The 57671-nt window shown below is 41.9% G+C and carries 40 protein-coding genes and 1 other annotated feature (2 of these 41 running past the window's edge); of the genes, 16 read left to right on the top strand and 24 right to left on the bottom strand.

The window, feature by feature from the left end:
• Both OCU78_RS02545 and srmB read left to right on the top strand, forming a co-directional pair.
• Positions 1-302, top strand: the end of a protein-coding gene (locus OCU78_RS02545) for a tRNA1(Val) (adenine(37)-N6)-methyltransferase (RefSeq protein ID WP_137374535.1). It extends 427 nt beyond the left edge of the window; the window shows 302 of its 729 coding nt (coding positions 428-729); the start codon falls outside the window, past its left edge; it ends in the stop codon at positions 300-302.
• A 108-nt stretch (positions 303-410) separates the two neighbouring features.
• Positions 411-1658 (top strand): ATP-dependent RNA helicase SrmB, encoded by a 1248-nt coding sequence (gene srmB / locus OCU78_RS02540; RefSeq protein ID WP_137374534.1) that lies wholly within the window; start codon positions 411-413, stop codon positions 1656-1658.
• Positions 1659-1792: 134 nt separating this feature from the next.
• On the opposite strand, the gene yaaA is transcribed toward srmB, so the two are convergent.
• Both yaaA and OCU78_RS02530 read right to left on the bottom strand, forming a co-directional pair.
• On the bottom strand, positions 1793-2569 hold the full coding sequence (yaaA, locus tag OCU78_RS02535; RefSeq protein ID WP_137374533.1) for a peroxide stress protein YaaA: 777 nt from the start codon (positions 2567-2569) through the stop codon (positions 1793-1795).
• Between the two features lie 186 nt (positions 2570-2755).
• Positions 2756-4183: an alanine/glycine:cation symporter family protein gene (locus OCU78_RS02530; protein WP_137374532.1), complete on the bottom strand. Its 1428-nt coding sequence runs from the start codon at positions 4181-4183 to the stop codon at positions 2756-2758.
• Positions 4184-4891: 708 nt separating this feature from the next.
• On the opposite strand from OCU78_RS02530, the gene OCU78_RS02525 reads away from it, so the two are divergent.
• Positions 4892-5080, top strand: a complete 189-nt coding sequence (locus OCU78_RS02525; protein WP_137374531.1) for a DUF3545 family protein — start codon at positions 4892-4894, stop codon at positions 5078-5080.
• Positions 5081-5266: 186 nt separating this feature from the next.
• On the opposite strand, the gene OCU78_RS02520 is transcribed toward OCU78_RS02525, so the two are convergent.
• The 3 genes from OCU78_RS02520 to nfo all read right to left on the bottom strand — a co-directional run bounded on the left by OCU78_RS02520 (position 5267) and on the right by nfo (position 7921).
• Positions 5267-5818, bottom strand: a complete 552-nt coding sequence (locus OCU78_RS02520; protein ID WP_137374530.1) for a hemerythrin domain-containing protein — start codon at positions 5816-5818, stop codon at positions 5267-5269.
• Positions 5819-5907: 89 nt separating this feature from the next.
• Entirely contained in the window at positions 5908-6585 is a 678-nt protein-coding gene (ung, locus tag OCU78_RS02515) for a uracil-DNA glycosylase (RefSeq protein WP_137374529.1), read from the bottom strand.
• A 442-nt stretch (positions 6586-7027) separates the two neighbouring features.
• Positions 7028-7921, bottom strand: coding sequence for a deoxyribonuclease IV (nfo, locus tag OCU78_RS02510; RefSeq protein WP_137374528.1), 894 nt, complete (start codon positions 7919-7921; stop codon positions 7028-7030).
• 328 nt (positions 7922-8249) lie between these two features.
• Between nfo and grcA the strand changes: the two genes are divergently transcribed.
• On the top strand, positions 8250-8627 hold the full coding sequence (grcA, locus tag OCU78_RS02505) for an autonomous glycyl radical cofactor GrcA (RefSeq protein WP_137374527.1): 378 nt from the start codon (positions 8250-8252) through the stop codon (positions 8625-8627).
• Positions 8628-8780: 153 nt separating this feature from the next.
• Here the strand turns inward: grcA and thrC are convergent, their stop codons facing one another.
• From thrC to thrA, 3 genes are read right to left on the bottom strand one after another with little or no spacing between them, the layout of a single operon-like run.
• Positions 8781-10064 carry a threonine synthase gene (gene thrC, locus OCU78_RS02500; RefSeq protein WP_137374526.1) on the bottom strand — a complete coding sequence of 428 codons (1284 nt, stop codon included), beginning with the start codon at positions 10062-10064 and terminating at the stop codon, positions 8781-8783.
• Complete coding sequence (gene thrB / locus OCU78_RS02495) at positions 10061-11017, bottom strand: homoserine kinase (RefSeq protein WP_137374593.1); 957 nt, start codon at positions 11015-11017, stop codon at positions 10061-10063. Before thrB ends, thrC begins: the two co-directional genes overlap by 4 nt.
• A gap of 17 nt (positions 11018-11034) precedes the next feature.
• On the bottom strand, positions 11035-13494 hold the full coding sequence (thrA, locus tag OCU78_RS02490) for a bifunctional aspartate kinase/homoserine dehydrogenase I (RefSeq protein WP_137374525.1): 2460 nt from the start codon (positions 13492-13494) through the stop codon (positions 11035-11037).
• A gap of 30 nt (positions 13495-13524) precedes the next feature.
• Positions 13525-13643 (bottom strand) — a sequence feature (Thr leader region).
• 311 nt (positions 13644-13954) lie between these two features.
• On the opposite strand from thrA, the gene OCU78_RS02485 reads away from it, so the two are divergent.
• Positions 13955-14416, top strand: coding sequence for a ribonuclease regulator (locus tag OCU78_RS02485; RefSeq protein WP_137374524.1), 462 nt, complete (start codon positions 13955-13957; stop codon positions 14414-14416).
• 14 nt (positions 14417-14430) lie between these two features.
• On the opposite strand, the gene OCU78_RS02480 is transcribed toward OCU78_RS02485, so the two are convergent.
• Positions 14431-14913 carry a putative 4-hydroxy-4-methyl-2-oxoglutarate aldolase gene (locus tag OCU78_RS02480; protein ID WP_137374523.1) on the bottom strand — a complete coding sequence of 161 codons (483 nt, stop codon included), beginning with the start codon at positions 14911-14913 and terminating at the stop codon, positions 14431-14433.
• Positions 14914-15490: 577 nt separating this feature from the next.
• On the opposite strand from OCU78_RS02480, the gene arcA reads away from it, so the two are divergent.
• Positions 15491-16207: a two-component system response regulator ArcA gene (gene arcA, locus OCU78_RS02475; protein WP_137374522.1), complete on the top strand. Its 717-nt coding sequence runs from the start codon at positions 15491-15493 to the stop codon at positions 16205-16207.
• A gap of 100 nt (positions 16208-16307) precedes the next feature.
• Here arcA and OCU78_RS02470 read toward each other — a convergent pair whose 3' ends face one another.
• The 4 genes from OCU78_RS02470 to OCU78_RS02455 all read right to left on the bottom strand — a co-directional run bounded on the left by OCU78_RS02470 (position 16308) and on the right by OCU78_RS02455 (position 22098).
• Positions 16308-16748 (bottom strand): hypothetical protein, encoded by a 441-nt coding sequence (locus OCU78_RS02470; RefSeq protein WP_137374521.1) that lies wholly within the window; start codon positions 16746-16748, stop codon positions 16308-16310.
• Between the two features lie 4 nt (positions 16749-16752).
• Positions 16753-19200, bottom strand: a complete 2448-nt coding sequence (gene arcB / locus OCU78_RS02465) for an aerobic respiration two-component sensor histidine kinase ArcB (protein WP_137374520.1) — start codon at positions 19198-19200, stop codon at positions 16753-16755.
• Positions 19201-19340: 140 nt separating this feature from the next.
• Positions 19341-21092 carry a diguanylate cyclase gene (locus tag OCU78_RS02460; RefSeq protein WP_137374519.1) on the bottom strand — a complete coding sequence of 584 codons (1752 nt, stop codon included), beginning with the start codon at positions 21090-21092 and terminating at the stop codon, positions 19341-19343.
• A gap of 43 nt (positions 21093-21135) precedes the next feature.
• Entirely contained in the window at positions 21136-22098 is a 963-nt protein-coding gene (locus OCU78_RS02455) for a TIGR01212 family radical SAM protein (protein ID WP_137374518.1), read from the bottom strand.
• A 534-nt stretch (positions 22099-22632) separates the two neighbouring features.
• Here OCU78_RS02455 and gltB point away from each other — a divergent pair.
• The 10 genes from gltB (at position 22633) to OCU78_RS02405 (ending at position 41359) form a co-directional block, all read left to right on the top strand.
• On the top strand, positions 22633-27180 hold the full coding sequence (gene gltB / locus OCU78_RS02450) for a glutamate synthase large subunit (RefSeq protein WP_137374517.1): 4548 nt from the start codon (positions 22633-22635) through the stop codon (positions 27178-27180).
• Positions 27180-28649 (top strand): glutamate synthase subunit beta, encoded by a 1470-nt coding sequence (locus OCU78_RS02445; RefSeq protein ID WP_137374516.1) that lies wholly within the window; start codon positions 27180-27182, stop codon positions 28647-28649. Before gltB ends, OCU78_RS02445 begins: the two co-directional genes overlap by 1 nt.
• A gap of 538 nt (positions 28650-29187) precedes the next feature.
• The gene (locus OCU78_RS02440; protein ID WP_137374515.1) at positions 29188-34635 is read left to right on the top strand and encodes a glutamate synthase-related protein; all 5448 of its coding nucleotides are present in this window, start codon (positions 29188-29190) and stop codon (positions 34633-34635) included.
• 30 nt (positions 34636-34665) lie between these two features.
• Complete coding sequence (locus OCU78_RS02435) at positions 34666-36426, top strand: diflavin oxidoreductase (protein ID WP_137374514.1); 1761 nt, start codon at positions 34666-34668, stop codon at positions 36424-36426.
• A gap of 107 nt (positions 36427-36533) precedes the next feature.
• Positions 36534-36962 carry a DUF1499 domain-containing protein gene (locus tag OCU78_RS02430; protein WP_137374513.1) on the top strand — a complete coding sequence of 143 codons (429 nt, stop codon included), beginning with the start codon at positions 36534-36536 and terminating at the stop codon, positions 36960-36962.
• A gap of 132 nt (positions 36963-37094) precedes the next feature.
• On the top strand, positions 37095-37805 hold the full coding sequence (gene mtnN / locus OCU78_RS02425) for a 5'-methylthioadenosine/S-adenosylhomocysteine nucleosidase (protein WP_137374512.1): 711 nt from the start codon (positions 37095-37097) through the stop codon (positions 37803-37805).
• Positions 37806-37816: 11 nt separating this feature from the next.
• A complete protein-coding gene (locus OCU78_RS02420) occupies positions 37817-38770 on the top strand; it encodes a cobalamin biosynthesis family protein (RefSeq protein WP_137374511.1) in 954 nt (317 codons plus the stop codon).
• Positions 38771-38795: 25 nt separating this feature from the next.
• Positions 38796-39617 carry a vitamin B12 ABC transporter substrate-binding protein BtuF gene (gene btuF, locus OCU78_RS02415; RefSeq protein ID WP_240701767.1) on the top strand — a complete coding sequence of 274 codons (822 nt, stop codon included), beginning with the start codon at positions 38796-38798 and terminating at the stop codon, positions 39615-39617.
• Between the two features lie 71 nt (positions 39618-39688).
• Positions 39689-40306 (top strand): TRIC cation channel family protein, encoded by a 618-nt coding sequence (locus tag OCU78_RS02410; RefSeq protein ID WP_137374510.1) that lies wholly within the window; start codon positions 39689-39691, stop codon positions 40304-40306.
• A gap of 207 nt (positions 40307-40513) precedes the next feature.
• On the top strand, positions 40514-41359 hold the full coding sequence (locus tag OCU78_RS02405; RefSeq protein WP_137374509.1) for a LysR family transcriptional regulator: 846 nt from the start codon (positions 40514-40516) through the stop codon (positions 41357-41359).
• Here the strand turns inward: OCU78_RS02405 and OCU78_RS02400 are convergent.
• From OCU78_RS02400 to murC, 11 genes are all read right to left on the bottom strand, one after another.
• A complete protein-coding gene (locus OCU78_RS02400; protein ID WP_137374508.1) occupies positions 41310-42089 on the bottom strand; it encodes a TSUP family transporter in 780 nt (259 codons plus the stop codon). The two genes, OCU78_RS02405 and OCU78_RS02400, sit on opposite strands and share 50 nt — an antisense overlap.
• 195 nt (positions 42090-42284) lie before the next feature.
• Positions 42285-45515: a carbamoyl-phosphate synthase large subunit gene (gene carB, locus OCU78_RS02395; protein WP_137374507.1), complete on the bottom strand. Its 3231-nt coding sequence runs from the start codon at positions 45513-45515 to the stop codon at positions 42285-42287.
• A 16-nt stretch (positions 45516-45531) separates the two neighbouring features.
• A complete protein-coding gene (gene carA / locus OCU78_RS02390) occupies positions 45532-46671 on the bottom strand; it encodes a glutamine-hydrolyzing carbamoyl-phosphate synthase small subunit (protein WP_137374506.1) in 1140 nt (379 codons plus the stop codon).
• A gap of 502 nt (positions 46672-47173) precedes the next feature.
• Positions 47174-47998 (bottom strand): 4-hydroxy-tetrahydrodipicolinate reductase, encoded by an 825-nt coding sequence (gene dapB / locus OCU78_RS02385; RefSeq protein ID WP_180033735.1) that lies wholly within the window; start codon positions 47996-47998, stop codon positions 47174-47176.
• 87 nt (positions 47999-48085) lie between these two features.
• Complete coding sequence (gene mutT, locus OCU78_RS02380) at positions 48086-48484, bottom strand: 8-oxo-dGTP diphosphatase MutT (protein WP_137374504.1); 399 nt, start codon at positions 48482-48484, stop codon at positions 48086-48088.
• Between the two features lie 95 nt (positions 48485-48579).
• Positions 48580-51315, bottom strand: coding sequence for a preprotein translocase subunit SecA (gene secA / locus OCU78_RS02375; RefSeq protein WP_137374503.1), 2736 nt, complete (start codon positions 51313-51315; stop codon positions 48580-48582).
• Positions 51316-51726: 411 nt separating this feature from the next.
• On the bottom strand, positions 51727-52644 hold the full coding sequence (lpxC, locus tag OCU78_RS02370) for a UDP-3-O-acyl-N-acetylglucosamine deacetylase (RefSeq protein ID WP_137374502.1): 918 nt from the start codon (positions 52642-52644) through the stop codon (positions 51727-51729).
• Positions 52645-52741: 97 nt separating this feature from the next.
• A complete protein-coding gene (ftsZ, locus tag OCU78_RS02365; protein ID WP_137374501.1) occupies positions 52742-53971 on the bottom strand; it encodes a cell division protein FtsZ in 1230 nt (409 codons plus the stop codon).
• A 31-nt stretch (positions 53972-54002) separates the two neighbouring features.
• On the bottom strand, positions 54003-55268 hold the full coding sequence (gene ftsA / locus OCU78_RS02360; RefSeq protein WP_137374500.1) for a cell division protein FtsA: 1266 nt from the start codon (positions 55266-55268) through the stop codon (positions 54003-54005).
• On the bottom strand, positions 55261-56040 hold the full coding sequence (locus tag OCU78_RS02355) for a cell division protein FtsQ/DivIB (RefSeq protein WP_137374499.1): 780 nt from the start codon (positions 56038-56040) through the stop codon (positions 55261-55263). Before OCU78_RS02355 ends, ftsA begins: the two co-directional genes overlap by 8 nt.
• Positions 56041-56230: 190 nt before the next feature.
• On the bottom strand, positions 56231-57671 hold the 3' portion of the coding sequence (gene murC / locus OCU78_RS02350) for a UDP-N-acetylmuramate--L-alanine ligase (RefSeq protein WP_137374498.1). Its footprint extends 20 nt past the window's final position; only the last 1441 of its 1461 coding nucleotides appear in the window; its start codon lies off the right edge, out of view; its stop codon occupies positions 56231-56233.

Genomic DNA, 57671 nt, shown 5'->3' with positions numbered 1-57671 from the left:
ATAACGCCCTTATCGAGCATTGTTTTAATATCACGACAGAAGGCGCTAGCGCTTATTTCATTCTTCCCACTCCAGAAGGCGAAGTTTTCATTAATCTCGCAAACGCATCTGGATGGTCTGTTTCACGCAGGCTTGAAGTCAAAACAACAGAAAAAAAATCCCCTTCTCGCCTTCTTTTTGAATTAGTAAAAGATCCTAATAAATTAGTAATTACGGAGCGTGAACAACTCACAATTCATAGTAATGGCGGTTATAGCGATCCCTTTATTAAGCTGACTAAAGATTTTTATCTCAAGATGTAGCAAATACCATGTGATCCTAATCACTAATGCTTCTATAATGTCCGACTACTCTTTTTTATCTTCTGCCTAATGAGTGGCAGAAACCCTATTGCTTGTGGAGAAACAACAGTGATCAGAACCTTTGCAGAACTCGATCTAAACCAAGAGCTGCTAAAAGCAATCGACGAAATGGGCTATGAGCGCCCAACACAGATACAAGCTGAAGCGATCCCACAAGCGTTAGATGGAAAAGACGTTTTAGCTTCTGCACCAACAGGCACAGGTAAAACAGCCTCTTTCGTACTTCCAGCTCTACAGTACTTGCAAGACTTCCCTCGTAAGAAGGCTGGTCCAGCTCGTATGCTGATCCTTACGCCAACACGCGAACTAGCAATGCAAATTACTGAGCAAGCGCGTGAATTAGCAAAATATACCAGCTTGAATATCTTCACTATTACTGGTGGTGTGATGTACCAAGAGCACGCCGACATACTGAGCACGACTCAAGACATCGTTGTTGCAACACCTGGTCGTTTAATGGAATACATTGAAGGTGAGCGTTTCGATTGCCGCGCAATTGAATGGCTAATCCTAGATGAAGCCGACCGTATGCTAGACATGGGCTTTGGTCCTGTCGTTGATCGCTTATCTGCGGAATGTCGCTGGCGTAAGCAAACCTTACTTTTCTCAGCAACTCTGGAAGGTAAAGGTATTGAAGGTTTCACTGAAGACCTTCTAAATAACCCAGCAGAGATAAGTGCTCAACCTTCATTACGTGAGCGTAAGAAGATTACGCAGTGGTACCACCGTGCTGATACACCAGAACACAAACTGAACCTGCTTAAACATATTATTACTGAGCAAGCTGAACGTTCAATCGTGTTCCTAAAAACACGAGATCGCTTAGGTGATCTTCGAGCTCAACTTGAAAGCGCGAAAATCCCATGTGCATGGATCCAAGGTGAAATGCCTCAAGATCGCCGTAACAACGCAATAGCGCGTTTTCGTGATGGTTCTGTAAATGTACTATTGGCAACGGATGTAGCGGCTCGTGGTATCGACCTTCCTGACGTAAGCCACGTAATCAACTACGACATGCCACGCACTGCAGACGTTTACCTTCACCGTATTGGTCGTACCGCTCGCGCAGGTAAAAAAGGTAATGCTGTTTCAATTGTTGAGGCTCATGACCAACTGATGATCGAACGTGTGGCTCGCTACACTAAAGATGTCATCAAAGAACGCTTCATTGATGGCATGCGTCCAACACACAAAAAGCCAGCGGTAACGAAAAAGAAAAAGCCAAAGAAAGAAGATAAAAAAGCAGTAGCGAAACAAAAAATCGCGAAGAAAAAGAAAGCCGCTAAGAAAAAGTAATCATCTTACTTTAATAGCTGGCTAGCTTTACATACCGACTAGCTTGAAAGACTGACTAAAAAGCCCCTTGTCGTTTATTACTACAAGGGGCTTTTTTATAACTGAAGCTTTAGGAATCTAACGAGTTTAATCGGTTATTTTTGCTCTTCGCGCTTAAACACTAATTCTTTAGCATTCGACTCTTCTTCAACAAAGTAATAACCCGCAGTATCAAACTTTGTTAATGCTTCAATCGAATCAATTTTATTCTCAATGATGTAACGAGCCATCATGCCTCGCGCTTTTTTAGCGTAGAAGCTGATCACCTTATATTGACCATTTTTGCAGTCTTTAAATACTGGCGTGATAATTTGCCCATCTAACGCCTTTGGCTTCACCGCTTTAAAGTATTCATTAGAAGCAAGGTTAACTAGCACATTATCACCTTGTGCGTTCAGTGCTTCATTAAGCTTATCTGTGATCAGGTTACCCCAGAATTGGTATAAGTTCGTACCACGCTCATTCGCTAAGCGAGTACCCATTTCTAAACGGTAAGGTTGCATCAGATCTAACGGTTTTAGTAAACCATACAACCCTGAAAGCATGCGTAGGTGGCTTTGTGCGTAGTCAAAATCTGCGTCAGTTAGCGTTTCTGCATCTAGCCCTGTGTAGACATCCCCTTTAAAAGCCAGAATCGCTTGGCGTGCATTTTCTTGAGTGAAAGTTTCACTCCACTGCTCAAAGCGAGCAACATTCAAACCAGCAATTTTATCGCTCACTTTCATCAAAGCTGATACATCAGCCGGCGTCAACTTGCGGCACACTTCGATTAGCTCTGCTGAATGCTCAACAAACTCAGGCTGGCTAAAGCGCTCTGTCGCCAATGATGACTCGTAATCTAATGTTTTTGCAGGGGAAACGACAACTAACATAACTTTGACCTTACTAATAAAGATAACTGTATGGCAGCTAGAGTATAGAAAAAATCACATTTTGTCTTTATGGCTATTTCTATTACTTCAATAGGTTTACAGCAATCGGGTTTTGTAGAAAACAAAAAAAGACCAAAGCATAAAGCCTTGGTCTTATTCATTTAGGAAACGTTAAGTAAAATAAACTTACTTCTTAGTGTTATCCCAAATACCATCTTCTAGTTGAGATTTAAGCTCAGGGAAGTCATTCGAATCGAATGTTGGTACTTTACCTTCGTCTAGTTGACGGTTGTAATCTTTCGCAAGCTTAATCACGATGCCAGAAAGCAGGATAATCGCTACCAAGTTGACAATTGCCATCAAGCCCATGGATACATCTGCAAGAGCCCATACCGTCGGCAATGTCGCAAGAGAACCGAACATAACCATACCTAGTACCACAATACGGAAAAGTACTAGGCCTTTCTTATTGTTGTGCTCTAAGAAGATAAGGTTCGTTTCAGCGTACGAGTAGTTTGCAATGATTGAAGTGAAAGCGAAGAAGAAAATCGCTACCGCTACAAAGATGCCGCCCCACTCGCCAACTTGTGCTGTTAATGCACGTTGAGTTAGCTCGATACCTGTAACCTCACCGTGTGGCACATACTCACCAGACATCAGGATAATTGCTACAGTTGCAGAACAGATAACGATGGTATCCATGAACACGCCTAGCATTTGCACATAACCTTGTGATGCTGGGTGCGGCGGATAAGGAGTTGCCGATGCCGCAGCATTTGGCGCAGAACCCATACCAGCTTCGTTCGAGAACAAACCACGTTTAATACCGTTAATCATCGCTTGAGCAATTGCGTAACCTAAGCCACCAGCAGCAGCTTCTTGTAAGCCAAATGCACTCTTGAAGATAAGAGCCAGAACTTCAGGCACTTTCTCAATGTTCATTAACATTACGTAGATAGCGATAGCTAGATAAGCAAGAGCCATAATTGGAACGATGATTTCAGCAGTACGTGCAATCTTACGGATACCACCGAAGATAACGAATGCAGAAATCACAACAATACCAACACCAACATAGCTACGCTCAAGGTCAAATGCTGTATTCATTGCACTTGCAATTGCGTTTGCTTGTACTGCATTGAATACAAGACCGAATGCGATGATAAGGAAGATAGAGAATAGAACCCCCATCCAACGCATGCCTAAGCCTTTTTCCATGTAGTAAGCTGGACCACCACGGTAGTTGCCGTCGTTATCACGCGTTTTGTATAGCTGTGCCAGCGTACTTTCCGCAAATGATGTAGCCATACCCAGCATGGCAATTAGCCACATCCAGAAGATAGCACCAGGGCCACCAGCAGTAAGAGCAACAGCAACACCAGCCATATTACCTGTACCTACACGAGCAGCTAGGCTAGTACAAAGAGCTTGGAAAGAAGAGATACCAGCACTGTCTGCTTTACGGCTGTTCTTCAAAACAGAGAACATGTGGCCGAAATGGCGGAATTGAATGAAACCTAGTCGTACAGTGAAGTAAATACCAACACCAACAAGTAAGTAAACTAAAATAGATCCCCACAGGAGATCATTCATTAAATTAATTAAATCTGTCACGTGAACCTCGTAATTGAGTTTAAGCACTGATCTTGCATCCTAGCCCTCCTCTAAATTGCCTATGCCAGTGTCAATGTTGTGTCGGCATTAGTTTTTATATTATTGCTGCAATTTAGACTGTAAATGTCGCTTCATGCATCCATTTTACGTATCAGTGTATTTTTTGACGGGCGGATAATGCAGCGAGATGAAGCAAAAATCAATATGCACTAAAATGCATTTTAATGCGACATTTCACTATAAAACCACACTTCATTAACACAAAAATCAACAACCCACCCCAATAGAAGTTACATTATCCAGACATCACATCAACAACTCCCAATGCCCCCTCAATAGCAGAATAGCGCTCCTTAAATGTACCGCAGAGCTAGGCTATATAAGGTATGGCTTACTTTTTCTTATTTTGATAGGCACATTGATCCACCATTAACTGATCAATAATATGCACTTAGGAGCATTGTGATTAAAATGCTATTCCCTTCGCACAATGAATTAACATTCTAAGCCAACGAATTTAATCGTTTACTTAAGTGCGTTTGCTTATTTTTTAACCGCACTTAGTTCGACAATATGTGAGCACACATGTAAAACACACACAAAACCTTCATATACATGAAACAAATGCGAAACAAATCAAAGTTAAGGTGAAGCTAAATGTGATACTTAATAGTTCGAAAAGACTCAACCACGGATGGAATATAGCTTATGGATAACTTTCAATTTGATGATATCGCAGAACTAGAAATGCCTAGACATACTCAAAAGAGCCGTGCAAAACCACTTAAACGTAAGTGGCGTGAGATAGAGGAAATCAATGACCGTAAACGCTTGCAAAAAGAACTCATGGATATGAATCTAGGCTTAGATTTTGGGATTGAAGATATAAAGCTATAAGAATGAATATATATTTAAGGATACATAATGCCTTAAGAAACATTAGCTGAAGCTTTAGTTCGCTCAATTATTTTTAGTTCAAAAACTGAATTAAGAAAAAGGCACTTATTTAGTGCCTTTTTTGTTTCTATTCTGCTTCTTGAGTGCCGGTATTAATACAGCGTATAACTCAACTCGCTAGCGTTTTTAAACGCACTCTTCAGCATTCTGGCGAACTCTTGCCGCTAACTGTCTATATTGGTCTGCAATAGTATTGCCAAAAACAGGATCATCTTCAGGTTGAGCCCATTGCGACTCGACCATTTGCCAATCTTTCATAGTGAAGGTATCGACGATCATCGGCAGTATATGCCTTTCTTCTAGCTCTAAATGTGCCTTTTGTGCACTCACAAACCCTTCGAGCTGACTAATAAAGACCTGCTGAGGAACCACTGCATCTTGTAGGATCATCTCAACGACTAATAAAAACTCAGCCGTAATGTCAGACAAGCGTTTATGTTCCGACTCTAAGTTTTCAATATTTTGTGTTTCACCATAATACTTTAAGTAATGGTGGTAAATAATGTCTTCTTTAGGGTGATGTACTTTTTCTGAATGGTTCATTAAATAGCTAACAATTTCAAAAACTAAACTGTAGTTTATTGTTTCACCCGCTTTCAACTGTGCTGTTTTGTTCCTCAAAATCACCAACAATTGCACCATGTAGCTATGCTCGCGTCTTATCCTTTCAATCATCATAGTATTGCACTCCATTACACCTACTATAAGTAAGTGTATATGAAGAGTAATGAATACGCTTTGACGCTGGTCGAAAAACAACCAAAGGTTTACTCTTCTGGCAGAGACCAATCAATAATAGGCTGATCACCTCCACTTAAGATTTGATTAACTTTAGAAAAGTGCTGACATCCAAAGAAGCCACGACGAGCCGATAAAGGAGAAGGGTGAGGAGCAGTTAGTACATGGTGCTTTTCTACATTAATAGCTTGCCCCTTCTTTTGAGCATGGGCTCCCCAAAGTAAAAATATGATAGGTTCTTCTCTTTCATTAAGGCGTTCAACAATGGCATCAGTAAAGATCTCCCATCCACATTTAGCATGAGAGTGGGCTTTCCCCTGCTCGACAGTCAGTACCGTATTGAGCATGAGAACCCCTTGAGAAGCCCAAGTATTTAAATACCCATGGGAAGGAACGACAAAACCATCAATATCTTGCTGTAGCTCTTTATACATATTACGTAGTGAAGGAGGAATCTTAACACCTGGTAATACAGAAAAAGCCAGCCCATGGGCCTGATCTGGGCCGTGATAAGGATCTTGCCCAATAATGACGACTTTCACATCTTTAAAAGGCGTCATTTCAAACGCACTAAATACATGCTCTTCAAGTGGAAAAATCACCTTACCTGTATTTCGTTCATTTTCGACAAACGCGATCACTTCTTTAAAGTAATCTTTACTGCGCTCATCATCGATGATCGTTTCCCATGTATTCAACGAATTCATTTATTGCCTCTATCAACACGACTACCTGGATTATTTAGCTTTCGACACTAAATTTCTTAACTTCACACATTAAGAAGCTTTCAGAACTTTGCTTGCTTCTAAAATTTAATTGGTTCTAAAATTTGAGTGCTTCTTAAAATAGCGAAGGGGGCTAGTTATACCCCATTCCACTATTTATAAGAAATTGTGCTTAGAACAAATTATGTTGAGGACAAAGTGATTTCAAGAGTCAGAGGGGTTTTCTAACCACTTTTTTGCTGCGTTCGATGATGACCATGATTGTGGTTATGGCGATTTGGAGCCGGGAGACGGCTAGCAGGTTGAATTTGAAGTTCTGGGGTATGTGATAAAGAATACATAAGGCACCCTCCTCTATTGATTAGTGTTCTACATATTCACTAAACACTATGAAAGAAAGGTGCCAACTTTTAGGCGTTTTTACCTACTCGCCCATATTATCTTTGTAATCTTTATGGAATTTTCTTAATTGCTGAATTTCAGAAACCCATAAAGATGGATCAATTGTTTCTAAAATCAATGGGATACCATCAAACCTTGGATCGCTTGCAATATATTCAAAACAATCCCAACCGATTTCACCTTTACCCAACGAATGATGTCTATCAACCCGACTAGCAAATTCAGCTTTTGAATCATTGATGTGCATTGCTCTGAGGTAGTGCATACCAACGATACGATCAAACTCTGAAAAAGTATGTTCGCATGCCTCTTTAGTACGTAGGTCATATCCAGCGGTAAAGGTGTGACAGGTATCTAGGCACACCGCAACTCTTGATTTATCTTCTACCTGCTCAATAATTTCAGCCAAATGTTCAAACCTCCACCCAAGGTTACTGCCTTGACCAGAAGTATTCTCGATAACAGCAATCACATCAGGCACAGCTTGATGGGCAAGGTTTATCGACTCTGCGATTTTAGCTAAACACTCATTTTCAGAAATTTTCTTTAAATGACTCCCAGGATGAAAATTGAGAAGCTTCAAACCAAGTTGATTACAGCGTTCCATTTCGTCAATAAAGGCTGCACGAGACTTTTCTAACTTTTCTTCTTCTGGTGCTCCTAGGTTTATCAGGTAAGAATCGTGAGGAAGAATTTGATCGGCGCCAAACCCCAACATTTTGCAATTGGCTTTAAATGCGCTAATGGTCTTCTCTTCTAGAGGTTTTGCTGCCCATTGCCTTTGGTTTTTAGTAAACAGAGCGAAGGCATTAGCCCCAATTTCACGAGCTCTCATTGGCGCTTGGTCAACGCCACCGGCAGCAGAGACATGAGCCCCTATAAATTTTTGTTCATCAGATGATAATTTGCTTGTCATTAAATCACTTCACACTTTCAGAATACATGGTAAATGCTTGCTGTAATCTATGTCAGTTCAATAAAAATACAAATAATGTAGTAAATTTACAACAAACTGACTCGTTAAATATTCTTTATAATTTTAAATATTTTGTAATCATATTGTTTTCAAAGGTTTTATTGATTTATCTCAATAAAATTACCTTTTAAAAAATAAGGTTTTTGGTTGTTTTTTGACTTAAATCAATATCTAGATAACCCAATTTAGGTATATATTACCCAGCTCAATAAAAAACGAAAGTTAACACCATAATCAAACCACAATCTTAGTGGACTAGGAGATAGATATGATCCAAGGTATTCAAATTACTAAAGCAGCAAACGACGACCTACTTAACTCAATCTGGCTACTAGACAGCGAGAAGAACGAAGCTCGCTGTGTTGTTGCTTCTGCTGGTTACGAAGCAGATCAAGTTATTGCCGCTGCTGACTTAGGTGAATACGAAAGCCGTGAAGTTGCAATCGAGAGCGCACCACGTATCGAAGGTGGTCAACACCTAAACGTGAACGTTCTTAAGCGTGAAACATTAGAAGACGCAGTTGCACACCCAGAAAAATACCCACAGTTAACTATCCGTGTATCGGGTTACGCTGTTCGCTTCAACTCTTTAACTACTGAACAGCAACGTGATGTTATCGCACGTACGTTCACAGAGTCTCTATAATTTAGAACTCACCTCTTAAGCAATCGCTAAAGACCAAATACAAAAACGGCGCTCAATGAGCGCCGTTTCTTTATCTATTTTTTCCAACCTCTTACACAAAGAGGTCACAAGAACTAATGGCTTCCTAACGAAAGCCACTAAATTAAAACGATTCTATTTTTGTACTCGACGTAAAACCGTTTTAAGAGCATCAAAATCGTTCGCAAGGTTTTCTGATAAAAGATCCATCGCAGCATGCTTAGCAAGAGGCGCTGGTAAATCAATATCTGTACCTAAAATATCATCGACCACTTCTTTAAATTTAGCAGGGTGAGCAGTACATAGGAATAAACCTGTTTCACCTTCCTGAAGTTGCTCATCCAGTAGTCGGTAAGCAATAGCGCCATGAGGCTCACATAAGTAGCCTTGAGCTTGTAAATCACGTACCGACTCAGCACTTTGATCGTCAGAAACCTTTCCTTTGCCTAAAGTATCTAAACCCCAACCTTTTAACTGGCAAAGTTCTTCAATACGTGGCCAGTTGTTTGGCTGGCTAACATCCATTGCATTAGAAGTCGTTGCGACCGTTGGTTTAGGGTCCCACTTGCCAGTTTCTAGGTAACGTGGAACCGTATCATTTTCATTAGTTGCAGCAATAAAGCGTTTTATTGGCAAGCCAAGTGCTTTTGCCAATAAGCCAGCAGTTAAGTTACCAAAGTTACCACTTGGTACAGAGATAACTAAATTCTCACGCTGTTCTTTTGTCAGCTGAGAAGCCGCTTCAAAGTAGTAGCAAATCTGAGCCATTAAACGACTGATATTGATAGAGTTAGCCGAGTTCAGACCAATTTCTTTACGAAGCTCAGCATCATCAAATGCTTGTTTAACCAATGACTGACAAGCATCAAAATCACCATCGATAGCAACGGTGTGGATGTTTCCGCCTAATGTACAAAACAGTTTTTCTTGCAGTGGGCTGATTTTTCCATTCGGATAAAGAATCACGACATTAATATCTTCCATACCATAGAAAGCATGGGCAACAGCAGCACCGGTATCACCAGATGTAGCAGTCAAAATAGTGATTTTTCCGCCATCAGACACAGCAGCTAAAGATTGCGCCATAAAACGGCCACCAAAATCTTTAAACGCTAATGTTGGACCATGGAAAAGCTCCAGAGCGTAAACGCCATCTTTAACTTGTTTGATTGGCGCAGGGAACTGAAATGCAGCATCAACCAGCTGGTTTACTTGCTCTGCAGGAAGTTCATCACCAATTAAGGCTGATAGAATTTTACTGCTGCGAGATACGAGATCTTCTTCAAGAAGCGCATCGATATCATCAAACTTAGGCAGTTCAGATGGGAAAAATAGACCTTGGTTACGACCTAGCCCTTGGCGAACGGCTTGACCAAAAGAGACTTGTTCATCATTTTCTTTTATGTTGTACAGCTTCATAGCTCACTTCCTGTAACGATCGAACCCTGTTTATCTAAACGACAAACGTGAACGAATCCTTCTTTATTTTGTACGTAATTTTGTTCTAACCAGCGTGCAACACGCTCAGCGACATCTTTATCTTTGCAAATGCTAAATAAGGTCGGACCGCTCCCTGATATTCCAGTAGCAAGCGCTCCAGCTGATAATGCAAATTTACGAGCATCAGCAAAACCTGGAAGCAGTTTCTCACGATACGGTTCTGCGATCACGTCTTTGATCATTTTAGCAGCAAGCTCTGGCTGACCAGAATGGCAAGCATGAATAAAACCAGCGAGGTTACGACCATGAGCAATGACATCTTGTCGACGATATTGCGAAGGTAAGATCTCACGAGCTTCAGCCGTTGAAACAGTAATACCCGGGTACGCCATTACCCAATACCACTCATCAAAACATGGTACTTCTTGGCTGATGATGCCCAACTCTTCCAGCATAAGCTGTAAACCACCGAGGTAACATGGAGCAACATTATCGTAGTGAATTCCACCCGAAATTTTGCCTTCCATTTCTCCCATCAGCGCGAGCAGTTCCATCTCATTCAATGGCTGAGCATGAAAACGATTGAGCGCATCAAGAGCTGCGACAATCGAGCAAGCACTTGAACCTAAACCAGAACCAATTGGCATATTTTTCTCAAGAGTCATTTCTAGTGGCTTCAGCTCAACGCCTTTTTTAGCCAACTCACGAGCAAATACAACCCAGCAATCGTAAACAATATTGTCTTTTGCTTCCGTCGGCAATTTAGCAACAAAACTGCCTGCTGTTTTCAGAGTAAATGGTTCACCACCAGCTTTAACCAATACTCGGTCACCTAATAGTGTGCCATCTATAGGTGAGACTGCGGCCCCCAAAACATCAAAGCCAACACTCACATTACCGATTGAAGCCGGTGCGTAGACCACCACATCCATATCACTTGAACTCATTACTAAACCCCTAACTTCCAACCAAGAGTACGCATTACATCTGAGAATACACCTGCCGCAGTAACTTCAGTACCTGCACCATAGCCACGCAGTACCAGTGGAATTGGCTGATAGTAACGACTGTAAAAGGCTAATGCGTTTTCACCGTCTTTAATCTTAAACATTGGATCATCACCATCGACAGCAGCAATGCGAACTTTACATTTACCATCAGCGATTTCACCTACGTAACGTAATACTTTCCCTTCTTCAGCAGCAATTGCCGATTGTTCTTGGAAGTAAGCATCCGCTTCAGGTAAGCGAGCCATAAACTCTTCAACACTACCTGAATCATCAAAACCAGGTGGAAGCGCTTGGTCAACTTCTACATCTTCAAGTTCTAATGCCATTCCTGCTTCACGAGCAAGAATCAGTAGTTTACGCGCAACATCCATACCTGAAAGATCATCACGAGGATCTGGTTCAGTGAAGCCATTATCTTTTGCGATATTCGTTGCTTGGCTTAGCGTCATGCCATCGTCTAACTTACCGAAAATATAAGATAACGAGCCAGATAAGATACCGTTGAATTTCTCTAATTCATCACCTGCTGCAATTAAGTTCTGCAGGTTTTCGATTACAGGTAGACCTGCGCCTACGGTTGTCTCATACATCAATTTACGACGAGAGCTACGCGCAACTTCACGCAACTGGTGATAGTAAGACATGCTTGCTGTATTGGCTTTCTTGTTAGGTGTAACCACGTGGAAACCAGCCGCTAAGAAATCAGCATATTGATCAGCAATAGTTTCACTGGATGTACAATCTACAAGAACTGGGTTAATGATGTGGTTTCGCTGTACTAATGCTACTAAGCGAGACAGACTAAATTCTTCAGTTGCACTCGACATACGGTCACGCCACTGTTCTAGAGGTAAACCTTCACTATCCAGTAGTAGACCTTTACTGTTTGCTAGACCACAAACACGAATCACAATGCCTTTCTCAGCTAGCTTAGTTTGCTGGCGCTTAATTTGGTCAACAAGTTCACCACCAACACCACCAATACCAACAACGAATACATCTAGGAAATGCTTCGAGTTAAATAGGTTCTCGTGACACGCTTTAATCGCTTCAGAAATTTTATCTTCTGGGATTACCGCTGAAATTGCTCGCTCAGATGATCCTTGAGCAATCGCGACAATATTTACATTCACTTCAGCTAGTGATGAGAAGAACTGAGAAGCAACGCCGCGAGAAGTTCGCATACCATCGCCAACAAGAGTCACGATGGCAACGTTGTCCATAAACTCGACAGGTTCAAGTAAGCTGTCTTTTAATTCCAGCTCAAACGTTTCAGAAAGCACTCTTTGAGCTTTAGCTTTATCAGCAGATTCAATACAGAAACTAATGCTGTATTCAGAAGAAGATTGAGTAATAAGAACAATCGACACACCCGCTGAAGACATAGCACCAAAGACGCGACTCGCCATGCCGACCATGCCTTTCATGCCAGGGCCAGACACATTGACCATGGTTAGATCGCTAAGTGTCGTAATGCCTTTAATCGCCAGGTTATCTTCACCGGTATCTTGACCAATGAGCGTGCCAGCGCCTTGAGGGTTAAAACTATTTTTAATCAGGCATGGAATGTGGAACTGGGCAATCGGGGCGATTGTTTTTGGGTGTAAAACCGACGCACCGAAATATGAAAGTTCCATTGCTTCTTGGTAGCTCAGAGATTTCAGTAATCGAGCATCATCGACTAAACGAGGATCGCAGTTATAAACGCCATCTACATCCGTCCAAATTTCACAACAATCAGCACGTAAACAAGCAGCAAGTACAGCGGCTGAATAGTCAGAACCATTACGACCAAGTGTAACCAGTTCGCCTTTATCATTGCCGGCAGTGAAACCAGGCATGATATTAACGTGACCTTGTGGAAGAGGAGATTGGCGGAAGTTTTGTGTAGAAACCTCAACATCAACCATAGCTTCAAGGTGATCACCTTGAGCAAATAGGTATTGTACAGGGTCAATTAGGCTCGCAGCCTGTCCTTTTGCCTCTAATGCAGCCTTCATTAACTGAATAGAGATACGCTCACCTTTACTGATGATACGTGCATTAACGTGATTCGGGCACATGCCCAAAAGGTTAATACCATGAACAAATTGACGAAGTTGAGCCAGCGAGACTTTCACTTGCTCTTCAAATGCCTCGCCATCAATAGAGGGTAATACCGTTTTGATCTCATTAAACAGAGACTCGAATGACGATTCAAGCTCGGTGATTTGATGTTCAGCTTCACCGTTATTCAAAGCTGCTTCAATAACCGCAACCAGTTTATTCGTTGTTTTGCCTGGGGCTGATAAAACAACCGCTACTTCTTCTTGTTGAGCATTGTTAGCAATGATATCTGCAGCTCGTAAAAAACGATCAGCATCAGCTAACGATGAACCTCCAAATTTTAGAACTCGCATCCCTTTCTCCATAAAATCAAAAAAATGGTATAAAAAAAGGCCTGTATCTTGTTGGATACAGGCCTTTTCTTGTTAATCCGTTACTTAGCAGCCTGCCCCAACAATAATAATGTCGGTAATAATAATGGTGGTGGTCATTACTAGGTGGCGTGTGTGCTGCATATTAAATTCTCTATGTTTGCTTACCTCTACGTGTATCAATTTTTCATGCGTGCCGTCAATCAAAAGTTGCGTTTTTTTTATATTCAGACGTTTTTTAGGGGCTGAGCTTCATTTCAATGAAAATTACACTTAACAGTTGCGAAGAATAGTTCTGAGTACACATTCCCTACACACCAGTGAGTCATGGTGCATATCACATAATATTCAGATATTCGGTCAATTTTAAAGCTAGCTTATTATTTGTGTGCTTTAATTATGAGGCTGTTAAAAATAATAATTTCGGACAAAGGAGTGGAGAGTGAGAAGAATACTATTTCTTGTGATTTTTGCTGCGCCCTCAGTTTGTTTTGCCAATCAGCTTCCCCTCCTTCCAGGACAAGATATCGAGTCCCCACATAAGCTCTTTATTTCTAGCCAAAATACATCAAATGATAATTTTGACGTATGGCAAGTAGATGGTGGCTACTCATACAATGTTTTCAACAACGTTGATTTATATGTAGGGGCAAGAATAAACACGTCTTCTCTTAAGTCTGAAAAAGGCTTTTTAAGCGGCGTCAGCTACCAACTAACAGAAAAAGTATCTGTAAAAAGTGCATTTCACACTTATAACACCAACAACGAAAATGAAAATGAAAATGTGGTAACTGCTGAAGTATCCAGCCGAATGAGAGTGACAGACAATCTAGATATTCATGCCACTCTTGACTATGAAGAGTGGCAGAAAGGCATTGAAGTGGGTTTAGGTTTTCGCTTTTAGCGCCAATAAATACACTAGGCGATTAACTTCTCTGATGATAATAAAATGCCATTCCAATCTGCATAAATATAATCACCCGGCTGTATTAGCTGGTTATGAATAGAGAGTGTCACATTCACCTCTCCAGCGCCTCGTTTCTCTGTTTTAAATGGACAAGCACCAAGAGCTTGAACACCAAGTTCCATTTGAGACATCATTGCAACATCTCTAATAGCACCGTTTACAACTACCCCTTCCCATCCATTTTCAATGGCTAAAATTGCTAACTGATCTCCCAAAAGAGCCTTCTGGCAAGAACCGTTACCATCTACAAATAATACTTTGCCAGTCCCATCTTTTTCGAGCATTTCGCGTACTTTAGAATTATCGTGATAGCAACGTACTGTGACAATTTCACCCCAGAACGCACCTTTTTGACCGTAGTTTTGAGTAGGAAGTCGAAGTAAAGTAACTTTACTTTCAAATTGGTCACACAAGTCCGGTGTTATATCGTGCATATATCCTCCATGAGATTAAACTATGCGAAGTGGCATAGCATTATGCATCTTTAGTTATACAGTTTAACCAGTTATAAAACACATTCAGTTACAAAGCAGGCTTTATAATTTATTAAATGAGTTTTTGCGTGTTTTATCGTTATCCTAATCTCTTTTACCGACGGTATTACAAGATCTTCCGACAAAACTCTACAAGTCATCTACAATTCTTTCATGTATAAAAATTCCAATATGTTAATTAACTAGTCAATTAACATACAGCTTAACTTGTAGCCATACTATTAGCGTTTGTTGCAAATCAGCAATTGATATAAATCAACAAAGTGAATGGAATTAACATTCTCGCATTGTTAGCATGCTGTTAACATTATAGAATTCGTAGCAATCACTAACAGAATAGTATAGGCGTACTTGGATATACGTTATTGGGCAAAGCTGCAAGGAAGGCGGATAGCGGGAAGTAAGTGTTTTTTTGAAAACTTTGAGTTATCATCAAAATTACATTACCTGTATGTTATTTTTTTGCCTAGAATTTATTCTATTAGCACAGTTTAGTCACAAATTTAGGTACCGCCAAATGCAAACCCCGCAGATTCTTATCGTTGAAGATGAGCAAGTAACTCGTAACACTCTTAAGAGTATTTTTGAAGCAGAGGGATATGCTGTTTTTGAGGCCAGCGATGGTGAAGAAATGCATCAAGTGCTTTCTGACAACCAAGTAAACCTGGTTATTATGGACATTAACCTTCCTGGTAAAAATGGTCTTTTATTAGCTCGAGAGTTAAGAGAACAAGCAAACGTAGCACTTATGTTCTTAACTGGTCGTGATAATGAAGTAGATAAGATCCTCGGCCTCGAAATCGGTGCTGATGACTACATCACTAAGCCATTTAACCCTCGTGAATTAACTATTCGTGCACGTAACCTTCTAAACCGTTCAATGAGCACAAGTGCTACAACTGAAGAAAAACGCAGCGTAGAAAAATACGAGTTCAATGGTTGGGTTCTTGATATCAACAGCCGTTCTCTTGTTAGCCCTGATGGCGAAGGTTACAAACTGCCACGTTCTGAATTCCGTGCGTTACTTCACTTCTGTGAAAACCCAGGGAAGATACAAACACGTGCAGACCTTCTTAAGAAGATGACTGGTCGTGAGCTTAAACCACATGACCGTACTGTTGATGTAACGATTCGTCGTATTCGTAAACACTTTGAATCAATTTCTGGTACTCCAGAAATCATTGCTACGATTCACGGTGAAGGCTACCGCTTCTGTGGTGACCTAGAAGACTAACCACCTTTACGGTAAGTTAGTTTTAGAAAGTGTTTTGTTTTCTAATAATGAAAAAGGAGCCTGCATAACAGGCTCCTTTTTTAGATTTATACTTAATAATTTAGTAAACAGTATCAACCTTCACATCATGCTCAACCAACCACTTTACCGCTTCACCATCTTTTAGTTGAACAGCAACATCAACAGGCTGTGTATCATCGACCTCTAACTGCCATTTAAAAGCGACTTCCCATTGAGTTTCACCATGTGTTCTTAATTCCAAATCGTTACCATCAATCAGCCAAGTTTCAGCACCCTGCTTAATTGTAAGCCCTTCAACAGCTAGCTCCGCCGGTAATTCTGACGTGGCTTGAAGATAAATAGCTCCATGCAGCATTTGGTCTTGTGCTTCACCAATGCTTGGCATTTTATTTATCCATAAGTTACTTTTCAGCACGACCGTCGCTTCTGCAACTTTAATTTGATTGTCTTGTTGCCACTCGACTTGAGTTGTTGAACAGCCAGCTAAAGCCAGCGCACATACCAATGCAATTTTTTTCATTTTTCTACCTTTGGTTTAACCAACTTTTGAGAACTTCAATATCGTGTTGATATTCATTATTTATTGAATCAACCCACCCAGATACGCTATCCCACCATCCTGGCATATCTGGTGATTGAGCTTTTTGAGCTGTTTTCTGGATTCGTTTTAAGCCAATAGAACCCGCAGCACCTTTAATTTTATGAGCCTCTGAAACAATACTTGCTTGATCTTTTGCTGCCATATTTGCATTTAAAATGTCCATATACCCGGGCATCATATCTTCAAACATTTTTATACTATCAAGAACAGGCTTTGACCCGACAATATCAACATAAGACTCTAGCATGTCGATATCAAGTAAACTGGTATCAATCGAAGCAGGATTCTCCTGTGTTACTGACTCAAGACACTTCTTATTCGCTTTCGCATCTTCACCCAAAAAATCGTCTGAATCAGCATCTTTTGGATACGTGTCAGATAGCTTAGAGTGGGAAACGTTAGAGCTTAACGGCTCATTACTTTTAATATCATGAGGAACAACTTCAACTAACTCGGCAATCACGTCTTGAATCGCTTTTACCGATAAGGGTTTACTGATCGCCTCATCCATTCCTTTTTGGAAGTATTCTTGTTTGTCACTCAGTACATTAGCAGTGAGTGCTACTAATGGCGGTAACTCTGGATATTTGTCGCGGTAGTACTGAGCCACATCAAAGCCTGTCATATCTGGAAGCTGGATATCCAATAGAACTAAATCATATTCTTCTGGGGTAAACTCAATTTGTGCATCTTTCCCTGTCATCGCAACTTTGACTGTGTGACCTAAACTTTCAAGTAATGAACGAGCAACCGTTACATTAAGTTCAATATCCTCAACCATGAAAATATTCAATTGAGACTGCTTTCTCGGAGTTTTGAGCAGCACTTTTTGATCGTTATGAACGGGAACGCGAATTGAAACAGTAAATGTACTACCAAAGCCTTCTTCACTGGTGACATCAATATCACCATTCATCATATTAATCAGCTGCTTAGAAACGGCTAAACCTATACCAGTTCCGACTGCGTGTAAGTTATCAGCGCCAGATTTTACCTGATAATACATCGCGAAAATCTTATCAACTTCCGCTTCAGGTATACCAATGCCGGTATCTTCAACTTCCATCACTATATTGGCAAATCCGTCTTCAACATCAGCGCTGACCGTCATCACCACACCACCGTCTTTGGTAAACTTCATTGCGTTACTGACTAAATTCCAAAGCACTTGTCTTAAGCGAGTGCCATCAACTTCAATCGCAAGAGGAAGTTCAGACAATCTCTCTAAATCAAATCTCAGCCCTTTTTGCTCTGCCATTAACCCAGAGATACTTTCCATCTCTACGACAAAGTCTTCAAAATTCACAGGCGTAGGCAGCAATTCCAATTTGCGACGATCAAACTTATCCATGTCGATAATGTCATTAAAGATATTACCTAAAGTCACAGCACTGACTTTAATCGTCTGCATATGCTTACGCTGCTCTTGGGTTAAATGGCTATCAAGCAGCATTCGACTTAAGCCAATAATACCGTTTAGTGGCGTTCTTAATTCATGGCTAATGGTCGAGATAAAGGTTGTTTTATCTCGGCTCGCTTTTTCTAATGATTCTTGATGTTCTTTACGCTCAGTAATGTCTCGCCCAAAACCGACTAACCCTAAATGACGACCTTCTTTGCTATAGAATGGCACCTTACGTAATTCGAAATAATTTTTACGACCATCGGGGTACTCCAGCCACTGTTCATAAGTTAAGGCTTGGTTATCGGCAAAAACTTTCTCATCGGTCTCAACAACTTGTTGTGCCACTTCTTTGCTGTATACATCCCAAGGCGTTAAACCCACCAGATCTTTTTCTTTCTTTCCAGTTAGCTCCTCAACCGCCCGATTACACCCAGAAAAAACACCCTCTTCATTCCGGTAATAGATCAAATCAGGGGAAGCATCAATAAATGAACGTAATAACGCCGTGCGTTCCGCTAACTCTAACTGAGTTCGCTCTCGTTGAAAGACTTCATTTTCAAGATCGTACATCGCTTCAGCACGTGCTTCTTCTGCCTTTTTACGCTCCTCAATCTCTTGATTCAGCTTTTCGATATTCAATTGAAGTTCATTGTTTAAATCCTGATCTCGAGAGCGCATATCACCAAGCTTAGAAACTAACTTAGCTAAACGCTGACGAGACTCTTCCAGCTGATCAACAACAACAGATAAGAAGTAAACTGCCCAAGGGGTAATAACAAGACCGAAGAAAACAGAACGGACAATATCGATATCATCAACATTGCCTTTTAAGGCTAAAGTGATTCCGACTTGAACCACAACGGCAAGAGCGACTAGAGCCAAGGCAAGTAAGATAGAAAAGCGGACAATTCCCAGTTTGACGAGAAGATCGACATAGTACTGGGCGAGATTTTTCATGGGTTTCATTTAGCGCTCCATGCGATAAGACTAGCAATATTCTAACCTGTTTAGAGTCAGTAGGTAAGCTTGTCACATCACATGAAAGAGAGTGCCATTCATTTTAAATAAAAGGTGAATTCTATAAATGAGCAATAGAGAACCTAAGCTTAAAACATAGATGAAGGATGAACACTGGTTTGGTTTCTACCATCGGCTTTTGCTTGATAAAGTGCGCTGTCTGCAAGAGCAACCGCAGATTCCATTTCATCGCTTGGTCTAGGAACAAGCGACGCAATACCTAAGCTCACTGTTAATAGATTAGATACTGTAGACTTGTCATGTTGAAGACTTAGCTTTTCAACTTCGTCATGAATCCTTTGTGCCACTAACTGAGCACCTGTAGCCGTTGTATTAGGCAGGATAAAGCCAAATTCTTCACCGCCATATCGTGCTACACAATCAGAAGAACGATTCAGTACTCGAGTAAAGGCTTGGGACACTCGAATTAAAGCGTCATCACCTTGTTGGTGTCCATAAAAGTCGTTGTAACCTTTAAAGAAATCGATATCACACAGCATTATAGTAATTGGGATATTCTCACGGATATGATGATGCCAAAGTGTCGTTAGCTGCTCATCAAATCGACGTCTGTTAGATACCTGAGTCAAACTATCTATAAAGCTTAAACGTTCCAGTTCTAAATTCGCTTCTTCGAGCTTTTGTTCCGCTAGGTAACGTTCAGAAATATCGCGAGCCATAATGAGTACACCATTAGTTCCTGAAGCTGGTTCCCTAAATGGAGATTTAACTACGTCATACCAAGTGTAGTTACCTTCACTGGACTGAACTTTGTCGATATAACGTAAGGACTTTCCATGATGAAGCACTTGAGTATCGGTTTCGGACAATCTTAGATACATATTACCGGGAACCACATCTTGCAAGCGTTTACCGATCAAGTCATTGACATCTGAAATGCCAAGAGCACGAACAAATGGTCGATTACAAGCTTGGTAGACCATGTTTTCATTGAAGATCCCAATAGAGTCAGGGCTAGACTCTAGGATATTTTGCAGAATAGTATCTCTCTGCGCCAGCGCTACCTCTGTATCTTTACGCTTTTCCATTTCGGCGCGTAATTGCTGCTGCATATCATGCCAATCCGTCACATCATGACTGATCGAGAGCACTCCAATATTGTGACCATTTTCAGAAAGTAAAACGCTTTGATAAGTTTCCAGCAAGCAACTTTTTCCATCTTGATCAGTCGTCCATGATCGTTCGCTTACTCGACCTTTAAGCATCCCACCGGACACATTAAATGTGCCTTCCTCAGGTCGACCATGCCAAAACCTTTTGAACGAGCGGTTACTCGCGACTAATTTGCCACTTTCATCTTTCACATAAATTAATTCAGATAAAGAATCTAGAGCCGTCCGAGCTACATTTAGAGCTTTAATTTCTTCCGACTGCTCTTCTTGAGAATTTTGATGTGGGGATGCGTAAATCATCCACACACGCTTCCCGCGGAAGAACACTTTTCTACCTGAAAAATTGACTTTAAATGATTCAAACTCTGATGATGTCCAAAATGAGACTTGCTCAAAAGATTGTGATTGTTGGTGACTGGATAAATATTGCAGGAAGTTATGTTGGCTTTCTGTTGTCGGATAACGGAAGCTAATTCCAATAAGGCGAATTCCAAGAAGCTGCATAGCAGGTCGATTTGCTTGCAACACTTCTCCAGAACGCAGGTCAATAAAACAAATTGCGGAAGGTGAGTCTAAAAGGATATTGGCTAAGTGGGTTTGGTAGCGAGAATAAACAAACCAAAACATTAAAATGCACAATAGAATAATTACGATATCAAAGCCGTAGCCATACGTATTATCCCACAACCAACTTTTTAGCAGTTCCATTTACACTCAATACATCGACCTATTCAATAGATAAAATATATCACTAATTGACTATTTTATCTGCTGTTAAAATTGGCAGTGTATATTCAAAAGGTTGGGCGACCTTCATACCTTGAGGACCTGATTTATCAAGTGCTCTGCCTATTTCAGTCATCGCTAACCAGCGATTCTCACACCACAATGGTGACAATAATGTGGGTCTTCTTGCTGCGGACGATACTCGATGAAACACAATGTCAGCTGGTGTTCTTTGAATCAACTCACAGGCAATGTCGACATATTCTTCTAGCGTAGGCGCCTCTAATTTACCCGCTTTCCATGCTTTCGCCATGGTGCTGCCTTCAACAATATGTAGACCATGTAATTTAATACCATCAGTGCCTACTTCAAGCACCTTCCTTAGCGTTTCTAAATTATCGGCTTTCGTTTCTTTTGGTAAGCCAACAATTAAATGCGTGCAGACTTTTATTCCTAAGGCACGAGCCCGCTGAGTAATATGTTCATATATGGCAAAATCATGCCCACGGTTAATACGCTTGAGTGTTAAATCGTTGCCAGTTTGTAGGCCTAGCTCAAGCCAAATCTCATAACCTTGTTGAACATAACCTGACAATAAATCGAGTACCGAATCCGGTACACAATCAGGTCGAGTACCCACGCATAAGCCTACAATATCGGCTTCGGGAGCCTGCAGCGCTTCTTCATACATATTCTTTAGCACTTGAACTTCTGCATAGGTGCTTGTGTAAGCTTGAAAATAAGCCAGATACTTTTTAGCGCGGGCGATCTCTCCAGCTCTATCGCTTAATTGAGCAGCAATACTTTGAATTTGAGTCTCTTCATCAGCAAAAGACGCAACATTACAAAACGTGCAACCGCCTTTTCCTATCGTGCCATCTCGATTTGGGCAGCTAAACCCACCATGTAAGGTTAACTTATGGACTTTCTCACCATAACGGCGCTGTAAGTCTTGTCCTATGCTGTTGACTAGCTCGTGCAGTTGCATTGTTTAACCCTGTTGCAAATCGAAATGAATATCATTAAGATTTGTGTAATAAAATTACGGTAATGAAAATAACTAAGGGGCAATTTTAATTAGATAAAAACGATATGCGTTATACCAAGTCAATAAACATGCAAAAATAATGCGTTACATTCGACTTATTAGGCAAAATACACACATAACTTCTATTTCCAGTGTAAAAAAAATGCGCTGCGATCTACTTTTGTTTGCATTTCAACCTCACAAAATTGTAGGATACTTACAGTTTTTGCGGTTTATTTGTATTTCCAACTACAAAGAAACTCATCGAAACATCGGTGTTTCCCTAACCCCACCTATATGAATCACTAGATTGTGTTCAAATTTAACTGGAAAACACCAAGGATTGTTTTTCTCGCAATATTTTTCTGCGGGATACGGAAAGGACTCAAACTAACTCACCAAGGGTTAGTTTTAGATTCATAAATATAAAAGGACAAGGCTCATCATCTGTATATAAGCGGAGTTGTGCCTAGAATAAACTGGAAGGATGTATCTATGGTAGATAGAGAGCAGAGTGCACAGGGCATGTATACTCCAGAATTGGAGCATGATGCGTGTGGTATCGGTTTTGTCGCTCACCTAAAAAACCGTAAATCTCATGATGTAGTAACTCAAGCCCTCGATATGCTAGCGCGTATGGAACACCGTGGTGGTCAAGGTTGTGATCCTTGCTCTGGTGATGGCGCAGGTATCTTGCTACAAAAGCCCCATGAATTTTTACTTGAAGAGTCGGTAACGCTTGGAATTAAGCTTCCTTCTTTTGAAAAGTACGGTGTTGGTGTTGTACTTTTCCCTAAAGATGAACACAAGCGTGCACAGTGTCGTGATATTCTTGAGCGTAATGCTCAGCGTCTAGAACTTGAAGTTTTAGGCTACCGTGAATTACCAACTGACAACTCAATGATCGGTGCAGATCCACTAAGCACTGAACCTCAATTTGAACACGTATTCATTTCTGGTGGCCCAAGTACCACTCCAGAAGAACTAGAGCGTAAACTTTACGTACTACGTAACTACACGGTTCGTGTATGTTTAGAAAGTGTGTCTAACATTGGCGATGATTTCTACATCAACTCAATGTCATATAAGACTCTAGTTTACAAAGGTCAGTTAACGACGGAACAAGTTCCTCAATACTTCCTAGATCTTCAAAACCCAACGATGGTAACGGCACTTGCGCTTGTTCACTCTCGTTTCTCAACAAATACATTCCCTCGCTGGCGTCTAGCTCAACCATTCCGTTACATCGCTCATAACGGCGAAATCAATACGGTTCGTGGTAACTTGAACTGGATGAAAGCACGTGAAGCGATCATTGAATCTGATCTTTTCACAAAAGCTGAAATCGACATGCTTCTTCCTATTTGTCAGGAAGGCAGTTCAGATTCATCTAACTTTGATATGGCATTAGAGCTCCTAGTTCTTTCTGGTCGCAGCCTGCCACATGCATTGATGATGATGATCCCTGAAGCATGGCAAGAAAACAAAAACATGGATCCAACTCGTCGTGCGTTCTACCAGTACCACGCGAATGTTATGGAACCTTGGGATGGCCCTGCTTCTGTATGTTTCACTGATGGTGTTCAAGTTGGCGCAACACTTGACCGTAACGGTCTGCGTCCTTCTCGTTACACAGTGACCAAAGATGACTTCCTTGTGATGGCTTCTGAATCTGGCGTTGTTGAAATTGAACCAGAGAACGTAGAGTTCCGTGGTCGTCTGCAACCAGGTCGTATTTTTGTTGCTGACCTAGAGCAAGGTCGCATCATTTCTGATGAAGAAGTGAAAGATGGCATTGCTAACTCACAGCCATACGAGCAATGGGTTAAAGACAACCTATTAAGCTTGAAAGAATTGCCTGAAGCAGATAATGCACACAGCCAACCTTCTCCTGAAAAACTGATGCATCACCAACAAGCTTTTGGTGTGAGCTCTGAAGAAGTGAACGAGATTATCGTTCCTCTTGCGAAGACTGGTTATGAACCACTTTCTGCTATGGGTGCCGATTGGCCACTAGCGATTCTTTCTCACCAATCTCAGCATCTATCAAACTACTTCAAACAGTTATTTGCTCAAGTAACTAACCCGCCTATCGACCCGATTCGTGAGCGCATGGTTATGTCTCTGAACACTTACCTAGGTAAAGATCAGAACTTACTGGCAGAAACCCCAGAACACTGTCAAAAAGTAGAACTAGAATCTCCAGTACTTTCAAACGCTGAACTTGAAAAACTTCGCGCTATCGATAACGAGCACTTACAAGCTAAGACGCTAGATATCGTTTTCCGAGCAAGTGAAGAAGAAGGCAAACTTGAACGTGCTCTTAAGCGTATTTGTCAGTATGCCGAAGATGCAGTAATCGATGGTTACTCAATCATTCTTCTAACTGACCGTGCAGTTAACTCTAACCACGCAGCTATTCCAGCAATGCTGGCTGTTGGCGCAGTTCACCACCACCTAATCCGTAAAGGTTTACGTGCGAAGTGTGACATCGTAGTAGAGACTGGCGACGCTCGTGAAACGCACCACTTTGCAACCTTAGTCGGTTACGGTGCTAACGCAGTTAACCCATACCTAGTGACTGAAACGATCATTGATCTTCAGCGTACTAAGAAGCTAGACCCTAATCTATCGGCTGAAGAACTGTTCGACAACTACCGTAAAGGTGTTAACGGCGGTCTTCTTAAGATCTTCTCTAAGATGGGTATCTCTACGCTTCAGTCGTACCACGGTGCTCAAATTTTTGAAGCTCTTGGTATTAGTAAATCTGTAGTTGAAAAATACTTCACAGGCACAGTTTCTCGTATTCAAGGCCTGACTATCGATGACATCGCGAAAGAAGTATTGGTTCGTCACCGTGTGGGCTACCCGACACGTGAAATCCCAGTACAAGTTCTAGATGTTGGTGGTGTTTACCAGTGGAAACAACGTGGTGAAAAACACTTATTCAACCCAGAAACAATTTCTTTGCTTCAAGAGTCAACTCGTAACAAAGATTACGTTCAATTCAAGAAGTACGCGAAAGCCGTTGATGACCAAGGTGACAATGCAGCAACACTGCGTAGCCAGCTAGCATTCATCAAAAATCCAGCAGGTTCTATCCCTCTAGCGGAAGTTGAACCTATTGAGAATATTTTGAAGCGTTTTGCTACAGGTGCGATGAGCTTTGGTTCTATCTCACACGAAGCACACTCAACACTTGCTGTCGCAATGAACCGTATCGGTGCTAAATCTAACTCAGGCGAAGGCGGTGAAGACCCAGTTCGTTTCGAGCGCAAAGAAAATGGCGATTGGGAACGTTCAGCAATTAAACAAGTTGCTTCAGGTCGTTTTGGTGTGACTTCTTACTACCTATCTAATGCTGATGAACTTCAGATTAAGATGGCACAAGGTGCAAAACCTGGCGAAGGTGGTCAATTACCTGGTGATAAAGTTGATGATTGGATCGGTGCGACACGTCACTCGACTCCGGGTGTTGGTCTAATTTCACCACCGCCACACCATGATATCTACTCAATCGAAGATTTGGCTCAGCTAATCTACGATCTGAAGAACGCTAACCGTGCTGGTCGTGTAAACGTGAAGCTAGTATCGGAAGCAGGTGTAGGTACGATCGCATCAGGTGTAGCAAAAGCAAAAGCTGACGTTGTACTTATCGCTGGCTTTGATGGTGGTACAGGTGCATCTCCAATGTCATCTATCCGTCATACCGGTCTTCCTTGGGAGCTAGGTCTAGCGGAAACTCACCAAACACTACTGAAGAATGGTCTACGTAACCGTATCGTTGTTCAGTCTGATGGTCAGATGAAAACACCTCGTGACCTTGCAGTAGCAACACTACTAGGTGCTGAAGAATGGGGCGTAGCAACAGCAGCATTAGTTGTTGAAGGCTGTATCATGATGCGTAAGTGTCACAAAAACACTTGCCCAGTTGGTATCGCAACACAGAACAAGACCCTTCGTGAACGTTTCGACGGTCGCGTAGAAGACGTAGTGACATTCTTCCAGTACATGGCTGAAGGTCTACGTGAAGTGATGGCAGAACTTGGCTATCGCACAATTCAAGAAATGGTTGGTCAATCTCAGAAACTGAAAGTTCGTGAAGATATCGGTCACTGGAAGTACAAAAACCTAGATCTAACGCCTGTTCTACATATTGAACCTGCGCGTGAAGGCGATGGTATTTACAACCAAACACAGCAAAACCATAACCTAGAAGAAGTTCTAGACCGCAAGTTGATTCAAGCTGCTATTCCAGCACTTGAGAAAGGTGAAGCTGTTAACGCTGAATTCCCTATCATCAACACAGACCGCTCTGCGGGTACCATGCTGTCTAACGAGATTTCTAAAGTCTACAAAGACCAAGGTTTACCAAAGCCAATGAATGTTAAGTTCTACGGTAGTGCAGGTCAGTCTTTCGGTGCATTCCTTGCGAAAGGTGTGAAATTTGAAGTTGAAGGCGACGCGAACGATTACTGGGGTAAAGGCTTATCTGGCGGTACGCTAGTACTATACCCTGACGCAAAATCTTCTATCGTAGCTGAAGACAACATCGTTGTAGGTAACGTTTGTTTCTACGGTGCTACATCAGGTGATTCTTACATTCGCGGTATGGCTGGCGAACGATTCTGTGTTCGTAACTCTGGTGCAAAGGTCGTTGTAGAAGGCGTAGGCGACCACGGTTGTGAATACATGACTGGTGGTGTCGCGGTAATCCTTGGCTCGACAGGTCGTAACTTTGCGGCTGGTATGAGTGGTGGTGTTGCGTATGTTTGGGATAAAGCAGGTGACTTTGAAACCAAGCTTAATGCTGAACTGGTCGACCTAGATCCAATCGAAGCAGAAGATAAAGCTCTGCTAAAAGAAATGCTAACTAAGCACGTTGAATTCACAGGAAGTGAAGTTGCTAAGTCTTTCCTAGACAACTTTGAAGTAAGCATTCAATCACTGGTTAAAGTAATGCCACGTGATTACAAAGCGGTACTTCAAAAGCGTAAGGCTGAAGCACAACAGGCACAAACGGAAGAAGTGGAGGCAGTATAATGGGTAAGCCTACTGGATTTTTAGAACACGGTCGTGAGCTTCCAAAGAAGCTCGATCCATCAGTTCGTATCGAAGACAACAAAGAATTCGTACTTAACGAAGAGTTTGGTGAAAAGATCGGTACTCAGGCATCTCGTTGTATGGATTGTGGTGTCCCTTTCTGTCACAACGGTTGTCCGATTGGTAACATCATTCCCGAATTCAACGATGCGGTTTACCGTGATAGCTGGGAAGAAGCTTGGAACATCCTTAGTTCTACAAACAACTTCCCTGAATTTACAGGTCGTGTATGCCCTGCTCCTTGTGAAAGTGCATGTGTACTTGGTATTAACCAAGATCCAATCACAATCTGTAATATCGAAAAAACGATTGTAGAAACGGCGTACCGTGAAGGGTACGCCAAACCAAAAACACCACGTTCTCGCACTGGTAAAACAATTGCGATCATCGGTTCTGGTCCTGCTGGTTTAGCCGCAGCTGAGCAACTAAACAGTGCTGGTCACACCGTTACTGTATTTGAACGTGACGAAAAAGTAGGTGGTCTGCTGCGTTTTGGTATTCCTGACTTCAAACTAGGTATGGACGTCATCGACCGTAAGGTTGACCTGATGGCTCAAGCTGGTGTGAAGTTTGAAGTTAACCAACACATTGGTGTGAACGTTAATGCTCAACAACTTCGTCAAGAATTCGATGTTGTACTGTTAACGGGCGGCTCAACGGTTCCTCGTGATTTACCAATCCCAGGTCGAGAGTTCAAAGGTGTTCATTTCGCTATGGAATTCTTAGGTCAAAATAACCGTCGTGCAAATGACTTAGAGCTTAAGACAGAAGAAATTCACGCTAAAGATAAGCACATTGTGGTTATCGGTGGTGGTGATACCGGCTCTGACTGTGTTGGTACATCAAACCGTCATAAAGCAGCGAGCATTACTCAGGTAGAGATCATGCCGATCCCGCCAGAGAAGCGCCCTGCTAATATGCCTTGGCCTCAATATCCAATGATCATGAAAACGACCACTTCCCACGAAGAAGGTTGTGAACGTCACTGGAATATTCTGACTAAAGAATTTATCGGCAACGATAAAGGTGAAGTAACTGGCCTACGCATTGCTGACATCGTATGGCAAGACGCTAAGCCTGGTGAACGTCCTGGTTTTGAAGAAGTAGCAAACTCTGAGCGAGTAATTCCATGTGATATGGCATTCCTAGCGATGGGCTTCTTACATCCAGAACCAACAGGTGTACTTGCTCAACTAGACATCAAACTTGATGATCGTGGCAATGTAGCAACGCAAGGTTTTGCAACTAGCCAAAAAGGCGTATTTGCAGCAGGCGATATGCGCACAGGTCAATCACTTGTTGTTCGTTGTATTAATGAAGGTCGTGAATGTGCTCGAGAAATAGATGGTTATCTAATGGGTGGGACCAATCTTGAAGCAAAATCTGATTCACTAATGCTTTCAGCGTAAATAATTACAAGCTGCATTAAATAGCAGCAATCCTTCCAAATTTTTAGCCAGCATTTTATGCTGGCTTTTTTTGTACTTATCTTCCGGCAGGATACTTTAATACTGTCCGTAGCTACTTCGAAAGCAACTACTTAACTATTCATCTACCCTCATTGAAATGATAATAAAATGTTAAATATCACTTTCAAGTACGACGTTACTTCTTTCAACAATATGAATTTATAAAAAACTCAAATAAGTGATTATTTATTAAGAATTATTCGCAAATAGAGTTTATTGCCAAACTAAGTTTATCAAACAAGTTTATACAATATAAAAAACCAATCACCCCACGCAAATTAAGTAATAATTATGCAATATAGGTGATGAACCATGATAAATAAACTTGCCATCCTAGAAACGCCATGATAATTATTGAGATCGCTTTAAGAGTGAATAGGAATCGTTCTTAAATAAAAAGCTGAAGGATTCGGCACTGTAGTGATACAAGCCAAAGGAACCCGCAGTCTAGGCTGCAAGCAATCAAGGAAATGATCGAATGAATCAGGAATATCGCTCGCTGTATGATCGCGAGCATGAGCACTCGAGTTGTGGGGTAGGATTCATCACAGATAAAAGTGGTGAACAAACTCACGATTTACTCGCACTTGCTCATCAAGCTTTATGTACTATCCCACACCGTGGCGGCATGAATGCTGAAGGGATTGGAGATGGTGCAGGGGTCAATATCGACTTATCCGTCAATTTCTACCAAGTCTTACTTTCTCAAGATCAATTGAGTAAAGGTGATTTTGGTGTCGCTAACTTTTTTTTCCCTTTTGACCAATTAGAATTTGACGCAGCCAAACAACTCATTGAACGTACGTTAGCTAAATTCGACTTAGCCATCGCACTCTGGCGAGAAGTCCCTGTATCAAATAAAGCGATTAACCAAGCCTCTCAAAAAGTACAGCAAGCGATACAACAAACCGTTTTTCTCAATGATCGTGAAGGTCGATCCCCAGAAGCCTTTGAACTAGATATCAACTTGGCATTGAGTGAGCTTGAGTCTATTGGCTTCACGGACGATAAGCTGAATGGCTTTTATCCACTCTCTATGAGTTCAAAGACTCAAGTTTATAAAGGTCGTCTCAATTCTTGGGAAGTCGTGCCTTACTTTAAAGATTTAAGTCATTCTGATCATCAAATTACAACGCTATTTTTCCATACTCGCTTTTCAACCAATACCGCTCCAGCCACTATGATGGCACAGCCTTTCCGAAGAATGGCGCACAATGGCGAACTCAACACCGACAAGAAAAACCGTTTAAGCGAAGATGCAATTGCTCGTCAGCAGCACAAAAAGGTAATTTTCCCTAAAGGACAATCAGACTCAGCTCGACTTGATCAAACCTTAGCTAGACGCGTTGTTGAAGATGAACTGGACATCGTCACAGCCGTGCTCGCAATGATGCCACCAGCTTGGGAAAACGATGATACTCTTTCCTCTGAAGTTAAAGCAATGCTGGAATATTTCAGCCTTTCAGAAGAGAAAAACGATGGGCCTGCTGCACTTATCTTCTCAGATGGAGTCAAGGTAGGCGCTAGGCTGGATCGCCTTGGTCTGCGTCCTCTACGTACTGTAGAAACAGAGCGATATCTCGCAGTAATGAGTGAAGCTGGTCAGATAGACTTTCCTGCCGAACAAGTTACTCGATTTGGACGAATCCAAGCGGGCGGCATGATCTACTTTGATCATGCGACAGGGCAGAGTTATGAAACAAAAGAAGTGCTTGAAACCTTAGCTAAAGAGCGCAACTACACTGCCCTATTAGAGTCAGCAAGAATAACGTTGGATGATCTTGAGCCTAGTACTTTAGAACAAATTACTGAAAACAAAACCTTCAGTTCTTACAGCCGCCATGTCGCTTATTCATTAAACCAAGAAAGCTTCAAATTCTTTTTAGACCCAATGATTGAGACTGGTGCGGAAAAGATTACCGCAATGGGCTTTGGTCTTGCTCCTAACGTTTTAACTGACGAAGAAGGGGGGATGTCTAAATACTTTAGTCAACGTTTTGCTCAAGTCACCAACCCTCCTTTAGACTCGCTAAGAGAGTCTGACGGCATGACGTTAAGGGTCGCTTTAGGTGCGAAACCAAACTTTAGCTCGACAGACAACACCCAATTGGTTTTACAATCTCCGATTGTATTACCGCAACAGTTAGAGCAAATACTGGCGCAAAAACACATATCTATCGCGACTTTTGACGCCCTATTTACACCAACTCTCAACAGCAGAGAAGGCAATGCAGAAAGAGTAAAAGAATCCTTATCACAACTTTCTGATGATGTTGAAGCTGCTGTACGCGCAGGACACTGCATCATTGTTTTAAGTGATAAGAATATCGCGAAAGACAAAGCGGCGTTACCGGCTATCCTTGTGGCAACAACAATAAACCAGCGATTGATCAAGCAAGGGCTACGTTTTGACGCCAGCGTGATCTACCAAACTGGACAGGCTGCTAGTAGCCACGATATTGCGTGTATCCTCGGTTTTGGTGTCTCTGCGGTATGTCCGATTTCAGTACATCACCGGGCAATGACACTATCCAAAAATCAATCGGTGGAAGTCGGATTAGCAAACTTCAAGAAAGCATGTGAAAAATCGCTAATGAAGACCATGGGTAAATTTGGTCTTTGTACTGCAGAAAGCTACATCGGAGGGGAGTTCTTTGAATCAAACTTCCTCGACACGGATTCCGAAAATTTAAAAGCATATTTCCCAAATATTAGTTCCCCTGTCGGTGGTGCTCAATTTGAAGATTTGGCATGGAGTAATGCCAAATGGCACTTTAAAGCTCTTGCGATTAACGAAGAAAATCAGATCCCACTCTTAGGTTTGTTTAAAGAACGTCAAGATGGAGCTGGCCACAGTTTTGGTAATACTGCGGTTCGTGAGTACATAAACATGACTCAAGAGACCGTTCGTTACATCGATCAAGAACAAGCGGAACAAGCGTTAGAATCAGCGGTCGTGACCAATGCAGATATTGCCTACAAAGAGTCTGGCTATGAAAAATTAACGCCAGCTCAAATTGATGCGTTTACAGTTACACCATCGTACCGCTCTTTCTCTCAAAGCCTTTATAAAGAACGGGAAACTCGCCCGGCAGCACTTCGCGATATCCTATTGTTACCTTTAGATTTTGGTGCCATTCAAAGCGCTGATGAGTTTTCTCACTTGCTAGATCGATTCCATTTTGAAGGGAATATCGGCTACCTATGGTCAGGCTTAAACGTCACACCACACTCTAGTGACACTCATGTTTTTTCTCTTGAATTACATAAGCCTGAGAATATCAACGCACTCAAAATTGCAATAGAAACAACGTGGGTCAATACGATCAATAAAATCTGGTTAGAAGGCAACGTTCTTTTTGTGGATGCCAAACCAGATCTTTCACGTTTTCTAAGTCGAGTAAAAGCTGCTAGAGCACCTATCGAGTTGAGCGATGTTGCTCCAGCGCACAAAATCACTCCAACATTCGCTTCTGGCGCAATGAGCCATGGTGCACTTAACTCCAACGCTCACCAAGCTGTCGCGCAAGGTACCAACATAGCTGGTGCAATGAGCAACTCCGGAGAAGGGGGCGAGCACTCTTCTCGATTTAACTCGATCAAAGCCAGTAAGATCAAACAGTTTGCTTCTGGTCGATTTGGTGTTTGGGTCGGCTACCTAGCCGATCCTTTACTTGAAGAAATCGAAATAAAGATAGCTCAAGGTGCAAAACCAGGCGAAGGTGGTCAACTGCCTTCCCCAAAAGTAACCGTAGAAATTGCAGCCGCACGTGGCGGAACACCTGGGGTAGAACTAGTCAGCCCTCCCCCACATCACGATACTTATTCTATCGAAGATTTGGGGCAACTGATTCACGATGCGAAAGCTGCGCGAGTCAAAGTTATCGTCAAGCTCGTGTCTTCTGAAGGTATTGGTACCATTGCTGTTGGGGTAGCTAAAGCCGGAGCTGATGTAATCAACGTCGCGGGTAACACTGGTGGTACGGGTGCTGCTGCAGTTACTAGTTTGAAAAATACAGGTCGAGCAGCTGAAATTGGTATATCTGAAGTGCACCAAGCCTTAAGTGAAAATGGGCTTCGAGAAAAAGTAACGCTACGCTGCTCCAATGCGCACCAAACAGGTATTGATGTTATTAAGTCAGCTATCATGGGTGGGGACTCATTCGAGTTTGGTACCACAGCCCTCATGATGTTGAAATGTGTGATGGCTAAAAACTGTAACGTTAAATGCCCTGCTGGATTAACAACTAACCCTGAACTTTATCAAGGTGATCCACGAGCGCTTGCTCAGTACTTCTTAAACGTTGCTCATGAAGTCCGTGAATACCTCGCGAAACTTGGATACTCAAGCCTAAGAGAGATTCGTGGAAAAACTGAATTACTTCACCTAGCTAACCACCACAGCATTGTCGGACGCCTTAATGTCACGGGGCTTTTGCGTGAAGTTAACGAGGTGAAAATTGAGAAACCCGTTTATTTAGAAGCTGACTTTACACCTGATGATGCACTGATTGAATCACTGCTCAATGACTACTTTGAAACAGAGCAGCAGAACATTGTTTTAGATGCAGGTAAGCTCAACAACCGTAACAAATCGACAGGTGGCCAGCTATCTATCGATATTGAGCGTAACCTAAACTATAAAAGTATTGCTACAAACCACCCTTCCGTTAAGTATGCAAGCAACGGTAGACGTTATCTTGATTCCGAGTCTGTCGTCGTAAAAAGTCATGGTAGCGCGGGCCAAAGCTATGCCGCTTTCAACAATAGCGGCTTAGTCATGGAGCATACTGGAACCTGTAATGATGGTGTCGGTAAAGGTTCAAGTGGTGGTCATATTGTTGTTCGCTCACCAAGTAACAATGCTCTTTCTGCGGGCAACAACGTTCTTATTGGTAACTTCGCTTTATTTGGAGCGACAGGCGGTCAAACCTTCATTGAGGGCGAAGCCGGAGACCGATTCGCAGTTCGTAACTCAGGGGCTGTCGCAGTAGTCGAAGGCGTCGGTGACTTCTGTTGTGAATACATGACGAACGGTTCTGTAATCAATCTAGGCGGCTATGGGAAAGGTTTTGGTAATGGTATGTCTGGTGGTGTGAGCTACCAATATGACATAAATGGCAAATTTGCAGCGAGCTGCAGCAAAGATTCAGTGATGACATTACCGTTAATTGAGCATAGCCCTGGCTATGAAGATGCGCTGAAATGGCACTTAGAGCAACACATTCGCTTTACCGACTCTCTCAAAGCACAACAAATCTTGTCAGATTGGGCAACCAGCAGAACTTTATTTACTTTAGTTCTTCCTTTAGCGCTCGTTCAAAGCCAACATCCAGAAAGTATTCTTGCTGCCCACCCACGTAAAAAAATGCTCGAAGAGCTGATTCACGGTGAAGCGAGTCGCCTAATGGAAAACATTCATTTTGCCTATCGTGATGCTACATCACTATCAAATGGCTTAAGCCCTCAATATGGTGAAATGGATAGTTCACTCATCTGTGATCTTTTAGCACAAAGCGGTGTGTTACACCGAGCTCATCAGCTGGTGCAAGTACAGGGTAATAATGAAGCATCAGAACAAAACCGACTCATAAAGCGTATGTTCGAGCTTAAAGACAAAAAGCTTCTGGATTCTATATTGAAAGATGTAAAGGAAGCTATTTCAAATTATAAAGATGACGAGCTATCAGTGCTGCTTGCCCATAAGCGAGTTCAAGACTACAAAGCGTCTCTTACAAGACGTGATGTCTGGGACACTCACTCACGTGGTACTGCTGTATGGATCATCGCTCGTGAAATAGAAATCAACAAGCAGATGAGTGATATAGAGCCACTTAACCAACGCTTAGCGACTCAATATTGTCACGCCTTTGCTGATGTTATTCGATTTGAAATTAAACAAAATAAAGAAGCCCAAACAGCCTAAGGAAAGGCAGTATCTTAAATAGGAAGAACAATGAAAGTACCTCATTTGCCACAAGATATACCATTTAATGAAGACCAGAAGACATGGCTGGCGGGCTTCTTTTCGGGTCTACATTCTCGTTTATTAGTCAAAGAAGAATCCGTTGTCCACGCGGAATCCAAGCCCCAAGTTAAGGCGTTAACCATTTTATATGGTTCACAAACGGGTAATGCAGAAAGCGTAGCTTACGATACTGCAGAAAAAGCTAAAGAATATGGAATGACAGCCAACGTCTTCGATATGGACGATGTTGATGCTCAAATTTTTGTGAAATCATCTCGCATTTTAATCATCACCAGTACCTATGGTGAAGGTGAGATGCCAGACAACGCAGAAAGCCTATGGCAGACGATGGACAATGAAAATGCTCCTAAACTAGAGGGGACCTTCTATTCAATTCTAGCTTTAGGCGATACAAGCTACGATGAATTCTGCCTTGCTGGTAAATTATGGGATGAGCGCCTAGAACAACTTGGAGCAAATCGCGTTACCTCTCGAGTCGACTGTGATATTGATTTTGAACAGCTTGCTGAAGAATGGATGATTGCCACATTACCAATCATTGCTGACAAAGGTGATGACGGTGCAACTTCTCCTCAAGGTGCGCCATCTCCTCAAAAACAAAAATCAAAGTTTGGACGCAAGAATCCACTGCAAGCCACACTCAAACATAAACGCGTTCTAAGCCAAGAAGGATCCAGCAAAGAGATTGTTCACTATGAACTATCACTTGAAGGATCTGGTGAGTTTTATAAGCCAGGTGACGCTCTAAATGTTATCCCTGAAAACCAACCAGATCTGGTTTCAGCATTTCTTGAACATTTAAAATTTAGCGGTAACGAAAAGCCATCTTGGAATGGTGAAAATCACAGTCTAAAAGAAATCTTTACCCAGTACTTGGATATTAGAACCCCTTCTAAAGAGTTTGTAAAAGCGATGGCTGAAGCAGCTAGTGATCATAAGCTAATAGAGATGATCGCCAACGAAGACACTTCAGCTTTGAATGATTTTTTATGGGGCAAAGACACATTAGATATTTTACGTCACTACCCCAATGTTACGCTTTCACTGGCTGAAGTATTGTCATTGCTCAAACCTATCGCTCCAAGAGCATATTCAATTTCTTCAAGCTTGAATAAAAACAAAGATGAAGTGCACCTAACGATTGGTAGCGTTCGTTATCAAAATGAGGATCGCAGTTACAATGGTACCTGCTCAAGTTGGCTTGCAGACCTGGTTAACGAAGGTGGAAAAGTACCGTGCTACTTTGCGCCAAATAAAAACTTTGCGGTTCCAGAAGACGACAAAGCACCAATGATTATGGTTGGACCCGGGACAGGCATAGCACCGTTTAGAGCTTTCTTAGAAGAGCGGGAAATACAGGCTTCCCCTGGTGATAACTGGCTGATTTTTGGAGATCGTAATAGCGCCACCGATTACATATACCAAGAAGAAATCGAGGTGCTGCAATCTAAAGGGGTTTTAACTCGTTTAGATCTAGCTTTCTCTAGAGATCAAGCTGAGAAGGTTTACGTCCAAGATAAGATGCGAGACAACGGAGCTGAACTGTTTGCATGGCTTGAACGAGGCGGTTACTTTTTTGTATGTGGTGACGCGTATTATATGGCGAAAGACGTTGATAAAGCGTTACATGACATCATATCTACACATGGTCAATTCAACCAAGAAGAAACCAAAGAATACGTAAGCAAGTTAAAGAAACAAAAACGTTATGTTCGTGATGTTTATTAATTGAACTAAAACCTTGACCTAAACTAAAAAGGATCCAAATATTGGATCCTTTTTACTGTAAATAACAAATCATAATAAAAACAGTGGGTATTAATATGACAAAAAACATGAAAAAAATCGCTCTCCTAACCATCACTCTTTTAGGATTAACGGCATGTAGTCAAGGGGTAACAACAATGACAGATAGAACTTCATCACCTTGTGGTGACAAACCAAACTGCGTTTCAACGCAAGACAATCGTGAACAGCATTCTTTGGCAACATTTACTCTTTCTGAAACCGCTACATTAGATCAAATTGAAACAGTAGCTCTTGCTATACCGAGATCAAAAACAGCAGAAAAAACGGGCGATTATTTACGCATTGAATACACCAGTTTAATTATGCGCTTTGTCGATGATCTAGAGTTAAAGATAGTAGATGGAGAGCTTCTTGTTCGCTCTGAGTCTCGCACAGGTCACTCAGATTTTGGTGTAAACCGAAAACGTGCAGAGCAGCTTAGAGAATCATTAAAAGTCGCAAAGCTAATTAAGTAGGTCGACCTTATCCTTCACTTACCAAGACAATAAGATTGAATGTCATCGAGAAGTACTTTGAGCAGTCGCTAGCCGCTTCTTTTCCATGCTACAATTTCGGTCTACTGTTCTACTATTTTAAAGAGATTACACATGAAAATCGGCATCATTGGCGCAATGGAACAAGAAGTTGCGATCCTAAAAGCAGCTATTACTGACATGAACGAAGTAAACAAAGGTGGTTGTACTTTCTTTTCTGGACAGCTAAATGGTGTTGACGTTGTATTGCTACAATCTGGTATTGGTAAAGTAGCGGCAGCTGTTGGTACGTCTATCTTATTAAGTGAGTACCAACCTGATGTTGTCATCAACTCAGGCTCTGCTGGTGGTTTTGACTCTAGCCTAAACTTAGGCGATGTGGTTATCTCAACAGAAGTTCGCCACCACGATGCCGATGTAACCGCGTTCGGCTACGAAATTGGTCAAATGGCAGGTCAACCCGCTGCATTCAAAGCAGACGAAAAATTAATGGCCGTAGCTGAAAAAGCCCTAGCTCAAATCTCTCTTTCTGAAGGCAAAAATGTTCATGCCGTTCGTGGTTTGATTTGTACTGGAGATGCCTTTGTCTGCACACCTGAACGTCAAGAGTTTATCCGCAAGCACTTCCCTTCTGTTATCGCAGTTGAAATGGAAGCATCAGCTATTGCTCAAGTTTGTCATCAATTCCAAGTTCCATTTGTTGTAGTACGTGCAATTTCTGATGTTGCAGATAAAGAGTCTCCAATGAGTTTTGAAGAATTCTTACCTCTTGCGGCTCAAAGTTCTTCAGAGATGGTTCTGAAGATGGTTGAACTTCTTAAGTAAGCACCGACACAATGCAAACACTGTTTGACCAAGTATTTGCAAATGGAGTGCTCCTCGTGATGTGGGGAGCACTGCTATTTCATCTTATTTTACCTATACCACATGCTGCACATCCCGCGACTCTTTGGCATAAGTTTGCGGAGCTGTTGGCTAGCAAAGTGAATACTAACCAAAGTTACTCACAAAGCTTATTGTCAGGTTCTTTGGCGTGGCTGCTCATGTGCTTCCCTGCTTTGATTACTTTAATCGCACTCAAACCGCTAATGTGGCAACCACAATTTTTTGAACTCGCCTTACTGCTGCTTGCTATAGATTGGCGAAATAATGAAAAATTGGCTAATCAACTCATCAGAGCATTAGGAAAACAAGACAAAAACAAAGCTCGCGGTCTATTGGCACCCATTGTTAACCGTCAAACAGAGACCCTATCTGTTTTAGGGTTAGGCAAAGCAGGGGCTGAAACCATCATTATGGGTTATGGTCGAAATGTTATCTGCGTTCTTTTCTGGTATGCCATCGGTGGTGGTATTGCAGCATTAATGTATCGACTCACAGCAGAGCTTGCGAGAGCTTGGTCACCAAGTCGACGTCAGTTTTCTCCTTTTGGACTGACAGTAACGAAAGTAGTTGCCGTTTTAGATTTTATTCCCTTACGTCTATTTGCTCTGATGATTGTATTTGGCTCAAAAGCTAGCCATACCTTTAGCTCTATGCTGACTCAAAGTAAATCATGGCCACTGCCAGGACCTGCTTGGTTAATCACTGCAGCAGGTAATAAATTAGAACTGTCACTCGGCGGACCTGCAATCTATAACGACACCAAGGCTGTACGTGCAAAGTTAGGTGGTCGTATCGTCCCATCAGCTTTACATTTATCCCAACTCCAGAAATTACTCGCTTGGAGAATCATGGCTTGGGTTTTTATTCAAAGCATCATTTTACTCGTTATCCATCAAGGCATTTAAATTGAATTTCCACCTTGTATTAATCATTTCCATATTTACACTCAACCTCTCTACTCCCTCTTTTTCAGCCAGTGATATAAAACCCGCTCAGCGAGTTATTAGCCTTGCCCCGCATGCAACTGAGCTTGCCTACGCTGCTGGTCTTGGTGATAAATTAATTGCCGTGAGTGAGCATAGTGATTATCCCGAAGAAGCAGCTAGATTAGAGAAAGTAGCTAACTACCAAGGCATTAAAGTCGAAAAAATAATCGCCCTACAACCTGATCTTATTTTGGCTTGGCCTGCTGGGAACCCGCCTAGAGAATTGGCAAAACTCGAACAATTTGGTTTTGAAATTTATTATTCAAAAACAAAAACGCTCGATAACATAGCTAATAATATTGAACAGTTAAGCCAATATGCAAGTAACCCTGAGATTGGAAAAAAGAACGCTCAAAACTACCGAAATAGCATTCAGTCTCTAAAAGAAAAATACCAAAATGCAGAACCTGTTCGCTATTTCTATCAGCTCAGTGAGAAACCAATTATCACGGTAGCAAAAGGGAATTGGCCTAGTGAGGTATTTAATTTTTGCGGAGGTGAAAACATTTTTGAATCTAGCGGCTCACCCTACCCTCAAGTAAGTATTGAACAAGTGGTAATCAACAAGCCAGAAGTCATATTCACCTCCCAGCATGCCATAGAGAATGGGAATATGTGGGAAGGGTGGAAAAATGAAATTCCAGCAATCAATAAAAATCAAATTTGGTCCCTTAATTCAGACTGGATTAACCGCCCAACAGACCGAACTTTAAAAGCTATCGGGCAAGTGTGCGATTACTTTGATAAAGCTCGCCAAAATCGCTAACTTTTTCCTGAAAATTTTCGTACAATTCGCGCTCTACCTGTTCCCACAACTTTTATAAGAGCGCTAGTATCATGGACTCCATGCTGCTTTACTTTATTGATTTATTTGGCACTGCTATTTTCGCTATATCTGGCGTAATTTTAGCTGGTCGGCTAAAAATGGACCCATTTGGTGTAGCTGTATTAGGAAGTGTAACTGCTATCGGCGGTGGCACTATTCGCGATATGGCACTGGGTGCTACTCCTGTTTTTTGGATAACAGACACCACTTACCTTTGGGTAATTCTAACAACATGCCTCATAACCATGATAATTGTTAGACGCCCTAAACGTTTAGCATGGTGGATTCTGCCAGTCAGTGACGCCATAGGGCTTGCGGTTTTTGTTGGTATTGGTGTTGAGAAAGCCCTCTCCTATCAAGATTCAGCATTAGTGGCTATCATCATGGGTGTAATCACTGGCTGTGGTGGCGGTATTATCCGTGACGTGCTTGCTCGTGAAGTCCCAATGATTCTAAGAAGTGAAGTCTACGCGACCGCTTGTATCATTGGTGGCGTTTTCCATACTATGGCAATTAGTATGGGGCACGATTCAGAAACCGCATTTTTAGCCGGTGTATTCTCAACATTGTTGATTAGGCTTGGTGCCATTCGATGGCACTTATCATTACCGACTTTTGCCATCAAATAGGCTATCGGTAAAAATAAAAAAGTGCTCCGCAAAGGAGCCTTTTTTATCTGCGACCTTCACCACAAGCCTTTTGCTTTCTTTGTTACTATTTTCTAGTCTAATTAAAAATGCCTAACTTAGTTCAAAGCTTTAGTTTCAAATCTAGAGAATGGATAGTGTTTAAGGTAAGTTGAAACAATCATTCCCAACTTTCATGAATACAGCCTAATGCTACTCGAAGGAATCGAAACTCTATTGGTTTTAAGTAAAGCAAAAACCATGAGCCGCACTGGCAGTTTGCTTTATATCAGCCAATCAGCAGTTAGCAAACGAATTGCTAACCTAGAAAAGAAACTAGGAAAAAAGCTCATAGAACCGAACGGCCGGCAGATAAAACTAACACCAGCTGCGATTGCATTAATCGAGAGTATTGGTCCTACATTCAATGAGCTTCGTGGGCTTATTTATGAACAGCAAGAATTGGAAGATACCACTCTCATCACCTTAGATAGTTCTAAATCGCTGATCGCTGGTTATTTAGGTGCGATGATGGGGCAATTTATCCAACAAGATAAATACATCACTATCACCACCAACCACACTCCTAGAATTATAGAACGAGTACAATCGGGCAAAGCGACTTTAGGGTTGTGTGCTGGTCTATTGCCACCACATCATGGATTGATGACATTCCATCTGTTTGATGAACCGTTCTACATAGTGAGTAAGACGCCGCTAGTGAAGCTTCCACCCAAAATCATCACTAACGATATGACTAACCCCGCGAACTCTTATCAGCTGTCTGTATTAGAAAGGTTTGGTATTAAGCCCCTGATGGAGATGGATGCCTACACAGCAGCCGCTCAACTTGCGTTGGGTGGGACAGGTCCGGCTTTAATCCCGCTATCGATCGTCAAGACACTTAATATTGAGCCTCAATATTTGTATAGCTTTCCCGAATTAAAGGGGCTGATTCGACCAATTCATATCTGTGTAAGACCGAATAGCTACCAGTCTCCACGAGTTAAAATACTGATAGAAACCATTGTTGATGCTGTTCCCAAAGCAGTTTAGACGCCATTAGCATCGACATCACGATCACAAGGGGACGAATCCATTTTTGCCCTTTTGTCACCACCACTTTAGCGCCGAGTTGAGCCCCCATAAAACCGCCAACCGCCATCACTAACCCTAACTCCCAAATTGGTAAGCCAGCCAAGATAAAGAAGATTAAAGCGGCGATATTCGAGGTGAAATTAAGCACCTTAGTTCGCGCCGTAGCATCGACTAATGAAAAATGACCTATCGCGACAAAGCAAACAGTGAAAATGGAACCAGTTCCTGGACCAAAAAAACCATCATAGAAACCAACACCACCACCAACACACAAAGCAAAGATCGCCTCGGAGATCTTTGCTTTTCCTTCAGACGCTTTGGTTTGTGGAGCTAATAAGAAATAGAGGGAAATAGCAATAAGCAGAAGTGGGATCACGCTAGTCAGTAAACTCGCATCAATGTGCTGAACTAACTCAGCACCAATTGCAGAGCCTATAAAGGTACAAAAGATAGCGAGACGCATCTCCTTAATGCTGACAATACCATTACGTACGAAATACCAACTTGCTGAGAAGCTGCCAAATGAGCTTTGGAGTTTGTTGGTTGCCAGTGCTTGCGTTGGTGGTACTCCTGCCGCTAGCAATGCCGGTAGAGTGATTAACCCACCGCCGCCAGCCATTGCATCAATAAAGCCAGCTGCCGTTGCGACAACAAACAAAATAGCCAATATTTCAAGAGTGATTTCCATATACCCAACACCTTACATTCCCGTATAGCGACAAGTTACCACTCACGACAGGCGATCAATAACGAAACACAAGATTCTAACCTATTCTAAATATTCATCATTTAACTCAAGCAAGATAACAGACATAAAAAAGCCCACTCCGAAGAGTGGGCTTTGAACATTTATATCCGTTTAACAGCGATACACTTTAGGCGATTAAGCTTGAGAAGCTTTAACCTGAGCGTGTAGCTCTTGAACCGAAGTTACTGACGTCTTCGCGTCTGCAGTGTGCGCCATACAAGTCGCGAATGCAGCGTTTAGCGTAGTCGTGTAGTTAACTTTCTCAGCAAGTGCACCACGACGAAGAACTTTTGAATCTTCAATCGCTTGACGGCCAGCTGCAGTGTTCACGATGTACGTGTACTCGTTGTTCTTGATACGGTCAAGAATATGAGGACGACCTTCGTGTACTTTGTTTACTAGACGAGGGTTGATGCCCGCTTCGCCAAGGATAACAGCAGTACCGTGAGTTGCGTCTAGCTGGTAACCAAGCTTAGATAGCTTAGAAGCTAGGTCAACAACACGTTCTTTATCGCCTTCACGAACAGAAAGAAGTGCACGACCACCTTCTGGGTAAATATTGCCACAACCCAATTCAGCTTTAGAATATGCTTCAGCAAACGTTGCACCAACACCCATAACTTCACCAGTAGAGCGCATTTCTGGGCCTAATAGTGGGTCAACACCAGGGAATTTGTTGAACGGCAGAACAACTTCTTTCACTGAGTAGTATGGTGGGATAATTTCTTTCGTAAAGCCTTGAGATTCTAGAGATTGACCCGCCATAACACGTGCTGCAATCTTAGCGACAGCTGCGCCTGTTGCTTTCGATACAAACGGTACTGTACGTGCTGCACGAGGGTTAACCTCGATTAGGTACACTTCGTTGTTCTTAACAGCAAACTGCGTATTCATTAGACCACGAACACCCAACTCAAACGCTAGCTTTTCAACTTGCTCACGCATTACGTCTTGGATTTCTTGGCTTAGCGTGTAAGCAGGCAGAGAACATGCTGAGTCACCAGAGTGAACACCCGCTTGTTCGATATGCTCCATGATACCCGCAATAACAACGCGTTCACCGTCACAAATTGCATCAACATCTACTTCAACAGCATCGTCAAGGAAACTATCAAGTAGTACTGGAGATTCATTTGAAACGCTTACCGCTTCGTTGAAGTAGCGACGTAAGTCTTGCTCGTCATATACGATTTCCATCGCACGACCACCAAGAACATAAGAAGGACGAACAACCAATGGGAAGCCGATTTCGCGAGATTTCTCTACCGCTTGCTCCATTGTTGTTACTGTCGCGTTTTCTGGTTGTAGAAGGCCAAGACGGTCAACAGCAACCTGGAAACGCTCACGGTCTTCTGCACGGTCGATTGCGTCTGGGCTAGTACCAATGATTGGTACGCCAGCAGCTTCAAGCTCACGAGCCAGTTTCAGTGGTGTTTGACCACCGTACTGAACGATAACGCCTTTTGGCTTCTCAACACGAACGATTGCTAGTACGTCTTCCAGAGTTACTGGTTCAAAGTACAGACGGTCAGACGTATCGTAGTCTGTCGAAACTGTCTCAGGGTTACAGTTAACCATGATTGTTTCGTAGCCATCTTCACGTAATGCTAGAGATGCATGTACACAACAGTAATCGAATTCAATACCTTGGCCGATACGGTTTGGACCGCCGCCTAAGATCATGATTTTTTCTTTATCTGTTGGGTTAGATTCACATTCGTCATCGTAAGATGAGTACATGTAAGCCGTATCAGAAGAGAACTCAGCCGCACACGTATCTACACGCTTGTAGACTGGGTGAATATCGTATTGGTCACGTAGACGACGAATTTCACTTTCAGCCACACCTAGAATCTTAGACAGGCGAGCATCAGCAAAACCTTTACGCTTAAGCTTCATTAGCTCGTCTTTATTCAGACCAGCAAAGCCTTTCGCTTTAAGTTCTTGCTCTAGTTTTACGATGTCTTCAATTTGAACTAGGAACCAACGGTCAATTTGCGTTAGGTTGAATACACCATCGACTGACATACCAGCACGGAAAGCATCTGCGATATACCAAATACGGTCAGAACCAGCTTCTTTAAGCTCATGGCGAATCGTCGTTAGAGCATCAGGTGCATCTAGGTCAACCATTTCGTCAAAACCAGTTGCGCCAACTTCTAGACCGCGAAGTGCTTTCTGTAGAGATTCTTGTTGGTTACGGCCGATAGCCATAACTTCACCAACCGACTTCATTTGAGTCGTTAGACGGTCGTTAGCACCTGCAAACTTCTCGAAGTTAAAACGAGGAATCTTAGTTACTACGTAATCGATTGTTGGTTCGAATGATGCTGGCGTTGCGCCACCAGTGATGTCATTCATTAGCTCATCTAGCGTAAAGCCAACAGCCAGTTTCGCTGCAATCTTAGCGATTGGGAAACCTGTTGCTTTAGAAGCAAGTGCAGAAGAACGAGATACACGTGGGTTCATCTCGATGATAACCATACGGCCATCTTTCGGGTTAATACCAAACTGTACGTTTGAGCCACCCGTTTCAACACCAATCTCACGCAGTACCGCTAGAGAAGCGTTACGCATTAGTTGGTATTCTTTGTCTGTTAGCGTTTGAGCAGGAGCCACGGTGATCGAGTCACCAGTGTGAATACCCATTGGGTCAAAGTTTTCAATCGCACATACGATGATGCAGTTGTCGTTCTTGTCGCGAACCACTTCCATCTCATACTCTTTCCAACCGATAAGTGACTCATCGATTAGAAGTTCGTTGGTTGGAGAAAGATCCAGACCACGACGACAAATTTCTTCAAATTCTTCTTTGTTATAAGCGATACCACCGCCTGTACCACCCATCGTAAACGATGGACGAATGATACAAGGGAAACCAACCATTTCTTGAACTTTGTAAGCTTCTTCCATCGTTTTCGCTGTATCAGCCGTTGGACACTCAAGACCAATAGCTTTCATTGCTTTATCAAAACGAGAGCGGTCTTCAGCTTTATCGATAGCGTCAGCAGTTGCGCCAATCATCTCTACGCCGAACTCTTCAAGTACACCGTATTTTTCTAAATCTAACGCACAGTTAAGTGCAGTTTGACCACCCATTGTCGGTAGAACTGCATCTGGCTTCTCTTTAGCGATGATGTTACGAACCACTTCCCATTGAATAGGTTCGATGTAAGTCGCATCAGCCATGTCTGGGTCAGTCATGATTGTCGCTGGGTTCGAGTTTACAAGAATAACTCGGTAACCTTCTTCGCGAAGTGCTTTACAAGCTTGAGCACCAGAGTAATCAAACTCACATGCTTGACCGATAACAATCGGACCAGCACCTAGAATTAGAACACTTTTAATGTCAGTACGTTTTGGCATTATCTACTACTCCGGATTACGCTGTGTGCTGTTTAATTAATTCAATGAAGTGGTCGAATAGCGGCGCCGCATCTTCTGGACCTGGGCTTGCTTCTGGGTGACCTTGGAAGCTAAATGCTGGTTTATCTGTACGGTGGATACCTTGTAGAGAACCATCAAATAGAGACTTATGAGTCGCTCGTAATGTCTCTGGAAGCGTATCTTCGTCAGCAGCGAAGCCGTGGTTTTGTGAAGTAATCATCACTACATCACGATCTAAGTCTTTAACCGGGTGGTTTGCACCGTGGTGGCCAAACTTCATCTTCACTGTTTTAGCGCCTGACGCAAGAGCAAGAATCTGGTGACCTAGACAGATACCAAAGATTGGTAAACCTTTTTCTAGGAACACTTTTGTTGCTTCAATCGCGTAAGTACATGGTTCTGGGTCACCAGGACCATTTGAAAGGAAAACGCCGTCAGGGTTTAGAGCGAGTACTTCTTCTGCTGAAGTTTCAGCAGGAACAACCGTTAGGCGGCAGCCGCGGTCAACAAGCATTCGTAAGATATTTCGTTTTGCACCGAAGTCATAAGCAACAACGTGGTATGGCAATTCAGAGTCTGCTTTCGCTTCAGGAAGTCCACCCGTAAGCGTCCACGAACCTTGTTTCCATTGATACGCTTCTTTTGTTGTAACTTCTTTCGCAAGGTCCATACCTTTCAGGCCAGGGAATTCTTTTGCTTTAGCTAGAGCCAAAGCTTCATCTAAATTGTTACCCGCTACGATACAACCGTTTTGCGCGCCTTTCTCTCGTAAAATACGCGTCAACTTACGAGTGTCTATGTCAGCAATACCAATAACGTTTTGCGACTTTAGATAATCAGAAAGAGATTGTTCATTACGGAAGTTAGAAGCGATTAGAGGGAGATCGCGAATCACAAGGCCTTGAGCATGGATTGAAGAGGATTCTTCATCTTCGGAATTGGTTCCGGTATTGCCAATGTGAGGATAAGTAAGGGTAACGATTTGTTGAGAATAGGAAGGATCAGTGAGGATTTCTTGGTACCCCGTCATCGAGGTATTAAAAACGACTTCACCAACTGCAGAACCGACCGCGCCGATGGCTTCACCGTGAAATACTGTCCCATCTTCTAGGACAAGCAGTGCTGACTTCTTCAAGACAACCTCCAGAAATAAAAATGCATTAAAATTGATTTAATTTGCAAATCTACCTTCCTGCAACACCCATAAGTGCGTGTTTATGGAAATTAGACAAATTGGCGGTATTTTAGTGATCTGCGTGATATGTGTCAACATTTAACGAGAAAGAAATTAAACATTTGTAATAACTAATTCAATTTACCCACTCAAACCTTCAAAAGTCTAACTTTATGGCTCTTTTAATACGAAGATTACGATTTTATAATTTTAACCCCTAATTTCTTCTCATTATCGAGCGGTAAAAATAACATCAAAAAAAAGCAATCGATAAATACAAAGATAAATGCAGATATTTAAGGGCTTCAATCAAAAACAGCAACCAAATAAATAAAAGTAACAGTAAAAATAAGCTAAACAAGCAGGAAAAAGAGAATAAATTGAAGATTAAGAAAGGGAAACTATTAAGGTAAATACAACGAATAAAGAAAGCGCCGGCAATTGCCAGCGCATAAATATCTATTTATAGGTTATTTAAACCAAGGACATCTGTCATGGTATAAAAACCTGCGGGTTTGTCGTTTAACCAAACTGCCGCCTTGATTGCCCCATTAGCAAAAGTCATTCGGTCTGTTGCTTTATGAGTGATCTCCACTCGCTCACCAATATCAGCAAACATTGCAGTATGCTCACCGATAATATCGCCCGCACGGATCGTCGCAAAACCGATTTCATCTTTAGTTCGCTCACCAGTAATACCTTCACGAGACCAAACAGCTACATCGTTCAAGTTATTACCCATAGCTCCAGCTATCGCTTCCCCCATACCAATAGCAGTACCAGACGGCGCATCAACTTTATGACGGTGATGCGCTTCTACAATTTCCACATCGCTATAGTCGCCCATCACTTTCGCTGCTTTTTCTAGTAACTTAAATACTAGATTTACTCCAACGCTGTAGTTTGGAGCCATAACAATTGAGATCTCTTTAGCCGCAGAATCAATTATTTGCTTTTCTTCTTCAGAAAAACCTGTCGTACCAATAATTAACTTCTTACCATGCTGTTTGCACAGTTCAATATTAGCCAAAGTACTAACTGGTGCAGTAAAATCAACAATTACATCAAAATCTGTTATTGCTTTAGATAGATCGTCAACAAGAGCTACATTGAAGTGCCCTTCTCCACAGAGTTCGCCAACATCGACACCAACCAATGACGACTCTGGGCGCTCAGAACCAGAGCCTACGCTTGCATTAGGGTTTTGATGGGTAGCCTTAACTAAATTGCGCCCCATGCGACCAGCTGCTCCTGCAATTGCAATTCTTACCACTGCATCTATCTCCATATTTTTTTAATGACTGTTAAAAGTAACAAACATTTTTGTATTTACGATTCAATTAAATTAACAACATTCGTAACCAGAGGCTAGTCATTAAGAGAACTCTTTTACAACTCTTTCTAAAATAGGAACATTTGCTTCAGGGAAAGAATAAGAAGCTAAATCCAAAATCTTAACCCACTTTCCTTGTTGACCTTCTTTCCCATACGGCTCATTTTCGAACTCTGTCACCAGGATAAAATCAAACTTCAATGATTTTTCAGGGTAATCAAATTCTAAATGTTCGAATAATGATTGAGCTGTGACAGATATACCGATCTCTTCATCTAGCTCACGCCCCATTGCTTGTTCAATACTCTCGCCGGCTTCAACTTTTCCTCCGGGAAACTCCCAGAACCCTCCTTTATGAAGGTTATCTGGGCGCTTCGTTATAAACACTTCCGATTTATCAGAATTGAATATAATCCCTGCAACTATATGAATTCGTTTCATTTATGCCTCTACTTAAACAGCTTAACTTAATTTTGGTTAAAAAAAGAGCCGCCTAAGCGACTCTTTCTATTTCATACAAATAAATACGGTTCTAATTAGTTAATTTGACCGTGGCATTGCTTGAATTTTTTACCACTTCCACATGGACATGGTTCATTACGACCAACTTTACGCTCATCACGAACAACTGGCTGGTGTGAACCATCAGCAGCTTCTTCGCTCGTGCCATCTGATAGCTGATTTTGAGCTGAAGCATGTTGAGCTTGAGCACGGCGAGCCGCTTCTTCAGCCTGCGCTTGACGCTGGGCTTCCATCTTCTCAACTTCTTCTTGTTGCTGAACTCGAACTTTTGAAAGAATAGTAACCACATCTGTTTTCAGAGCATCTAATAAGCCTTCAAATAGCTCAAAAGACTCACGCTTATACTCTTGTTTCGGGTTCTTTTGAGCATAACCACGTAAGTGGATACCTTGACGCAAGTGATCCATCGCAGCCAAGTGTTCTTTCCAAAGCCCATCTAACGTTTGTAGCATCACTGATTTTTCGAAGTTACGTAGAACTTGTGCACCAACAATCTGTTCTTTCTCTTTATATACTTCAACAGCAGTCGCTAGAATCTTTTCACGCAAAGCTTCTTCATAAAGCTTATCGTCTTCATCTAACCAAGTTTGAATAGAGAAATCTAAATCAAAATCATTCTTCAAGCGCTCTTGTAGACCTTGAATATCCCACATATCTTCTAAAGATTGTGGCGGGATGTATTCATCAAGAATTGCTGTAAACACATCAAAACGGTTCTGCTCGATCATATCGCTGATGTCATCAGCACTCATTAGTTCATCACGCAGCTCGTAAACCACTTTACGTTGGTCATTTGCTACATCATCATATTCTAGCAGCTGCTTACGGATATCAAAGTTACGACCTTCAACCTTACGCTGCGCTTTTTCAATAGAACGCGAAAGCATACGGCTTTCAATCGCTTCACCTTCATCCATACCGCTTTGGATAAGACCAGCCATACGATCTGAAGTGAAAATACGGAGTAATGAATCTTCCATAGATAAGTAAAAACGTGAAGAACCTGCGTCACCTTGACGACCAGAACGACCACGTAGCTGGTTATCAATACGGCGAGATTCATGACGCTCAGTACCAATGATATGTAAACCACCTGACTCTAATACTTTATCGTGTACAACTTTCCAGTCAGCTTTAATCTGATCAATCTGTTCTTTCGTTGGATTTTCTAACTTATCCACTTCAGACTGCCAACTACCACCTAACACGATATCAGTACCACGACCTGCCATGTTAGTTGCGATCGTTACTGCACCTGGCGTACCAGCTTGTGCAACGATTTCTGCTTCCATTTCATGGAATTTTGCATTCAGTACATTATGCTTAATTTTAGCTTTCTTAAGCGCATTAGAAAGTAGTTCTGATTTTTCAATCGAAACAGTACCAACTAAGCTCGGTTGTCCTTTTTCAACACGCTCTTTGATATCTTCAATGATCGCATTAAATTTATCTTCTTCGGTACGATATACAACATCGGGCATGTCATCACGTACCATTGGACGGTTCGTTGGAATAACTACCGTTTCTAAACCGTAGATAGACTGAAATTCAAATGCTTCTGTATCTGCTGTACCTGTCATACCTGACAGTTTTTCGTACAAGCGGAAGAAGTTCTGGAAGGTGATCGATGCTAGCGTTTGGTTCTCATTCTGGATCTTCACACCTTCTTTAGCTTCTACAGCTTGATGTAGACCTTCAGACCAACGACGTCCTGGCATTGTACGACCAGTATGCTCATCAACGATAACTACTTCGCCCTCTTCAGTAACGATGTAATCGACGTCTTTTTCAAAAAGTACATGAGCACGTAAAGCAGCATTGACGTGATGTAGTAAGCTAATATTAGCTGGTGAATACAATGTATCACCTTCTTCCATTAAGCCATTTTTCACCATCAATTCTTCAACAAACTCTTGACCAGTTTCAGTCAGATGAACTTGCTTAGATTTTTCATCCATAGTGTAGTGACCATCGCCACGGTACTCTTCAGAATCTTCTTTATCTTGACGTTCAAGGTGAGGGATCAAAGTATTGATACGAGTGTAATGCTCAGAGCTATCTTCAGCAGGTCCTGAAATGATCAGAGGAGTACGAGCTTCATCAATTAAGATAGAATCCACTTCATCGACTACAGCGAAGAAGCGCTCACGCTGAACTCGATCTTCCGCTCGGAAAGCCATATTGTCACGTAGGTAATCGAAACCAAATTCATTATTTGTTCCGTATAGAATATCAGCTAAGTACGCTTCTTTTTTTTCCGGTGGCGGCATGTTTGGCACATTGACACCAACTGTCATACCTAAAAATTCAAATAATGGGCGGTTTGTTTCCGCATCACGCTTAGCTAGGTAGTCATTCACTGTAACGACGTGAACACCTTTACTTGGTAATGCATTCAAATAAGCAGGAAGAGTTGCTGTTAACGTTTTACCTTCACCAGTACGCATCTCTGCAATTTGACCAGCGTTAAGTACCATGCCGCCAACAAGCTGCATGTCGAAATGACGCATGCCATATACACGTTTAGATGCTTCACGTACTGTTGCGAATGCTTCTGGGAGTAGCTGTTCTAGGCTTTCACCTTTTTCAATACGAGCTCTAAATTCAACGGTTTTATTCTTCAACTCTTCATCAGATAGAGCTTCAAATGTTGGCTCGTAGTTATTAATTTCTTTTACGATTTTTTTAAGGCGGCGCAGTGTTCTATCATTGCGACTGCCAATTACCTTTGTCAGCAGCTTAGTAATCATGTGCTAGGAATCTCTTCGTTCTCAGACCGAGTACGATCTGGTTAAATGCCGTTTGTCTCTACCAGTGGTTAACCAGTTATTAGCATAGAGTAGGATCTATAACTATTAACTTAGTCTTTCATTGCAAACCAGGATACTGAGATAAATCTTGTATCTTTGATATTGGACTTGAGAGTAGAGTTTTCAAGGCTTGAGTTGAAAATATTGCCTTCTAGTGTAAGTAATTTTGTTACTGACAACCATTTTAGAATTCATTTGTTTGATGTGGTTTGAAGTTTTATTACAGATTGGTGAGGGATTAAACAGGTATCCATCAAAAAATACAGATTCGTTGGGCTAGAAAGGAGGGATGTTGAAATTCAGATACAAAAAAGCCAAGCTAATAGCTTGGCTTTTTTAAAATTCTTTAGCTTACGCTAAAACCATATTAGGATCTGCAAAAGCGACAGGTGAGCCAGCTTCTTCTTCAAATGTTGCCCACTCCCATGCTTCTTGATCAGCCAATACAGCTCTAAGAAGTTGGTTGTTCAAGCCATGACCTGATTTATATGCTCTGAACTCACCGATAATAGCGTGTCCACACATATATAAATCACCAATAGCATCTAGAACTTTATGTGTCACAAATTCATTTTCGAAGCGGAGACCTTCTTCGTTCAGGATTCGATATTCATCCAGAACAATTGCATTATCAAAGCTACCACCCAACACAAGGTTTTGTGATTGTAGGTATTCAATATCACGCATAAAACCGAAGGTACGAGCTCGTGAAATTTCTTTAACAAAACCTTGAGATGAAAAATCAAACAATAAACGCTGTTCGTCAGATTCAATCGCAGGGTGGTTAAAATCAATTTCGAAATCCATACGGAAGCCATTAAATGGTACAAATTCAGCCCATTTATCGCCATCTTCAAAACGTACAGGTTTCTTAATTCGGATATACCGCTTGGCAGCGTTTAATGTTTCAACGCCAGCTTGCTGTAGTAAATAGACAAATGGGCTCGCGCTACCATCCATAATCGGAATTTCAGGAGCATCAACTTCAACAATAATGTTATCAATACCCATTCCAGCTAGAGCTGCATTTAAGTGCTCTACTGTTGAAATACGTACGCCATCATCATTTACCAAAGCAGTACACAACATAGTGTCACGGACTGAAGCTGGATCTGCTGGGAAGTCTACTGGTGGATTTACATCGGTACGACGATAAACAACACCTGTATTTGCAGCTGCAGGGCGAAGAGTAAGCGTGACTTTACGACCAGAGTGGAGACCCACACCAGTTGTTTTCACGATTTCTTTCAGAGTACGTTGTCTGATCATCTGCTTGCCTCTTATCAGTGCTACAAAACACGGTCAGTAATCTACCGACCGCGAATTTTACCATCATTTTGAACACTGTCAAATTAACGGTTACTAGTTAGTCAGCCTGACGTCTCAAAAATGCAGGAATATCAAGATATCCACTTTCTTTTTCAGCTTTAGGTGCTGTGTTTTGACTTGCCCCTACCGCTGAAGATGCCGATGACGCTGTTGGCTGCGGTTTAACTTGAGGTTTAACCTCAGTTTTTTCTTGCAATGGCTGTGCCACTTTCTCTTCCACTTTAGGTGCACACTGCGCTGTCACTTGCGGTTGAGAGGTTGCTGCCACTTTTGCTTTACCACCAGCAACAAGCGTAATATCTGGTTTTTTCTCTGTTCCAATACCTGTTGCAACAACAGTTACTCGAATTTCATCCGTCATATCAGGATCAAGAGAAGTACCAATTACGACCGTAGCGTTATCAGATGCGAAAGCTTTGACTGTGTTACCCACAGTTTCAAACTCATCTAAACGCATATCTAAGCCAGCTGTGATGTTCACTAGAACACCTCGAGCACCAGCTAGATCAATATCTTCTAGTAATGGGCTAGAAATTGCCGTTTCAGCGGCTTCCTCTGCTCGGTCTTCACCTTTAGAGATGCCGCTACCCATCATTGCATGACCCATTTCAGACATTACGGTGCGTACATCCGCAAAATCGACGTTGATCATACCAGGACGAGTTATCAGCTCAGCGATACCTTGAACAGCATTCTTTAGTACATCATTTGCACTAGCAAAAGCTTCTAGTAGAGTTACACCACGACCAAGTACCTTAAGCAATTTCTCATTGGGAATCGTAATTAACGAATCCACATGCTTAGATAGCTCTTCAATACCTTGCTCAGCAAAAGCTAAACGCTTTTTACCTTCAAAGCTAAATGGCTTAGTCACAACGGCTACTGTCAAGATGCCTAGATCTTTAGCAACTTCTGCAATTACAGGAGCTGCACCAGTTCCAGTACCACCGCCCATTCCTGCTGCGATAAATACCATATCGGCACCAGTTAGGAATTCTTTAAGTCTTTCTTTGTCTTCGAGAGCTGCATCACGGCCAACTTGTGGGTTTGCACCAGCACCCAAACCTTTAGTGATATCACCACCAATTTGAATTACGCTGCTCACGCTTGTTTTTCGAAGTGCTTGAGCATCAGTATTTACACTAATAAACTCAACGCCTTCAATAGACTCACGTACCATGTGCTCAACAGCATTACCGCCGCCACCACCAACTCCAACGACTTTAATTACCGCATCGTCAGACATTTCCATCATCGGTTCAAACATTTGTTATCTCCGTTTTTTCCTGCAACTCAGGTTAAAACTCTTTTTGTATCCAATTACGCAATTTACCAAATAAACCTGACATCGACGGTGAGCGTTTTGGTTCGCTATATTCACCATCATCATTTATTTGGCAATCTTTTGCATAATGAAGTAAACCAACTGCCGTAGAATGATACGGCTCTTTAACGTAATCAGTTAAGCCACTAACGTCTAATGGCTTACCAACTCTAACTTGGTTGCGGAAAACTCGCTCCGCACATTCTACCAACCCATCAATTTGCGCAGCTCCACCAGTGAGAACTACACCTGCTGCAAGGTGATGTTTAATACCATCTTCTCGTAGCTTAACTTGTACAGTATCGATAGTTTGATTAACTAAACCCATTAATTCAGTGTAACGTGGTTCTATGACTTCTGACAAAGTTTGTCTCTGCAAACTCCGAGATGGTCTACCACCAACACTAGGTACGTTAACCGAATCGTCCTTACTTACTAGCTCACTCAAAGCACAACCATGTTTTACTTTTATTTCTTCTGCATCACTCACTGGTGTGCCAAAAGCAAAAGCAATATCACTGGTTACGGCATTTCCGGCATAGGCAAATACCTCTGTGTGTCTTAATGCGCCGCCTGTCCAGATAGAAACATCCATGGTACCAGCGCCTATATCAACAACACATACTCCAAGTTCTCGTTCATCTTCAGTGATTACAGCATTGCTCGACGCAAGACCTGAATACACAATATGTTCAACAGTAAGACCACATCTCTCAACTGCTTTAATAATATTTTTTGCCATATCATTGTGGCAAGAGATCAGATGAACGCTGACTTCCATTCGAACGCCCGATAAACCAAGTGGATTTTTAATACCTTCCTGGTAATCGATAGTAAATTCTTGAGGGATGACATGCAGGATTCTCTGCTCATCTCCTATTTTAATCGACTTAGCTGTATGGATTGCTCTATCCATATCGTCTTGGGATACTTCTTCGTCTGAAATAGTCCCCATGCCTTTTTCAATTCGGCTTGCGATGTGTTTACCTGATAATGAGATAAATACATTGCTGATTTGGCATTCTGCCATTAATTCAGCTTGATCGATTGCTCGCTGTACCGACTTAACTACGGATTCTAAGTCGTTCACACCGCCTTTATCCATACCTCTAGATGGGCTACTTCCCGATCCAATGATATTAATTTTACCATCAGGCAGTATTTCACCCACTAGAGCTGATATGGTTGCAGTGCCTATATCAAGACCAACGATTAAGTTGTCATCTACGGTCTTAGTCATCTGTATTCTCTTCTAACTCTTGCTCTGGGAACCAGCCAACGGCAGCTCCCGTATCATACCTGAGGTCTATGTAGCTCACTTTATCAGCTTTATCACCAAGCTTGGTATAAAGTGAAATGAAGCGCTCAACACGTTCATCTAAAGAATCTTTTCCTAGTTCTAAACGGATACCGTTATCTAGAATAATTTGCCAAGCTCGTCTTTCATTCAGGACTAAAGATGTAACGGTTAATCCCAAACTTTGAAATAAGGGTGTTGCATGTCGCCATTTTGCAATAACTTGTTGGCTTGTACCTTCAGGTCCATAGAGTTTAACTCTATCCCCTTGCAATACTCCAATATCGCCATAAAACACTAAGCCATTTTCGTTCAACAGCATGTTGCCATTCCAAATAGCTGTTGCTTGGTGCTCAGTTAAAAAAACTTTAACTGTATCAGGCCACTGTTTACGAATAGAAACGACCGATACCCAAGGAAGACTTTGTAAGCTGTCTTGTAATGCATTTATATCCTGGGACATAAAGGTGCCGATATGATCAAGCTGACCAAATGCCTGCTGAACATCACTTGCACTTACATACGTTAAGTCGCCTTGAAGCACTATTTTGGAAAGGGGCAATCGCTGATCATCCCACATCCAACTTAGCGTGGTATAGAAAAGGAACCCAATGAATAGCAAAACCATCAGAAAAAACGCCCCACCAAAGGCATGCTTTCTAAGCGATGGTAAACTGAATAGGTGGCGGTTTTCGTTGAAAGTACTTTCTACCAAAACCCGCTGTCCCTGTCGATGGTTCGCAATTCTCTTCCCTATCTTTTCTTAATAGAGGCAAAAGCACTTACTTTAACCTATGAATTATACTGAGCTAGCTCAAACTATCAAATATTGATATTGATATTTTTTGACAAATTTGGGTCAATCGCAAGAAGTGAGCGATTGACCACGCTCTGTAGCGTCTACTTTATGCTTCTAGCATTCTATTGATATTAAGCTCAAGATTTTCTAGCTGTTTAGCGACTTTACCCACATCTCCAGCACCTTGTGTTAAAACAAGATCACCATCTTGAATTACATTCGCAAGCACTGAAGGAAGTGTGTGTATGTCAGGTACGAATATTGGATCTAACTTCCCACGCCCTCTAATTGTGCGACTTAACGAACGCCCATCAGCTCCAGCAATTGGAGATTCACCAGCAGAATAGACATCTAAGAGAATCAATACATCGACTTGTTCAAGTACGTTGGCAAAATCATCAAATAAGTCACGAGTACGACTGTAACGGTGAGGCTGGAAAATCATCACTAAACGCTTATCTTGCCAACCACTTCTTGCTGCCTGAATCGTAACGTCCACTTCTGTCGGGTGATGACCGTAATCATCGACTAACATTGCTACTCCATTTCCAGTTTCAAATTCACCTAAGTGATCGAAACGTCGACCGGTTCCTTCAGTACCAGCCATAGCTTTCAGAATAGCTTCATCACTGACATCATCTTCCGTTGCTACCGCTATCGCTGCTGAAGCATTGAGTGCGTTATGTCGGCCTGGAATATTTAATGTTATATCCAGGTTCGCTTTTCCTTTGCGTACAACAGTAAACTTACCTTGTTGTCCTGTTTGGCTGTAGTTTTCAAGACGTACATCTGCATCTTCTGAAAAGCCATAAGTAATCACTTGTCGGCTAATTTTAGGAATCAGCTCACGAACAACAGGATCATCAATACACACTATCGCTTGCCCATAAAATGGCAAGTTATGGAGAAAATCGATGAAAGTCTGCTTTAATGTTTCAAAGTCACCGCCATAAGTATCCATATGATCAGCTTCAATATTAGTAACAATACTGACCATCGGCTGCAGGTGTAAGAATGAAGCATCACTTTCATCGGCTTCAGCAATTAAGATGCGGCTAGACCCCAAACGAGCATTGGTTCCTGCACTCTTAACCAAGCCACCATTAACGAATGTCGGATCTAACCCTGCCTCTGAATAAATCTGGGTTACTAGCGCTGTTGTAGTCGTTTTACCATGTGTACCGGCAACCGCAATACCATGTCTAAACCTCATTAATTCTGCTAGCATTTCAGCTCTTCGAACTATTGGAGTTCTAGCTTTACGTGCTGCTTTAATTTCAGGGTTTTCTTCATTAATCGCAGTAGAAATCACGACAACACTCGCGTTAGCGACATTACTCTCTTGATGACCAATATATACAGTGGCGCCTTTATTCACTAGACGCTCAGTTACTGGGTTTTCAGCAATATCTGAGCCGGTAATTTGGTAGCCTTCATTTAATAAAACTTCAGCTATTCCGCTCATACCCGCTCCACCAATACCAATAAAATGGATTGATTTTACGCGACGCATTTCAGGAACCATTGCACGTATCTGTGCTAAATCT

Source organism: Vibrio gallaecicus (assembly GCF_024347495.1).
GTDB lineage: Bacteria > Pseudomonadota > Gammaproteobacteria > Enterobacterales > Vibrionaceae > Vibrio > Vibrio gallaecicus.
Note: the sequence above shows the minus strand (reverse complement) of the source record. Positions and strands in the feature narration are given on the sequence as shown.

Coding starts and splice junctions, on each gene's coding strand:
- ftsA (WP_137374500.1), bottom strand. CDS start 55,268: ATGACTAAGACCGTAGATGACAACTTAATCGTTGGTCTTGATATAGGC.
- OCU78_RS02405 (WP_137374509.1), top strand. CDS start 40,514: ATGCTACTCGAAGGAATCGAAACTCTATTGGTTTTAAGTAAAGCAAAA.
- ung (WP_137374529.1), bottom strand. CDS start 6,585: ATGAATTCGTTGAATACATGGGAAACGATCATCGATGATGAGCGCAGT.
- nfo (WP_137374528.1), bottom strand. CDS start 7,921: ATGACAAGCAAATTATCATCTGATGAACAAAAATTTATAGGGGCTCAT.
- yaaA (WP_137374533.1), bottom strand. CDS start 2,569: ATGTTAGTTGTCGTTTCCCCTGCAAAAACATTAGATTACGAGTCATCA.
- thrB (WP_137374593.1), bottom strand. CDS start 11,017: ATGGATGTGGTGGTCTACGCACCGGCTTCAATCGGTAATGTGAGTGTT.
- thrA (WP_137374525.1), bottom strand. CDS start 13,494: ATGCGAGTTCTAAAATTTGGAGGTTCATCGTTAGCTGATGCTGATCGT.
- mutT (WP_137374504.1), bottom strand. CDS start 48,484: ATGAAACGAATTCATATAGTTGCAGGGATTATATTCAATTCTGATAAA.
- OCU78_RS02430 (WP_137374513.1), top strand. CDS start 36,534: ATGAAAAAAATCGCTCTCCTAACCATCACTCTTTTAGGATTAACGGCA.
- thrC (WP_137374526.1), bottom strand. CDS start 10,064: ATGAAGCTGTACAACATAAAAGAAAATGATGAACAAGTCTCTTTTGGT.
- dapB (WP_180033735.1), bottom strand. CDS start 47,998: ATGGAGATAGATGCAGTGGTAAGAATTGCAATTGCAGGAGCAGCTGGT.
- OCU78_RS02470 (WP_137374521.1), bottom strand. CDS start 16,748: ATGAAAAAAATTGCATTGGTATGTGCGCTGGCTTTAGCTGGCTGTTCA.
- OCU78_RS02480 (WP_137374523.1), bottom strand. CDS start 14,913: ATGCACGATATAACACCGGACTTGTGTGACCAATTTGAAAGTAAAGTT.
- OCU78_RS02460 (WP_137374519.1), bottom strand. CDS start 21,092: ATGGAACTGCTAAAAAGTTGGTTGTGGGATAATACGTATGGCTACGGC.
- OCU78_RS02435 (WP_137374514.1), top strand. CDS start 34,666: ATGAAAGTACCTCATTTGCCACAAGATATACCATTTAATGAAGACCAG.
- grcA (WP_137374527.1), top strand. CDS start 8,250: ATGATCCAAGGTATTCAAATTACTAAAGCAGCAAACGACGACCTACTT.
- OCU78_RS02525 (WP_137374531.1), top strand. CDS start 4,892: ATGGATAACTTTCAATTTGATGATATCGCAGAACTAGAAATGCCTAGA.
- ftsZ (WP_137374501.1), bottom strand. CDS start 53,971: ATGTTTGAACCGATGATGGAAATGTCTGACGATGCGGTAATTAAAGTC.
- mtnN (WP_137374512.1), top strand. CDS start 37,095: ATGAAAATCGGCATCATTGGCGCAATGGAACAAGAAGTTGCGATCCTA.
- arcB (WP_137374520.1), bottom strand. CDS start 19,200: ATGAAACCCATGAAAAATCTCGCCCAGTACTATGTCGATCTTCTCGTC.
- OCU78_RS02420 (WP_137374511.1), top strand. CDS start 37,817: ATGCAAACACTGTTTGACCAAGTATTTGCAAATGGAGTGCTCCTCGTG.
- gltB (WP_137374517.1), top strand. CDS start 22,633: ATGGTAGATAGAGAGCAGAGTGCACAGGGCATGTATACTCCAGAATTG.
- OCU78_RS02410 (WP_137374510.1), top strand. CDS start 39,689: ATGGACTCCATGCTGCTTTACTTTATTGATTTATTTGGCACTGCTATT.
- arcA (WP_137374522.1), top strand. CDS start 15,491: ATGCAAACCCCGCAGATTCTTATCGTTGAAGATGAGCAAGTAACTCGT.
- carB (WP_137374507.1), bottom strand. CDS start 45,515: ATGCCAAAACGTACTGACATTAAAAGTGTTCTAATTCTAGGTGCTGGT.
- OCU78_RS02455 (WP_137374518.1), bottom strand. CDS start 22,098: ATGCAACTGCACGAGCTAGTCAACAGCATAGGACAAGACTTACAGCGC.
- OCU78_RS02445 (WP_137374516.1), top strand. CDS start 27,180: ATGGGTAAGCCTACTGGATTTTTAGAACACGGTCGTGAGCTTCCAAAG.
- OCU78_RS02400 (WP_137374508.1), bottom strand. CDS start 42,089: ATGGAAATCACTCTTGAAATATTGGCTATTTTGTTTGTTGTCGCAACG.
- OCU78_RS02440 (WP_137374515.1), top strand. CDS start 29,188: ATGAATCAGGAATATCGCTCGCTGTATGATCGCGAGCATGAGCACTCG.
- OCU78_RS02520 (WP_137374530.1), bottom strand. CDS start 5,818: ATGATGATTGAAAGGATAAGACGCGAGCATAGCTACATGGTGCAATTG.
- secA (WP_137374503.1), bottom strand. CDS start 51,315: ATGATTACTAAGCTGCTGACAAAGGTAATTGGCAGTCGCAATGATAGA.
- lpxC (WP_137374502.1), bottom strand. CDS start 52,644: ATGATCAGACAACGTACTCTGAAAGAAATCGTGAAAACAACTGGTGTG.